Annotated in this window: 60 protein-coding genes (2 of these 60 only partly in view); 46 read left to right on the plus strand and 14 right to left on the minus strand. The window is 50.7% G+C overall.

Going from position 1 to position 57,671, the window contains the following annotated elements; all coding sequences use genetic code 11:
- From RKD52_RS21800 to RKD52_RS21935, 28 genes are all read left to right on the plus strand, one after another.
- Positions 1-251, plus strand: partial view of a hypothetical protein gene (locus RKD52_RS21800; protein WP_454101489.1) — the 3' portion only. Its footprint begins 28 nt before the window's first position; only the last 251 of its 279 coding nucleotides appear in the window; its start codon lies beyond the left edge, outside the window; its stop codon occupies positions 249-251.
- Between the two features lie 38 nt (positions 252-289).
- A complete protein-coding gene (locus tag RKD52_RS21805; protein ID WP_454101490.1) occupies positions 290-667 on the plus strand; it encodes a hypothetical protein in 378 nt (125 codons plus the stop codon).
- Between the two features lie 6 nt (positions 668-673).
- Positions 674-1,192 (plus strand): hypothetical protein, encoded by a 519-nt coding sequence (locus RKD52_RS21810; RefSeq protein ID WP_454101491.1) that lies wholly within the window; start codon positions 674-676, stop codon positions 1,190-1,192.
- The gene (locus RKD52_RS21815; protein ID WP_454101492.1) at positions 1,161-1,889 is read left to right on the plus strand and encodes an HD domain-containing protein; all 729 of its coding nucleotides are present in this window, start codon (positions 1,161-1,163) and stop codon (positions 1,887-1,889) included. The genes RKD52_RS21810 and RKD52_RS21815 overlap by 32 nt, the downstream gene beginning before the upstream one ends.
- Positions 1,890-2,006: 117 nt before the next feature.
- Entirely contained in the window at positions 2,007-2,471 is a 465-nt protein-coding gene (locus tag RKD52_RS21820; protein WP_454101493.1) for an NADAR family protein, read from the plus strand.
- Entirely contained in the window at positions 2,468-2,881 is a 414-nt protein-coding gene (locus RKD52_RS21825; protein ID WP_454101494.1) for a hypothetical protein, read from the plus strand. Before RKD52_RS21820 ends, RKD52_RS21825 begins: the two co-directional genes overlap by 4 nt.
- Before the next feature lie 61 nt (positions 2,882-2,942).
- Entirely contained in the window at positions 2,943-3,173 is a 231-nt protein-coding gene (locus tag RKD52_RS21830) for a hypothetical protein (RefSeq protein WP_454101495.1), read from the plus strand.
- Positions 3,174-3,204: 31 nt separating this feature from the next.
- Positions 3,205-3,567, plus strand: a complete 363-nt coding sequence (locus RKD52_RS21835) for a hypothetical protein (protein ID WP_454101496.1) — start codon at positions 3,205-3,207, stop codon at positions 3,565-3,567.
- 36 nt (positions 3,568-3,603) lie between these two features.
- Positions 3,604-3,789, plus strand: a complete 186-nt coding sequence (locus RKD52_RS21840; protein ID WP_454101497.1) for a hypothetical protein — start codon at positions 3,604-3,606, stop codon at positions 3,787-3,789.
- Positions 3,790-3,801: 12 nt separating this feature from the next.
- Positions 3,802-5,076 carry a replication-associated recombination protein A gene (locus RKD52_RS21845; protein WP_454101590.1) on the plus strand — a complete coding sequence of 425 codons (1,275 nt, stop codon included), beginning with the start codon at positions 3,802-3,804 and terminating at the stop codon, positions 5,074-5,076.
- 432 nt (positions 5,077-5,508) lie between these two features.
- A complete protein-coding gene (locus RKD52_RS21850) occupies positions 5,509-5,685 on the plus strand; it encodes a hypothetical protein (RefSeq protein WP_454101498.1) in 177 nt (58 codons plus the stop codon).
- Between the two features lie 29 nt (positions 5,686-5,714).
- Entirely contained in the window at positions 5,715-5,882 is a 168-nt protein-coding gene (locus tag RKD52_RS21855; RefSeq protein WP_454101499.1) for a hypothetical protein, read from the plus strand.
- Between the two features lie 21 nt (positions 5,883-5,903).
- Positions 5,904-6,341: a DUF5983 family protein gene (locus RKD52_RS21860; RefSeq protein ID WP_454101500.1), complete on the plus strand. Its 438-nt coding sequence runs from the start codon at positions 5,904-5,906 to the stop codon at positions 6,339-6,341.
- Positions 6,342-7,349: 1,008 nt separating this feature from the next.
- Positions 7,350-7,499 (plus strand): hypothetical protein, encoded by a 150-nt coding sequence (locus RKD52_RS21865; RefSeq protein WP_454101501.1) that lies wholly within the window; start codon positions 7,350-7,352, stop codon positions 7,497-7,499.
- A 28-nt stretch (positions 7,500-7,527) separates the two neighbouring features.
- Entirely contained in the window at positions 7,528-7,662 is a 135-nt protein-coding gene (locus RKD52_RS21870) for a hypothetical protein (RefSeq protein ID WP_454101502.1), read from the plus strand.
- Positions 7,663-7,844: 182 nt separating this feature from the next.
- Complete coding sequence (locus tag RKD52_RS21875; RefSeq protein ID WP_454101503.1) at positions 7,845-8,099, plus strand: hypothetical protein; 255 nt, start codon at positions 7,845-7,847, stop codon at positions 8,097-8,099.
- Positions 8,083-8,388 carry a hypothetical protein gene (locus tag RKD52_RS21880; protein ID WP_454101504.1) on the plus strand — a complete coding sequence of 102 codons (306 nt, stop codon included), beginning with the start codon at positions 8,083-8,085 and terminating at the stop codon, positions 8,386-8,388. The genes RKD52_RS21875 and RKD52_RS21880 overlap by 17 nt, the downstream gene beginning before the upstream one ends.
- 34 nt (positions 8,389-8,422) lie before the next feature.
- Positions 8,423-9,412, plus strand: a complete 990-nt coding sequence (locus RKD52_RS21885; protein WP_454101505.1) for a reverse transcriptase domain-containing protein — start codon at positions 8,423-8,425, stop codon at positions 9,410-9,412.
- A 165-nt stretch (positions 9,413-9,577) separates the two neighbouring features.
- The gene (locus RKD52_RS21890; RefSeq protein WP_454101506.1) at positions 9,578-9,904 is read left to right on the plus strand and encodes a hypothetical protein; all 327 of its coding nucleotides are present in this window, start codon (positions 9,578-9,580) and stop codon (positions 9,902-9,904) included.
- A gap of 17 nt (positions 9,905-9,921) precedes the next feature.
- Positions 9,922-10,149, plus strand: a complete 228-nt coding sequence (locus tag RKD52_RS21895; RefSeq protein ID WP_454101507.1) for a hypothetical protein — start codon at positions 9,922-9,924, stop codon at positions 10,147-10,149.
- Complete coding sequence (locus RKD52_RS21900; protein ID WP_454101508.1) at positions 10,146-10,520, plus strand: VRR-NUC domain-containing protein; 375 nt, start codon at positions 10,146-10,148, stop codon at positions 10,518-10,520. Before RKD52_RS21895 ends, RKD52_RS21900 begins: the two co-directional genes overlap by 4 nt.
- Positions 10,517-10,642 carry a hypothetical protein gene (locus tag RKD52_RS21905; RefSeq protein WP_454101509.1) on the plus strand — a complete coding sequence of 42 codons (126 nt, stop codon included), beginning with the start codon at positions 10,517-10,519 and terminating at the stop codon, positions 10,640-10,642. The genes RKD52_RS21900 and RKD52_RS21905 overlap by 4 nt, the downstream gene beginning before the upstream one ends.
- Positions 10,643-10,655: 13 nt before the next feature.
- Entirely contained in the window at positions 10,656-11,606 is a 951-nt protein-coding gene (locus tag RKD52_RS21910; protein WP_454101510.1) for an HD domain-containing protein, read from the plus strand.
- A 51-nt stretch (positions 11,607-11,657) separates the two neighbouring features.
- A complete protein-coding gene (locus RKD52_RS21915) occupies positions 11,658-12,311 on the plus strand; it encodes a DNA-directed RNA polymerase subunit alpha C-terminal domain-containing protein (RefSeq protein ID WP_454101511.1) in 654 nt (217 codons plus the stop codon).
- A complete protein-coding gene (locus RKD52_RS21920; protein ID WP_454101512.1) occupies positions 12,308-13,705 on the plus strand; it encodes an SNF2-related protein in 1,398 nt (465 codons plus the stop codon). Before RKD52_RS21915 ends, RKD52_RS21920 begins: the two co-directional genes overlap by 4 nt.
- 231 nt (positions 13,706-13,936) lie before the next feature.
- The gene (locus tag RKD52_RS21925) at positions 13,937-14,095 is read left to right on the plus strand and encodes a hypothetical protein (RefSeq protein ID WP_454101513.1); all 159 of its coding nucleotides are present in this window, start codon (positions 13,937-13,939) and stop codon (positions 14,093-14,095) included.
- 64 nt (positions 14,096-14,159) lie between these two features.
- Positions 14,160-14,834: a hypothetical protein gene (locus RKD52_RS21930; RefSeq protein WP_454101514.1), complete on the plus strand. Its 675-nt coding sequence runs from the start codon at positions 14,160-14,162 to the stop codon at positions 14,832-14,834.
- A 5-nt stretch (positions 14,835-14,839) separates the two neighbouring features.
- Entirely contained in the window at positions 14,840-15,850 is a 1,011-nt protein-coding gene (locus RKD52_RS21935) for a hypothetical protein (RefSeq protein ID WP_454101515.1), read from the plus strand.
- Between the two features lie 32 nt (positions 15,851-15,882).
- Here RKD52_RS21935 and RKD52_RS21940 read toward each other — a convergent pair whose 3' ends face one another.
- Positions 15,883-16,686, minus strand: a complete 804-nt coding sequence (locus RKD52_RS21940; RefSeq protein WP_454101516.1) for a LysM peptidoglycan-binding domain-containing protein — start codon at positions 16,684-16,686, stop codon at positions 15,883-15,885.
- A 110-nt stretch (positions 16,687-16,796) separates the two neighbouring features.
- On the opposite strand from RKD52_RS21940, the gene RKD52_RS21945 reads away from it, so the two are divergent.
- The 9 genes from RKD52_RS21945 to RKD52_RS21985 all read left to right on the plus strand — a co-directional run bounded on the left by RKD52_RS21945 (position 16,797) and on the right by RKD52_RS21985 (position 24,230).
- Positions 16,797-17,768 (plus strand): MBL fold metallo-hydrolase, encoded by a 972-nt coding sequence (locus RKD52_RS21945; RefSeq protein ID WP_454101517.1) that lies wholly within the window; start codon positions 16,797-16,799, stop codon positions 17,766-17,768.
- A gap of 307 nt (positions 17,769-18,075) precedes the next feature.
- A complete protein-coding gene (locus RKD52_RS21950) occupies positions 18,076-18,981 on the plus strand; it encodes a hypothetical protein (protein WP_454101518.1) in 906 nt (301 codons plus the stop codon).
- A 146-nt stretch (positions 18,982-19,127) separates the two neighbouring features.
- Positions 19,128-20,210: a hypothetical protein gene (locus tag RKD52_RS21955; RefSeq protein WP_454101519.1), complete on the plus strand. Its 1,083-nt coding sequence runs from the start codon at positions 19,128-19,130 to the stop codon at positions 20,208-20,210.
- A 6-nt stretch (positions 20,211-20,216) separates the two neighbouring features.
- Positions 20,217-20,489, plus strand: coding sequence for a hypothetical protein (locus RKD52_RS21960; RefSeq protein WP_454101520.1), 273 nt, complete (start codon positions 20,217-20,219; stop codon positions 20,487-20,489).
- A gap of 80 nt (positions 20,490-20,569) precedes the next feature.
- The gene (locus RKD52_RS21965; protein WP_454101521.1) at positions 20,570-21,163 is read left to right on the plus strand and encodes a hypothetical protein; all 594 of its coding nucleotides are present in this window, start codon (positions 20,570-20,572) and stop codon (positions 21,161-21,163) included.
- 471 nt (positions 21,164-21,634) lie between these two features.
- Entirely contained in the window at positions 21,635-22,024 is a 390-nt protein-coding gene (locus RKD52_RS21970) for a hypothetical protein (protein WP_454101522.1), read from the plus strand.
- A gap of 54 nt (positions 22,025-22,078) precedes the next feature.
- Entirely contained in the window at positions 22,079-22,621 is a 543-nt protein-coding gene (locus RKD52_RS21975; RefSeq protein WP_454101523.1) for a hypothetical protein, read from the plus strand.
- A gap of 120 nt (positions 22,622-22,741) precedes the next feature.
- Positions 22,742-23,509 (plus strand): CPBP family intramembrane glutamic endopeptidase, encoded by a 768-nt coding sequence (locus RKD52_RS21980; protein ID WP_454101524.1) that lies wholly within the window; start codon positions 22,742-22,744, stop codon positions 23,507-23,509.
- 43 nt (positions 23,510-23,552) lie between these two features.
- Positions 23,553-24,230, plus strand: a complete 678-nt coding sequence (locus RKD52_RS21985) for a hypothetical protein (protein WP_454101525.1) — start codon at positions 23,553-23,555, stop codon at positions 24,228-24,230.
- 66 nt (positions 24,231-24,296) lie between these two features.
- On the opposite strand, the gene RKD52_RS21990 is transcribed toward RKD52_RS21985, so the two are convergent.
- The 3 genes from RKD52_RS21990 to RKD52_RS22000 are packed head-to-tail and all read right to left on the minus strand — an operon-like array spanning position 24,297 to position 25,945.
- Positions 24,297-25,031 carry a metal-dependent hydrolase gene (locus tag RKD52_RS21990; protein ID WP_454101526.1) on the minus strand — a complete coding sequence of 245 codons (735 nt, stop codon included), beginning with the start codon at positions 25,029-25,031 and terminating at the stop codon, positions 24,297-24,299.
- A gap of 58 nt (positions 25,032-25,089) precedes the next feature.
- Positions 25,090-25,440 (minus strand): hypothetical protein, encoded by a 351-nt coding sequence (locus tag RKD52_RS21995; protein WP_454101527.1) that lies wholly within the window; start codon positions 25,438-25,440, stop codon positions 25,090-25,092.
- A 52-nt stretch (positions 25,441-25,492) separates the two neighbouring features.
- The gene (locus RKD52_RS22000; RefSeq protein WP_454101528.1) at positions 25,493-25,945 is read right to left on the minus strand and encodes a hypothetical protein; all 453 of its coding nucleotides are present in this window, start codon (positions 25,943-25,945) and stop codon (positions 25,493-25,495) included.
- 524 nt (positions 25,946-26,469) lie between these two features.
- Here RKD52_RS22000 and RKD52_RS22005 point away from each other — a divergent pair.
- The 9 genes from RKD52_RS22005 to RKD52_RS22045 all read left to right on the plus strand — a co-directional run bounded on the left by RKD52_RS22005 (position 26,470) and on the right by RKD52_RS22045 (position 38,412).
- On the plus strand, positions 26,470-26,733 hold the full coding sequence (locus tag RKD52_RS22005) for a hypothetical protein (RefSeq protein WP_454101529.1): 264 nt from the start codon (positions 26,470-26,472) through the stop codon (positions 26,731-26,733).
- 117 nt (positions 26,734-26,850) lie between these two features.
- Positions 26,851-27,450 (plus strand): AAA family ATPase, encoded by a 600-nt coding sequence (locus tag RKD52_RS22010; protein WP_454101530.1) that lies wholly within the window; start codon positions 26,851-26,853, stop codon positions 27,448-27,450.
- Between the two features lie 133 nt (positions 27,451-27,583).
- Positions 27,584-28,174, plus strand: coding sequence for a hypothetical protein (locus tag RKD52_RS22015; RefSeq protein WP_454101531.1), 591 nt, complete (start codon positions 27,584-27,586; stop codon positions 28,172-28,174).
- A gap of 164 nt (positions 28,175-28,338) precedes the next feature.
- Positions 28,339-30,132: a hypothetical protein gene (locus RKD52_RS22020; protein ID WP_454101532.1), complete on the plus strand. Its 1,794-nt coding sequence runs from the start codon at positions 28,339-28,341 to the stop codon at positions 30,130-30,132.
- A gap of 174 nt (positions 30,133-30,306) precedes the next feature.
- Complete coding sequence (locus RKD52_RS22025; protein ID WP_454101533.1) at positions 30,307-30,801, plus strand: hypothetical protein; 495 nt, start codon at positions 30,307-30,309, stop codon at positions 30,799-30,801.
- 98 nt (positions 30,802-30,899) lie between these two features.
- Positions 30,900-32,873 carry an AAA family ATPase gene (locus RKD52_RS22030; RefSeq protein WP_454101534.1) on the plus strand — a complete coding sequence of 658 codons (1,974 nt, stop codon included), beginning with the start codon at positions 30,900-30,902 and terminating at the stop codon, positions 32,871-32,873.
- Between the two features lie 134 nt (positions 32,874-33,007).
- A complete protein-coding gene (locus tag RKD52_RS22035; protein WP_454101535.1) occupies positions 33,008-36,148 on the plus strand; it encodes a UvrD-helicase domain-containing protein in 3,141 nt (1,046 codons plus the stop codon).
- Between the two features lie 683 nt (positions 36,149-36,831).
- Positions 36,832-37,029, plus strand: coding sequence for a hypothetical protein (locus tag RKD52_RS22040; protein ID WP_454101536.1), 198 nt, complete (start codon positions 36,832-36,834; stop codon positions 37,027-37,029).
- Between the two features lie 141 nt (positions 37,030-37,170).
- On the plus strand, positions 37,171-38,412 hold the full coding sequence (locus RKD52_RS22045; RefSeq protein ID WP_454101537.1) for a hypothetical protein: 1,242 nt from the start codon (positions 37,171-37,173) through the stop codon (positions 38,410-38,412).
- Positions 38,413-38,467: 55 nt separating this feature from the next.
- Here RKD52_RS22045 and RKD52_RS22050 read toward each other — a convergent pair whose 3' ends face one another.
- From RKD52_RS22050 to RKD52_RS22095, 10 genes are all read right to left on the minus strand, one after another.
- Positions 38,468-38,854 (minus strand): HU family DNA-binding protein, encoded by a 387-nt coding sequence (locus RKD52_RS22050; protein ID WP_454101538.1) that lies wholly within the window; start codon positions 38,852-38,854, stop codon positions 38,468-38,470.
- 65 nt (positions 38,855-38,919) lie between these two features.
- On the minus strand, positions 38,920-39,669 hold the full coding sequence (locus tag RKD52_RS22055; RefSeq protein ID WP_454101539.1) for a hypothetical protein: 750 nt from the start codon (positions 39,667-39,669) through the stop codon (positions 38,920-38,922).
- A 270-nt stretch (positions 39,670-39,939) separates the two neighbouring features.
- Positions 39,940-45,213, minus strand: coding sequence for a hypothetical protein (locus RKD52_RS22060; RefSeq protein ID WP_454101540.1), 5,274 nt, complete (start codon positions 45,211-45,213; stop codon positions 39,940-39,942).
- Positions 45,214-45,393: 180 nt separating this feature from the next.
- Entirely contained in the window at positions 45,394-49,089 is a 3,696-nt protein-coding gene (locus RKD52_RS22065) for a type IV secretory system conjugative DNA transfer family protein (RefSeq protein WP_454101541.1), read from the minus strand.
- A 205-nt stretch (positions 49,090-49,294) separates the two neighbouring features.
- Complete coding sequence (locus tag RKD52_RS22070) at positions 49,295-51,559, minus strand: hypothetical protein (protein ID WP_454101542.1); 2,265 nt, start codon at positions 51,557-51,559, stop codon at positions 49,295-49,297.
- Between the two features lie 253 nt (positions 51,560-51,812).
- Entirely contained in the window at positions 51,813-53,726 is a 1,914-nt protein-coding gene (locus RKD52_RS22075; protein ID WP_454101543.1) for an AAA family ATPase, read from the minus strand.
- A complete protein-coding gene (locus RKD52_RS22080; RefSeq protein WP_454101544.1) occupies positions 53,723-53,947 on the minus strand; it encodes a hypothetical protein in 225 nt (74 codons plus the stop codon). The genes RKD52_RS22075 and RKD52_RS22080 overlap by 4 nt, the downstream gene beginning before the upstream one ends.
- A 45-nt stretch (positions 53,948-53,992) precedes the next feature.
- Positions 53,993-54,832 carry a hypothetical protein gene (locus tag RKD52_RS22085; RefSeq protein ID WP_454101545.1) on the minus strand — a complete coding sequence of 280 codons (840 nt, stop codon included), beginning with the start codon at positions 54,830-54,832 and terminating at the stop codon, positions 53,993-53,995.
- Positions 54,833-54,996: 164 nt separating this feature from the next.
- Positions 54,997-57,192: a relaxase MobL gene (mobL, locus tag RKD52_RS22090; RefSeq protein WP_454101546.1), complete on the minus strand. Its 2,196-nt coding sequence runs from the start codon at positions 57,190-57,192 to the stop codon at positions 54,997-54,999.
- A 64-nt stretch (positions 57,193-57,256) separates the two neighbouring features.
- A protein-coding gene (locus RKD52_RS22095) for a hypothetical protein (RefSeq protein ID WP_454101547.1) crosses the window boundary here: on the minus strand, positions 57,257-57,671 show its end. The gene runs 611 nt beyond the window's last position; 415 of the gene's 1,026 nt are visible here — the last part of the coding sequence; its start codon lies beyond the right edge, outside the window; its stop codon occupies positions 57,257-57,259.

The raw sequence follows: 57,671 nt of genomic DNA on the forward strand, positions 1-57,671 counted from the left end.
CGCTCACCCCGTCTGGCTATTCGAATTTGTCATGGACGCTCTCACATGACGTACGCGTGGTGACGCACCAATATGACGACACACTGTACGCGTTTGAAGTCACACAGCATCTCACATGCCTTGGTACCGTAATTCCAAACAGCATCGGTGACATGGAGCGCATGAAATACGTACTCGATCACAATTTGCCGATCGACGGCTTTCAGTGCAACGACGAATTCGGCACGGTGATCCGTGTCCGGAAACGATAACCTTGCAGGAAAACCAACCAACCGAAAGGATGAAGCTCATGCCTTATGGCAAAACAGGCAAGACATGGACGACCGAACAGGATAAAGCCCTGATGACGTACTTTGATGGCTACACAGGAAACAGCTTTTACGATGACGCGGCAAGAACATTTGAAAGGACAACGGCCGCCGTCAAGCAGCGGTTCCGCAAACTCTCGAAAGAGCGGAACATGGGGAAAGACAACGGACGCCGCAGTGAACTAACGGATGCTGACCTTGAACACCTGGATCGCATCGAGAATGCGGTCGGAGACGCCATCCAGGCGATCACCGGAAAAGAGCCGGATTTTGAGCGCATCCATGACGTCATTGAAACGCTCAGTCAGCATTTACGAACGCTCGGCTATGACACAAACGTCCCCTACAGGGAGGAGTGATACACCATGAACAATAAAACGCGCCGTTTAGCTTTTGTAAAAGAAAAATACGGAATGTCTCCAACGGATGTGCTGAGGATCGCGTATTACAACTTGCATTTTTCTGTCGTTATGGTCGGAGAACTCACTGATGAACAATGGGAGGCCATTATACGTGAGGTTGAGGGTTTCAGCAAAGATGGACTTCTTGCCTCCTATTTGGGACACGACAAGACGGAAATTCGAAGTGGTGCGCTCAGCTTCCGCAAACTGACCAAAACGCAAGTGCGCTCCGTGATCCGCAACAGCGGCTGGTTCCACGGCTACCTCTGCGGCAACCGGGTCAATCCTTCCCATCTTGCAGATGGCTGGAATCTGGGAATGAAAATCGACACGAATGACCTCAAGCAATTCGAGACGATGGTGGATGACTTTCAGACGAACCTTTCGATTAACACACCCGATCTCGGGCAGTACCCGCACTTTTACGAAATTGTTAAAGGGGATGAGCGAAATGATGCAAAGCGTGAAACCGCGTCAGTATGAAAGCACAGAGCACTCTAAATCAAGCCGTGTGGTCCATCTGGAGCACCAGCTGGCTACTTTGGGGTTTGATGGCGCACTCAAGGCCTTTGACTTAATCCTGTCTGAAATGAACGCAGAGAATGGCTTTAAACGACATGACGGCTTTCACTATTATTATCATTTGGTTGACGTCGCCCAAATTCTCCTCAATTTCGGCATCAAAGACGAGGACATCATAACCGCCGCCCTTCTGCATGACTTCATCGAAGATGTTGAATGGGCAACGTATGAGTATGTCCATGACCAGTTCAACAACCGTGTGGCAGACATCGTCCTGCTCTTGACCAAGAAACCTGGGGTTGATTATAAAACCGATCTTGATGAAATGCATCGGTATCTTACAGGCATTGCGGGCCGGTATGAAAGTGCGCTAATTAAGACGGCGGACCGGATTCACAACTTCGGCTCCATGCGGAATTCATCCAGAAATCATCGGATAAAACAGGTCAAGGAAACCCGGGATTTCTATATGCCGTTTTTCAAGGATTGCCGAAACCGGTATGTGCGCTACAGCAGCTTTTTCTTCTTTGCCAAGACCACAATCGAACCGATCCTGTTTGAAATCCAACACGGAATTGAAACAACCGACCGGCTTGAAATTGAACTTGAAGAACGCGACCAGGAGATTGAACGGCTCAAGAAAGAGCTCGGAGTGTAATAAGATTCAAAGAACCGGCAGGCATCCCCTGCCGGTCTTTCTTATTTTCCGAAAACAGCCGACACACTCGGCGACAAAAGGCGTGCAAGCATACTTGAAAAAAAGGCGGGATCTTACATGCAAACTCAGGGAAAAATCACCGAATTCAGAGGTGAACACTACTTTTTGAGCAACTTCTTCTCCGCACCGGTCGTGTTCGAAGGCATCCGGTACGAAAACAACGAAGCTGCCTTCCAGGCACAGAAACAGCCTGAACGGGCAAGCGAGTTCTCTTCCCTTCCACCGAACGAAGCAAAGCGGCTCGGCCGCCGCGTGAAACTGCGCCCAGATTGGGAAGTCGTGAAACAGGACGTCATGCTGGGTGTTGTCCGCGCGAAGTTCACACAGAACGCGAAGCTGCGCGAGAAGCTGATTCAGACGGGCGATGCCGAATTGATCGAGGGTAACACCTGGGGTGACACCTACTGGGGCGTCTGCCGTGGAACGGGCAGAAATGAACTGGGCAAGATTCTGATGATGGTCAGAGATGACTTGAAGAAATGCAATGATGCTGAAACTAGAATTGGTGGGGTTAAGTTATGACTCTATTTGACCAACAATGGGTCTATTATCTACCAATCTCCATTTTGTTTTTAGTAGGTCTTCTCATGGTCGTGTTTGCACGCATCAAACACAAACGTGACGAATGGAGTCAAATTAATGGGCTCATCGTCATGTTTATGGCGTTAACACTAGCAATATCTGTTCATGGTGAATTTCAGAAAACCACAAAAGCCGTGACGGACCAAACGCAAAAAGAAAAAGTTGAAAAGACGGAATCGAACAGAAGATTGGGACTAATAGCTGACGAGCTAGGCGTAAGCGAATCAAATGTCATTGTGTATGAAGCAGAACAAGGACTACTCAAGGCAGTGACAAATCGCGGAAGCTACTTAGTTGAGTTTGACGATCCTTATGAAACCATCTTAAAGATTATTAAAATCCAAAATTAGAATCTAAGCCGATTTCCGAACCTAGATTCTCTGAGAAATTGCAAAGGGGGAGCGAGCCCGCATGCCAACACCTGTAAAAATCGGAGTCAAAACCGGCATCAATGGCGCCCTGTTTGATTTCAGCGGCATGAAAGACCCAGATACCTTTATCAAAGACGGCTATCAGCTGCAGGCGGCGTCCACAAACGGGCGAAATCATGTGACATCATACATCGCCAGACTTAAAAACAAACGCGTATATGGCTTTTATGACTACCAAAAAGGCCAATACGCCGAAGAAACCATCTGCTAAACAAACCCCCAAAAAAGGAGCCATGATAACCATGACTATGACAATGACCAAAAACCAACTGATCGATAAAGCCGAAAGACTGCGCCAGGAGCTCAATAAAACCAAAGAAGAAATCCGTCGCGTCGAGGATTTGGAAAGACCGTATGTCGCCGCGATCTCGTCCTACAGCGGAGGAGGAGAATCCAGATTTGAGACCGAGGAGCTGGCAAGGAAGAAATTCACGGACTATTGCATGAAGGACTATTACAAAAACGGACTCACGTATGGCGTTTTCCTTTACAAGCTAAACGAAGACGGCACGAAAACCCTGCTTGAGAATCATCCGATGGGTCGCAAAGACTTCTTCCCGTATCAATTCGACCAAGAGGACGAAGGCGGCCAGGAAGCAGGCTGATCCCGACTGTTCCAAACGAGAAAGGAGCGTGGCAGCATGCCGAACATCATTGTCACAAAAGGCAACGCGGACACGCCCCCGAGGTTTTGGGCGCGGGCAATCTGTGAAAAGCACGAACTGACAGAAGACCTGATAAAAGACGGTTGGATAGAGACATCCAGCCGTCTTTTTTTATCCGAAGCCCAGCTCGCCCGCCTGGGTGAACCAGAAGGAGGCGAATGACACATGACATCCATTAACCAGCCGCTCGCCACCCGCATGCGTCCGGCATCTCTCTTAGAAATCGCCGGACAGGAGCACCTGATCGGAGACGGGCAGATCCTGACCCGCATCGTGAAGACCGGACGGCTCAGCTCGATCATCCTGTATGGTCCGCCAGGGATCGGCAAGACGAGCATCGCGCATGCCCTGTCAAATGACCTCGGCATCCCGTTCGGGTATTTCAACGCAGGGGTTCACGCCAAGAAGGACTTGCAGGTAATCGCACAAGGCGGTACGGCAGAACGCCCCGTGATTGCCTTGATTGATGAAGTCCACAGACTCGATAAGACCAAACAGGACTATCTGCTGATGCAGCTGGAAGAGGGCTCTCTGATTATGGTCGGAGCAACGACCGAAAACCCGTACATGAGCATTAACCCGGCCCTGCGCTCGCGGAGCCACATCTTTGAACTGAAACCCGTCCCGCCGGAAAAAACCGCCAAGAGGCTCCGTGCGGCCCTTACAGACCGTGAACGGGGGCTTGGAGACATTCAATCAGACGTTCCGGACGACGTGCTGCTCTTTATCGCCCAGCAATCAAACGGCGACATACGCACCGCCCTGAACACATTGGAGCTCGCTGTGATGTCGACGGAGCCAGGTGACGACGAAACCCGCACCGTTTCACGGGAAACGGTCAGCAGCTGTCTGCAGCAACGTCAGATCGGCGGGGATAAGGACGGAGATTCGCATTATAATCTTTTGTCTGCTCTCCAAAAATCCATACGCGGTTCCGATGCCGATGCCGCCCTGCACTATCTCGCGCGGCTGATACAAGCCGGTGACTTGATAAGCATCAACCGCAGGCTGCTTGTGATTGCCTACGAGGACATCAGTCTCGCAAACCCAGAGCTCGGAGCGGAAGCCCTTGCCGCGATCACGGTCGCAGAACGCGTCGGATTCCCGGAAGCCCGTATCCCGCTCGCCCAGATCACGGTAAGGCTCGCACTCAGCCCGAAATCAAACGTCGCGTATAAGGCGCTGGATAGGGCCACTGAGGCGCTTGCAACAGGGCGAGACCTTTCGGTACCGGATCATCTGAAAGACGCGCATTACAAGGGTGCAGCCTCTCTCGGACGCGGTGTTGGATACAAGTATCCGCACGATTATCCTTACGGGATCACAGAACAGCAATACCTGCCCGATGAATACAGGAACGATCACTATCTTCTGTTCCGTGACGGGCTGGATACAGAGAACGTTCAGAATACCTATCAGTCCATTAACAATGCCGTAAAACCGAAGTGAAAAATCCTGTGTTGATGAGAGATTAGAACACAGAACACCTATAAAATTCGCGATTGAAAGAATGAAAGATTGGAAGATTCGCAGATTTTGATTTTGGAAGGGAGCTGCGGCGTGAGCCGTAAGCAACTGGGGCGAATCACGCCACGGATTGGTTATCCGTAGGCTTCCTCCTGCCTATCGCGTTACGGCATATGATTTCGCCACTCCGGCCGTCGGAGGGCGATAGGGGCGGACAGGAGCAAAACAAAAACGTCCGGGCTGCCTACCAGTCCGGACAGCATGCCAAACAAAGCGGTGGCGGAATAGGTAAACGCAGATAAGCCCATTACGCAGTCAAAGGGAGCAGGCCACAGCGCCAAACCACAAAGGCTGCATGCAGGGTGCAAATCCCTGCCCGCTTTGGTTTTTTTATTACGAAAACGAGGAGATCGCATGTTACCTAAAATCGGAGTGTCTATTGAGTTGAAAAATGGAACGCAGGTCACAGTTATCCAGCAAAATCCCAACGGATACGACCCGGAAAAACCGCAGGAATTTGTCGGCGAGGACGCCGACGGAGAGCGGCACATCCTTCAATCGAAGGATTTACACCCGAGATATTTCAAATAATCTGTGACGGAAAAAGGATGTGAAAGGCCATGACCTACGAAGAAAAAGCCACACAGTACGCCGAAACGTACGGCATCGTGGAATTTGAGGTTAAGGGAAATCGCATGACCTATACCGAGAGATTCCCGCTTGAGAATGCCGTCTATGCGGCAAGCGTGAACCTTGAAACCATGACAGAAACAAGAACGGCCCTTTAAGCCGGAAAAGGAGTGTTGAGATTGTCTGAGTTTCACCAGACGTACATGGGAAAAGCGTTTTATGAACACCACGTACCGAAAATCGCTCAAAGTCTTGAAATCATGGCCCGTGAGCAGCAAAAAGCAAACGAACTCAAAGAGCGTGAGCTCGGTATGGGAGCCGGTGCAGCTGCTCGGGAAATCCAGTCGATGATGACGCTGTCAACTGCTCACGTCAAAGCTGAAACCGCTGATCTACTGCAGGAAGCGAGCCATAACGGACTCTTTGTTGAAAACATCTCGGTCTATGAAAAAGGGGAATTCGGCTATTTTATCTATCTTGACCCTGAAACGATCGCCCACTCGCTCCCGGAGGACTTAAAGCAGGTGCTCGAACATGCGAGACGCCATCATTGCGAAGTCCTTGTGCTGGACCGCGACGGCCCGGTCGAAGAAGAACTGGAGCAATACAGCTGGTAGGCTTGCGGGTTCAGGCAAACTGCGCCTTGTAAGCCTGCCAGATTCATCGTTTTGATAATTTATATCAAACTCATATTCTCTTTCATGAATATAAACATTGAGTGACAGACGCTTAATGAAAAATCCAACCCACACACAGGTGTCTATATCGGACATAAGGTTTTTAATTTTGTGTGGGTTGGTGCAGGTGTACGACCCAGAGGCACTGCAGGTGCGGCTCCTCTTATGGCCGTCGGGAGAGATCGCCTCGGGCTAAAGGCCAATCGCCAAGCTCAGGAAGCATCCAGAGGATCATCCCAGCCATCGTGGATTTAGATCATGTCTCAGGACCAGCTCAAGCAATCACCAAGGTCCAGAGGCAACGCGGTGTTCAAGATTACAACTCCAGTTTCAGGATCCTGGTAACGACGGGGACATGAGTCCCTGGAGTCAGATCCAGAGGAGAGCCGCTCGCATCTCTCAAATCGAGCGCAGCTGGAGCTGATCTACATCACGATCTTCGAAGAACCAGCAGTGGCAGCAGGCAGGTTAACGCCAAATCATGAATGTCTTAGGGCCCTAACACGGGTTCCGAGGACACGGAAAACGATGAACGAACCGGTAAAAACAAATCCTTAACCCGAGAGGAGAATGGCAAATGATCGAAATCTGCAAAACATGCGGAAACGGCGTTGCTGATTATGAAGACGGATGCCAGGTATGAGGGGCAAAGAATGATAAACCGTCCGGCACCCCGCTCACCGACATCATCGCTATCGTTGGAAAGAAATTCTCGATGGATGTTTCTGAATCTGTGATTTTGCAGATTCAGATTTTGAGTGAAAAACGGGTGCGAGGCCAATTCATCAGCACGGATGATGGAACGAAAGACCCCGCGTTTGTGACAGATCTCTACATCAATCACGACGAGACCGAGGGTCACACTGATTACTGTTTTTCTGCGCCTTTCGGGATTTCGCACTTTTTCCTGTTCCAATTTGCTGAAACTAAAAAGAGGTGAACGATTAGATGGAACAAATCCCTGAAATCAACATCGGTGACTGGGTCGTCTTAACAGAGGACGGCCTGTGGGCGATGGACAGCTATACGTTTCAAAACCAAGAAGGATGCCATCGAAGAAGTATCCGCAGCGACGCTGGATACAAGAACAACGCCTAAAGTCAAACGTCTGTCTATGGGGTACTACTTGTATTTCCCAAAAGATGTGGACACGGGCACGTTCGGAGAATCATACGGCATCCGGAGAGTGACGGACGAAAACATCGAATACATCCGCACGATTCTGCAAGAACAATGGGAAAGTGATCCGTTAAACCGTTGACCTCCCCAATTCTATAGCCCTCTGAGGAGATATTTTCGCTGGTATCTCCAGCCTAATTATTTGTGCATTCCCCCAGAATGATAAAAGGTTGGCGAGCAGTACCCAATGGGTGATGGGAGTGACGACTCCCTGTCTGCTTAGAGGGCTATAGGTAAACAATTTGATGATAGGAGGAAACACAGATGAAAAACATCGTCATAATCATGGACGGCGGCATCATCCAAAACATATTGACAGAGGACGAAACCATTGAAATAACGGTCGTCGATTACGACACAGAAGGTGCTGACTCAGACGAGATCACCAGCATCAATGGGAATGATGCGTGCGTTTTAGGGCCGACCACAGAAGTCAATCCCGAGGAAATTAAAAGCATCCTCCAAACCATTAAGGGTGGCGCCGATGAGGGAGAGTATTTAGATGATAAAGACCTTTGATGGGATACCCGTTCTAATTCCTAACAAAATCACCAGCAGTAACGAAGAAGAACAGTATTATATCAGCTACAATCCCTCAATAAGAGATTACGGAGTGGACACAACGGCGTTAGTTATCACCATAGGCGATAATGAAAGACAGGTATTTTATATACTAAAGGGCAATCATTCAGCGCAATATGAAGACTGCAAAGACCTAAAAGAATGCATTCATTATTTTGTTAGCAATAAAGAGCTGATGCATAAATTCAGCGATGCGTTCGAGCATCAGTCCTTTATAAACGAATAAACCATTTATCGAAATCCCGAGACGAGGTGAACCCATGAATCCGACACACCCCTATTCCCTGCCGCTCGTTCAGGAAGGACAGAATCTTCTCCACATCGCGGATGACCGCCTGATCCGCAGGTTCAAAATCAAGAGCAAGGGCAAAATGAGGGACGTCAACGACCCCGTCCCTGAGCTAAAATCCGTGCTGAAAGAGTGGAACACGACCATCACTGATTATTATGTAGAACAGCTGCAGCTGAACGGAGTGAATCACATTGCCCATGCATACCTGCCGAACAAATCGATCCAAACGAACGCACAGGCGCACCTTCACTCCCCTGTGATCCAGTTCGATTTTAAAGGGTTTTATGACTCCTGCCGGTTCGAGTATTTCAAAGAGGCGCTGAAAGCCCTTGATCCATCGCTTTGCGATCAGAACGAGCATCTGGTACAAAGGCTCCTGATCGACCCGAATACGGGAGGGGTCACACAAGGGTTGCCTGTCTCAGGAGCCCTTGCCGGTCTTTCGCTCATCCCGTTCTGGGTGGAGCTTGCTGAAAACCTGCCTGCGAACATTCGGTTCACCCAGTATTCGGACGACCTCACGTTCAGCTACACGGGCCGGGAGCCCGGCGTGTTTAACGTCCCGGCGCTCACGCAGAAAATCTATGAAGCGCTGGCGAAAAAAGGGCTTGATTTCAAACTCAACACCGACAAAACGCGCACGCAGAAGGCTCAATACCGGAAAGTGACGGGAATCCGCATCAATCACCATAACCAGACGACCCCGTCCCGGGAAGACTACCGGTTTCTGCGACACGCTTTATACATCCTATCCAAATCAGATGACTTGGATAAAGAACTCAAAGCCTGGGGCTTCGCGTCAAAAGCGGCTTTCGTCGGCAAGGTGAGCTACATGCGCTCGATTGATTCCACCGGAAAGATTGACCGAATCATTATGAAATACCGCGCCGCCTGCCGGAAGCACAGCGTCTTTACCACCTGGATTGACCAAGCCTATAAGAAAAGCGCTTTTGCTTAAAAATCAGCCGCGACACCTGCCATGCAGGTGTCGCTCTCTTTTTTTGTTCCAAAAAGCGACGGACGGGGTAGCAGCGCGTGCTGAACCAGACGTCTGAGTGCACGCGATCCGTCGCCTATCAACTGCAAGAAATCTAAAACAGAAACCGAAAGAAGGAATGAACCAATGGGAAAACCAACGGTTGCCGTACAGGCTACTTCGAGCATGAACTATTTCTTTCTCAAGACCGTCACCGGCAAAATCAATCACGACATTATTAACGAAGAACTGGGGTCATACATCGAAACGATCGCTGACGGCTATCACATGATTGATGAAGCCATGCGCGCGAAAATCATGAAAGAAATCAAAGACGGGGAGTATTTTGCAGACCTTCCACTTGAAGAGGTCGAGCAGGAATTCATCCAAACAATTAAACGGCTGACCGGAGAGGCATATCCAGGCGTTGCCCACTTTTATACCAATCTGGTAGGGACGGCGCGAATCCAATAACAAGGAGAGTGACCAGCATGATGCAGCTTGAACACCCCGCTATTCAAAAAATGAACCGGGACGGCCATCTTGCCGCCCGTGAAGAAGAGATGATTGCCGGGACATGCCCGTGCGGCGAGGCTTTGAACTACGGGAGAACGGTCGTTGAGTTCCAGGATGAACTATTCTGTGACGATGACTGCCTCACCGAAGCCATTTGTGGCAATCCGACCCGGTACGGCGTGGAAAAACGGAGGTTATCGTGAGCAAAAACCCGATTGAATCAAAGATCGAAACCTACCTGAAAAACCAAATCAAAGCCGTTGGGGGACTCTGTTACAAATTTAAAAGCACCGTCAACGGTGTACCGGATCAACTGGTGATCTTTGACGGGCGCATGCACCTTGTCGAAGTGAAGCGTCCCGGTGAAAAACCGCGCGCCAACCAGGTTCATGTTCATAAACAGATTCAAAATCAGCGGGTACCGGTACACACCGTCGATACGGAAGAAGCCGTGGACCTCTTCGTGAAAGAGGTGCTGGACGCCAGGCCGCCAGAGTCCACCAAAAAAACGGCCGACCACTCCATCCGGCGCTTCGCGCTCACGGATGAGCCAGAAAGAAGGTGGCACACATGAATCAGGAGCATAATCCATCCCATGAAGAAAAACAGGACTTCTTCCGGGGAATGACGTGGGCGACAGCGCTCAGCATTCCACTTTGGATGTCCGTAATCGGAACCATCAAACTCATATTCTAAAGGAGCATGACACATGACAGCAAAAACCGGCATTGGCCATTACAAATCAGGGGAAGCCTTTGAAGGGTTCCTGCTTATCAAAAACGCCACAAAAGGCACGGCAAGCAACGGAGGATCATTCCTTACCCTCCAGCTCGGCGATCAGACCGGAAGCCTGGATGCGAAGTTCTGGAACGCCACGGATGAAGATGCGGCGCGCTACGCAAGCGGAACCGTAGTCGAAGTGACAGCAAACACAATTGAATACCGCGGCACCCTCCAATTGCAGCTACAACAGATCCAAATCACAGAGGCCGCCAGAGCATTCACCGCGCACGACTTTATGGAGAAGGCCCCCATCAGCAAAGAAGAACTGCGGGAAGAGATCGACCAGACCATTTTTGAAATGGAAAACCCGGCCATACGGGGCATCGTCCGCTCTTTTATCGAACGCTACAACGAGGAATTTTTCTTCTATCCGGCAGCGGCCACAATTCATCATGCGTTTATCTCAGGTCTCGCCTATCACACCGTGACGATGCTTCGCATCGCCAAATCCCTTTGTGCGATCTATCCGGACTTGAACCGGGACCTTCTGTATGCAGGGGTCATCCTTCACGACATCGGGAAGATCCATGAGTTTATAAGCGAATCGGATACCGCTCGCTCCAGAAACGGAAACCTGCTCGGACATATCCCGATTATGACCGCTGAAATCAGAGAAGTAGCAAACGACCTGGCGCTTGGAAAAGACAATGAAGAAGTCGCCCTCCTGCAACATATGGTTCTCTCCCATCATGGAAAACCGGAATGGGGGAGCGCCCGTACGCCGTTAATTCAAGAAGCAGAGCTTCTTCATATGATCGATAACATCGATGCCAAAATGAATACGATCTCAAGAGTGCTTGGCAAGACGGACGCCGGGAAATTCACCGAGAAGATGTTCTCTCTCGATAACCGCTCGTTCTACAAACCGCTGATATAATCAGCGGTTTTTCTTGTGCCCTTTTTTTCATCAGAAAGGAGGCTTCGGCCTATGATTGACAACCACTATCCGTTTAATCTCATCCGGGCAATCCACGGAGAGGACAAAGAAAACGACACGCCAATCGAGACCATCTATATCAAGGGGCTCTATGAGCAGCTCCTGACGCTAAGCGAGGAGGAACGAACGCTTTTAACCCTGCGCTTCAGAGACAACCTGACGCTCAAAGCGTGCGGCGAGCGATACGGAAAGACCTACTACTGGGCAGGCCCGATTATCAAACGAGCCCTTCGGAAGATGCGCCACCGTTCACGATCCCTCCACTATCAGGGCGTCTCGACATATGAGCTAAGACGGGCGCAAATCGAAAACGAGAAGCTCGCCCGGGAGAATCAGCAGCTGCGCGAAGCACTGCAAGCGGTTGACGATTCACACGTCGACCCTCACGCGGTGATTCTGCTTGCTCACTTTGTCACGCCCGAGCACGTGGCGGCCCCAATCGGTGAGCTGAACCTAAACGTTCGAGCGTACAACGCCCTTGCCCGCGCCGGAATTCTGACAGTGAAAGACCTTATCAGCGTCCCCGAAGAAACGCTGATTCATATGCGGAACATCGGGGAGAAAACGGTGCATGAAATCAAGGCGAAAATCAGGGCCTATATCCTGCTTCCAGACTCAGCGGATGAAAAGGAGGATGCATCATGAAGGCAACGCTCTATGATTACCAGCGATTCTGCGCGGAATTCATCAAACACGTGCCGAGATGCGGCCTGTTCCTGGATATGGGCCTCGGAAAGACGTTGATTACCCTGACCGCCTTCGTGGAGCTTGCCCAGGCCAACAAGCTGCACGGGCACATCTTAATCATCGCCCCGCTCAGGATTGCCGTGAACACATGGCCCGATGAAATCACCAAATGGGACCACACGAACCACGGAACGTTCACCGTGCTTGCTGGAATGACCAAAAAGAAACGGGATGCCGCGCTCGACCGGGTCGAGACCGATCCGCCAACGATCTACATCATCAACCGGGAGCTCGTTCCGAAACTCGTCGACCGCTTCCCCGATCAGAAATGGCCGTTTTTAAACGTCGTGATCGACGAAGCCCAGAGCTTCAAAGGATACGGTACGCAAGGATTCAAAGCCCTGAAATCGATCGCACCATACACGCACCGGTGGATCGAGCTGACCGGAACTCCATCCCCGAACGGGCTTATGGACATCTGGTCGCTCGTTTACCTGCTGGACGGAGGCCAAAGGCTCGGACACACCATCACCGAGTACCGCAACCGCCACTTTGTACCGGGAAGGCGGACACCAGAGGGTTATCCGTATGAGTGGCTATTAATCGACGGTCACGAACAGTTCATCCACCACGCCGTCAAGGACGTGGCCATCAGCATGATGAAAAAGGATTACCTGAACCTCCCCGCCGTCACACACAACCCGATCGAGCTTGAGATGACCAAGGGCGAGCGTGAGATTTACAACAGGCTTAAAAAAGACAAAGTCCTCCCGCTCACTGACGGCGACGCCATCGAAGCGGCAAACGCCGCGGTGCTCTCAGGTGCGCTCCTGCAGCTTTCAAACGGTGCGATTTACGCGGACGAAGAGAAAAAAGAGATCATCGAGCTGCATGACCACAAGCTCCGGGCACTCGAAGAGATTGTGGACGGCTCGAACGGTCAGCCGATCTTGTGCTTTTACTGGTACCGGCATGACCGAATCCGGCTCCAGAAGCATTTTCCTGACGCCGAAGTGTTCACCGGAAACCCCGAGCAGCTAAAACGCTGGAACAACAAGGAGATTCCGCTCCTCTTCGCACAACCGGCGAGCGCGGGACACGGCCTGAACTTTCAGTACGGTTGCCACATCATGGTGTTCTTTGTGGTGCCGACCTCGCTTGAATTGTACCAGCAGTCGATCGGACGGCTTGACCGGAACGGGCAAACCCAGCCGGTCATCGTTCACTATCTCAAAATGCGCGGAACGGTCGAAGACCGGATCATCGCATCACTCATGGACAAAAAAGACATTCAGCAAGCCCTGATTGACGCCGTAAAAGCCGAGGTCGGGAGCCTGCAGCCTGTGCCGTAAGAAAGGAGGCGCTTTCCCTGTCGACCTTTACTATTTTAGCGGCGATCTACATCGTAATTGGAATCGCTGTCTTCCTTCGAAGCATTAAAAACGATCACTCCGGGAGCTGGATGCTGTTCCTGCCCTGGATCGTCCCGATGATTGTGCTCGGATACCCGTATTTCTTGCTCGAAAAGCTGTTCGCGACAAAGACATAACATGCACACGACTATAAAAAGGGGGACTCTTTCCATGAAGAACGTAATCGAAGAATACCTGGACGCCTATATCACAGCCAACAATCTGAAATTAACGGACGAACAGTACCAGCGCGCCTACAACGGCGTGGAATTCTGGCTGACGACAAACCTGCCGGACGCCGCGAGCGACTCGGTCACAAACGTTATTTGATGTGAAACGCAGGAAGGGTGGCGAAAAGCCCCCTTCCTCATTCTTAAAAAAGGAGAATGAAACGATGGACGACGTATACAAAGAGGTTCATGAAAGCTATGGCATGCTTCGGATCAGCCGGTCATCCGGACACGACAAAATCCTGTTCGGCAGCAGCATCCCGCACCACAACACCATTCTGCTTTCGATTCATCCCGGTGTGATTGAGCGGGGCCTGAATCATGACCACTATTATTCCAGGCAGAAACCCTATATCGAAATCGAGATGTCACAATCCCAGTTTGCCGAAGCCATCACCAGCATGAACATGGGCTCGGGCGTCCCTGTCACGATTCGTGAAAAGGACGGGCAAATCATGGATAACCCGGATTATATCAACAAACGCATGCAGTTCGAACAGGAATTCAAGCAAAAAATGCAAACGATGGAAGCCCGCATCAGCCGGTTGACAGAGAGCACTGAAGAGATGCTCGCGAACAAAAAATCCCTGACCAAAAGCGACCGAAATGCCATCTTGAACGAACTGAACGCCCTGAAACGAGAGCTCGCTTCCAATATCCCATTCATCGCCACCTCATTTGGCGAACAAATGGATAAGACCGCACAAGAAGCAAAAGCCGAGGTTGAGGCGTTCACGATCAACAAACTGAATCAGCTGGGGATGGAGAAACTTGATGAATTACGCAACCGGGGCGAACTTCCCGGAACCTCACGCATCCATCAAATTGAACAGGAGTGAAACCCATGAATTCATCCAAAAGAACCTTTATTAACCTCACAAAACGCGACATCGGCCTTGTTCTAGGCATCGGTACCCTGGCCGCCATCTTAAACGTTTATCCGTATCCGCTTGTTGTAGCGGCAGCTGCCGCAATCGCCGTCCTGCTTCTGCGTTTCAGTGAAGCACCAGAGGTCGAACAGAATGAAAATCAGGCGCCGGACGACCGGACGATTGAAAAACGAAGCGCCGAGGAGATTATCACGGAAAAATTAAAGAGCGGCTCCATCGAGAAAGCAATTGACGAGCGCTTTGACAAGATGATTCACGGCATCGTCGATGACTTGTTTGGAGATTACGGGGATGTGTCACGCAGGATCAAGGACAAATTAAAAGAAACCATGAATCCGTATATCGAAAAGTATGATTTCAGCGAACACGCCGTGAAGCTCGAACACCTACTGAATGAAATCGCCGTAAATCTAACAAAAGAACAGAATGCGCTCATTCAAAACTTGCGAGGCATGATGGGAACGGAACCGCTCAAAGAAATCAAAACGAGCGAGCTGTTTGACGCCTATACGAAATACCTTGGCGAGAACATCGAGACGGACTCCCTTGAAATCGACTATGATGATGAGCCTACGTACCGGAACCTCACAGCTGAGATGCAATGCGAGGACAAAGAGACCTACAGCAAGGACAGTGAGAAAAAGATATTCACGCTCACCTGTGAAGAAGACAAGCGAATGGCGCTCCGAGTGGTCATCCGCCGCTGGACGGACATGACGGATAAGTCGTGGACAATCGAGAGCATCGAACGGATCAACGGCAAAAGCCTGCTCAGGAAACAATTAGACGATGCGAAAGACCTGACCACGCTTGAAACACCTGTCATGAACCTCCGTGAGCTGAACGGTTTTGAGGTGTACTTGCTCAAGCTGTATTACGACCGCGCTGCATTTGTGCTCGATGAAACCGACATCTTAGATGAGGACGTTGAGGTCGAGGCGAAACCGGAGTGTTATTTCGAATAAGAAAAAAACCATCTGAGTCACTCAGATGGTTTTTACGGCTGTTCCGTGTCAGACGGGAACAGGAGGATCATCCCGGCCGGGATCCGGTCGGCATCGTGAATGCCGTTCAGCTCAACAAGCTGTCCGAGAGGAACACCGAACGTGCGGCTCAACTGAATCAGGGTGTCCCCCTCTTCGGCCACATAATACATGAAATCCTTGCTGTTCAGGTCTTCGATGAGCTTCAAACGCTTCGAACCGTCAATCTGTCCCGGATACAGGCGTTCCGCTTCGGCATACGCCTCTTCAAGCGTCATCCGGAGGGATGTCTTTTTCTCTTTGGCTTGCTGCCCGGCCGCTTGACTCAATGCATCGATGAAGGCATCAAACTCGGCCTCGTCCATGCTCTTGATCTGGTCGACGACATCCACTTTTGCGGGAGCCTCCGGTGCGGACTCCAATGAGCTGTTTTTGCCTGTGATTTTTTCCACAAACAGCTTGAATTCCGCATCGCTCATCTGCTTGAGCGAGCGAAGCGCGTCCTCCCTGCTCATATTCGGGTCACGAAGTGCTGCAGCAAGATCCGGAACTTCCTGCTTCACGGAAACGTCAGCTGTGCGCTCAGCTCGAATCGAAGCGGCTTTCGCGGCGATGATGTTGCCGCGCATGTCGGATGAAAAAAAGAATGCAAGGAACAAAAGAGACCCGACGGCTGCCGCCATGCAACAAATAGCGAGCATCCGGTTGCTCAAAGACTCTACCTGTTCTTCGATTGAACCCGCTTCCTGCTTATGCTGGTTCGGTTTTGAGCCTTTTCGGCTTGCGGTATTGGTTTTTCCTGACCTTTTCAGATTCATCGTACCACCCCTCTCTCTATTTCCATTATAAGGGAATTCAGGTGAGTGAACAACATAAAAACAAAAGAAAATAATTAGCATATCGCTGAACAGAGAGGTGTTTTATATTCATGTCATTTGCATATGTGAACAATCCGGCCTTTCACACCGAGAACGAAGAATTGAAAAGCATCTACAACAAGTGGCGCCAGCGTCAATTTGGGAAACGCATCCCGGTGCACGTCTTTGGTTCGGGGTCCGAAGGGAACTCGGTCTATCTCAAACCGTACCGCACCCTGATTGATCTCGGACTCACATACAAAGCCTATCAGGAATACAGCTCGACGTTCTTTTTGGATGTGGACTACATCGTCCTCACACATCATCACGGCGATCACTTGAATCCATCGACGCTTGTGAGGGTGCTCAAGAATCATCCGCATATCCGCATTCTCCTTACGGACTTTATGTGGAACATGATTGTGTCAGATGCCTTTAAACCTGAATACGAAAAGCGAAAAAAAGGAGAACCTGTCCCGTTCGGTCATGATCCGGTGTTTAAAACCGATGCGAGCGGCCGACGCATCAAGAAACCGGCCAAGTGGGCACCGGAATTCGAGAAGCACCGCTCGAAATTCCGCACAGCAGAGCCCGAGACGCTGAGAACCCATGATGGGAAGTCGTTTCTGTTCGAGCCGCTCACCGTCAAACACGGGGACATCGTAAACATCGCCGTACAGATCAGCGATCCGACCCTTGAATTCGAATTCTTGTATGCCTCAGACCTCGACAATCTAGGCGGTGAGCGGGCCTTCACGGATTGCCACGGGAATATCCAACATGTGACGGGGCTCAGTCAGACCCGGCGCTACACCTGCATGTTCCTGGAAGCCAACTACGACGAGGCGATTCTGCAGAAATGGTACGGCGCCCTGAACGAAAACGACCCTGACTATCACGGAAAGAAGGCGCGGGCGGACGGGAATCTGAGGCATATTTCCGAGCAAGAAGCGAGCGCATATATCGAAAAACACTTAGACGAGAACGGACTGTTTGTGCCGCTCCACGCGTCCAAGACATTCGGGACACTCCATCAAAGCTAAAAGCATTCAAAAAAAGCAAGATTCGCTTCCGTACAAAATCCTGCAACGGTGAGAACACAACCCTGCCTTTCAAAAAGGCCGGGTTGTCTTCGGGGCGAAAAGTGTTCTTTTCGCCTACATAAAATTTGAGAAAGAGTGCACCCGCGATGATGTAAAAACCTGTAAAAAATTACTTTAAAACGTTGAGTGTAGAGCGTTTTTAACGTATAATTAAGGTTGTAAACATTTTCCATTATTAAGGGCTAAACGCACACCAAAATAAAAAATCAACCGCGCGGAAAACCCGTGCCAAAGGAGAAGATGTAACATGGCAGGAGCAAAACAAACACGTGAACAACTGGGTGTACAACCTGGGGACAAAATCATTCTGAGAGGACGAGTGGCATTCGCCCGTCTGGATAAAGCCGTAACGGGTGAAGCGCTGGCCCGTGAAAACGAACGTCGCGCGAAGCTCGGCATGATGAAAACAAAGGAATTCCGAAGCGTAACGATTGAGCAGCCGGAAATCGTACAGGGTGAAGGTACACCGCTTGCGAACTTCCATGCTCAAAGCGTGTATCAAAGCAAGACGACGGGTCTTCCGACGATGTCCTTTGAGAGCAAATCGCTGTTTGCGCCGGATTACGGACATATGCAGGAGGACGGCACCATTCTTGAAATGGCAGATCCGGGTAAGAACCCGGCACCAGGGCAGGTCATCTATTTGATGGTCAGCGCGTTTGCCCCGAAAGGATTCAATAATCTCGGCTCAACGTTCGATGCAATCGTATATGATAAAGGTGCCATCCAGTTCTACGAAGGCAAAAACAGCAGTCTTGCAGGATTCGGCCAGGCAATGAACATGCCGGTTGAACGCATGACTGACGGTGCGGGTACCGCTCAACCGCAACCACAGGAGCAAGTACAAGTGGCGCAAGAACAGCTCGTTGGAGCCGGAGTTGGCGGAGGTCAGAACCAAGGCGGTTTCGGCGGTTTCGGACAAGCCCCTGCGGGCGATCCGAACCAGCAACAAGCGAATCCAAACCAAAGCGGATTTGGAGGCTTCGGTCAAACTCAGACGCAAGGCCAGGGCGGATTCGGAGGATTCGGGCAGCAGAACCCGGGTCAAGGAGCAGGAACGTCAAACCCGTTCGGTGTTCAGGGTGAAGCGATCCCGAACCAAGGCTCCCCATTCGGTGGCAGCGGACAGGTTGGAAAAAGCCCATTCGCTTAATTTGTGATAAAAGAACTATAAATAGTTCAAAAGTTTTAGACGAGGGGCTTTCAGCTCCTCGTTTTTTTTATATAATGGTAATGGATGAAGTTGGATAGGTTGCCACATTGAGGAAAAAACCACACCCAGAAGAAAGGAGCACATGTATGCAATTCCAAATGGTACACCCTGCCATATTTTCACAGAACCCGCTTATTCAGCATTTGACTCAAGACCCGTACTGGACGGTGTCTGATGACCATAAACGACCGGTGAATGCAAGAATACTGCTCGATACCGGGTCCGTATATAACGTTAAATTCGACGGAGAGTGGCCCTTGGTCACACTGCAGGAGCTTGACGCAGACCTGAATCTGCAAGCCGTCAATAGGGCATACCGCCTGCGAGCGCGAGAAAACCGGGTCATTGCAATCGATGTCGAACCCGATGCGCCAGACGCCATGAAACAAGACGCGCTGGCTTTTCCGGCACACTACACCGAACTGTCCAAAAACGGAGGGGTACACCTTCTGATTCTTGTTCCGGAAGACTTAATTACGCAGGAAAACCGCTACATGTTTGAAGACCTCTCTGTCTTCAAAGAACCCGTCCCGAAACCGGACGACCCGTCAGTAAAGGCGCGCGGTGCTTACTTCGAGGTCCTGTTTAACGATCACTTTGTGACCTTTACAAAGCGAATGCTAACGAACAAACTCTGCATCGATTACAACCAGGATTCAGCCGCAAAAGAAAAACTCAGGGAATTCCTTGATGGCATCGTCAAAATGGATAAACAGCGCAAAAAAGAGCGAGAACTCGCGAAACAATATCGCATCGGAGTTATGAAAAGCCTGGTTGACGAGGAGAAAGAGAAAACGATTCAGTCTTTTCTTGCGATCAAGCCGTTCGAAAAGGCAAGAGAACAGGCCGCGAGCAAAAGCGCGAGTGATTTTGGCGAGGATTATTCCCGCTATGAAATGAGCGTGGCCAACGGGCTCGCATTCCACGTGATCCGCCTGCACGACCTTGCAAAAGACACGATTTCCTTGCGGAAAATGGCCGACTCCCTCATCGAGCAAGACCTTGCCTATGCCATTTACTTGTTGCTTAAAGAAGTCGCCCCTCATCGTGAAAAGCACGATGAGACCCGTGACGGGCTTCCGTGGCTCCTATTTACATCCAAAAGGGCTTATGAATACGTGAAAGCACAGAACGCGAAGCGGAAAAAGACGGGAAACACGAAAGGATGATGCCATATGGCAAGCTGCACGAATCAGGGCTCACTCCCTGCAGTCACGGTCAATACCATTCTCACGATGGTTCTCCGGATCGGCCAACCGGTGACGGTTAAAACACCAGACGGTGGGGAATACGACATCATATGGAACCACCAATACAGCGAACCCGAAGTTTTAGGGCTGCAACCGGGGACGGACGTCCGCGGCATCACCCAGACCGCGCAGTGGCTTGGATACCTTGACGCACAGGTGGATTGGTATGCACAAACAAAACGGCACAGACAGCCGTAACCCAAACAATCGATAACACATGACAAACCGGACGGCGCAGCAGGCTGTCCGGTCTTTTAGGCGAAAGGGATGAATTTCCATTGAAAAAAATGCTAAAAGATGTGAAAATTCTGATTCCAGACATCCCGGTCACATGGCTTAACCGAACGCGCTCCGGGCACACAAATACTTGGACGAACCCTGATACCAAGCATGAAAGATCACTTGAGCCTCCAGAACAGGGACTGTACGCTGTGCGGTTCGAAGACGGCTGGTACTGGGTGTGCGGGTGCGAGAAATGCCTCGGACGTCCGGACGTACATTCCTACATTGTCTGCCACAATCATGACCGCTGCCTAACGTGCCACACCCACCGGGAAGATTTGACCGACATTCCGTGGGGGATGGTGAGCGGCTTCCAGTGCAGAACCTGCCGGGAGACGGAACGGGCTAAAAAGAAAGAGGTCGCGCTCGCAAACGCAGCTGAGATGAACCACTCGGAGCTTGACTGCTCGGATGAAGATGCGATTATCTGCCCGACATGCGCCTCGGTAAACGAATCGGAAGACTTGAATGAACCGGGCGGTCACAACATGACCTGCGGGGTCTGTGACACACCATTTAAAGTCGAAATTGAATACGAAATCCGCTACACCGCAACCAAAATCAAAGACGAAAGAAGTGCTGTATCATGACGTACGTTGTCTGCCAAACCCCGAAATGCCAACATACCTATCCAATTCAGGATATTAAGCCAGAATCTGTAAACGTTTCCTGTTCGGAGTGTGGCGGTGTCCTAATCGATGAGAACGGTCGGGCGAACCTTTCTAGGAACCCTCACATATTACCTGTCATCTCACAGGAAGAGATCGAACGAAACCAAAAGGCGGAGCTTCTCAGTAAACGCGAGGACCTCGCCCGCCTGCAAAAAGACGTGGACGCGCTAGAACGACAGGTGCAATGATGCCCAAACGAAAATTATGCTCCTATCACATGTATTCATGCAACGGCTGCGGGCACGCCACCATCATCGATAAATATTACAAAACACGCCGCGTCCACTGCGGCATCTGCGGGGAAAAACTCCTGATGGACTACCGGGGCGAATGTCGAGTGGAACTGGAGCCGAAAATCGGTGCTTTTTCCTTGGCGAAGGTGACACAATCATGAAAAAGAAGACTTTTTCAAACGGGCTCGTCGTGAAACACAGACGGTCCGCTATATTCTTTGAAAACGAGGCGGGAAAGTCCGAACAAGAATCGGAATTTACTTACGCGTTTACACCCGAAGAACAAAGAGTGTTCGTCGAATACTTGCAACAAGCAGCAAACGAATCGTGGGAGAACGCCCAGCCGAAAGAAGCATACAGCATCGGGTCAGACTACTGGGATTATTATGACAGGCGATATGACAACAATGGCTACCTTTCAATCATTGATGCTGGCATCGCCATTTCAGCCCCACATTTGTCAAAGGATACGCTGTATCAATTCAATAAAGCGAAAATCCAATCGTTTTTGTATGATTTAGAAAGAAAATTCAATCTTATTACATGATTTATTACATCTTACGTAAGAATATTACACAAAAAGAAACAGGGGGTTCAGCCAATGCCTGAACATATCAAGGCGGAACATGTCAAGCGCATGTTCCCTTTTGAGTTTTATGAAGAATTGAGCGAGCAGCTGAACGACTACGCGCTGCTCAATCCCGCTTTTATCCTGCAGGGTGCAATTCAAACGACGACCAAACAGCGCAAGGACCTGTTCGAAGAGTCCCGAAAGAACGCCGCGGTATCCACCCTTCATCACAACAATCTCATACAAGTGGAACCGTTCGGCGAGCTCCTGACACTTGAGGTGTGCTGCCCGACCAAAGACCGGAAGATCGTTCTGCGTGAACCCGACAAGCGCATGCAAATGCCTATGTCGATCATCGTGACCCAACTTTATGATTCATCAGGCACCCCGGTGTTTGCGAGCGATGTCGATGAATCATCAATTGGACAGATTCCGGAAGTGCTATGGGATGACCCGAACTTGCTACTTGGGGTCGTCTCCTTCACAGAAGAGGAGCCGCGTGTCGCTGTGCTGAAAATTCCGGCGCGGATTGAGGAGCAACTGTTTGAATCGATCCAGGGCGATGAACAATAAAATGTGCGACAAAATGAATTGCAAATGACTCACAAACCACTCGGTGTATCTAGTTTTCTCTCGTTTTTCGTGGCATAATAGATAGATAGATTACCATAAAAAGGAAACGAGGTGTCGACCATGCCCACTACGGGAAAACCACTCAAAGTCCGCCAAATTGAACGAATGAAAGAAAAAGAGTATTCGAAATCCTACTTAAAGCGGAAACAAGAGCGTGCGGAAGAACCAAACAGCTATCCACTCACCCGAATGATTCTGATTAAAGACTTTTTCCGAACGCCGGATCTGTACAAAGCTATCGGGTTCTTTTTCAGTGTCCAGATCGTCATCGCCACCATCTCGGCAGGCATGCGCTTTCCGACTTACGCTGGCGCCATGAACCTGCTTGCGATCCTGATTGGGATTGTAACCGTCGTTTTGTCCGTCAAGACGATCAATCGCCGACAACGGCTTGATTCCACCAGGAGGCGGTTTAAGCTCTCCAGGGTCCTGTTCATCGTGACAGCCATGCTCATCGCCTTGTTTATGATGACCTATATCTTTAATCTGCTGGGCGTCACCATGCCGGCACAGCCGAACCAGACATCGCTTGACAGCCTGCTCACCCACTTTCCGCTGGCGATGGTTTTCACCATGATCGTTGTCTCTCCCATCACGGAAGAAATCGTGTTTCGCGAGCTGCTACCATTTGCAACGGGGCCGAGTTATCTGAGCTTTGTCATCGCGAGTCTAATTTTCATCGCCCTGCACGCCCCGTTCGGACTGATGGGCTGGACGAGCTATGGGATTCTCGCCGTAGGATTCTTATATGCCCGGCTGAAAGACAACAATGTATATACGGCCGTCGCCGTCCATATGATCTGGAACGCGGTCACGATTGTTATATGATAGAACTGACAAACACCCACTAACCAAAAAGGAGCCAATACCCATGAACACCAGAGACACATCCAAGAACAGAACCGAAAATCAAGAGATACAAACCATCGAGCATGAAACCGTACACGCTCCGGTGTTCGAAGGGGATTTGGATCCAATCACCCTGCTTGAGATGCTTGACCACCACATCGAGACCCTTAGTGACGACTCAGGTGTTGTAAACACCGAGCGGGTTCGCACCCATCTGCAATCCCTGGAGATCATCACGATGGAGAATGGGGACAAGACCTGCTGGATGAACGAACCGCCCGTTCTGCATCACTCTGTCATGAGACGGTCGATGACCGCCCGCATCAGCCACCTCTTTAAGACCCGAGGGGAATGGAAAAGCGAACACATCAAACAAGCCAGCCTTGAAGTCAACGCGAGCATCCTGCTGCCGATCGAACTGGCCATTCAGCCGGAAACGGAAAGACGGGTCAAAGACGGCGACGTCAGCACGCTGCTGCTTTCTGTGATTGGACTGCGCCATGTAGTGGAGAGCATGATTGTGGAAGGCGCGACCAGGACAGGTGTTTTCAAGAAGCCCGATGGCATCGTCCAAATGAACCGAACCAAATCATGGATCGAAGAGAACGAAAAGCACGGCGTATGGAGCATGAAAAACGATCTCGCCACAAAAAACCTGTATGAAATCGTTAGTGCTGCCACGTTTACCGTGAACACATAGCATGAAAAAAAAACCTTACTGGAGTTGAAACCCCGGTAAGGTTTTTTTTTGTGGGACGGCACATATTCACATGCTTCCGTTGGCTCCGAAATTCGACCAGACCATAAACCCAATGCAAGCCGTGTGTACACCAATCGCTGTGAAAAGCATAACCGTTTCGGCGAGACCGCCGGTTTCATAAACGAACGGGCGCCTCCGTTTGGACTTTCTAGCAGGTACCGGATAAAGCCAGCGGATCCCCTGCTCGCTAAACGAATCTTCGGCGATATGTACCGCATACCCAATCGCCAAGGCGGCAAGATGCACAGATTCAAGCACCCACGCAAGCCCTGCAACCAGGAGAATCGCCCAAACCGTGTGTGTAATGGTCCTGTGCGGGATCAGGCGACTGACCGGTTTGATGTACTTCCCGATCGTCGAATCCTCTGAATCAATGTCAGGCAGTACCGTTCCGAGCGCAAAGGAGAACAGGATGAGCGACAAATTGAATGCATAGTCCGAGCCGAGCCCGAACTTTAATGCTCCCATAGACAGTGAGGCAAGACCGAAATATCCGGCCAGCATGCGACCCCCACCGATCCGGAGCAGGAGCAGAATAAAAAACAAAATGGATGTTAAAATCAGGCTATATTCTGCAAACGTCAAAGGTTGGCCGAACTGGAAGCCGAATACCGTCAGCACTTCATCCGGCTGGTGAGGTGCGATATGGACATGACCATCCAGGTCTTTATGGGTCGTATAAACAAGCAATCCGGCATGCATCAGGGCAAGTGAGCCGATGACGTGGGTTCGTCCGAGCATGCAATCCCCCCCTTTATTATTAATGTTATGTATTACGTAAGATGTAATACTTTACAGATTACTCTGCATTTCTGATGCGGTGGTATGCCTCATGGCGCACCGCTTCCCTCGTTCCATCGGTATCGTCGGTGATGACGGTCTGATGGATTGCAACGAGTTCTGATAAAAGCATATTCGTGACACGGCTCTCCACGGCAACGGCATCGAGTCGGTCATGAATTCGCTCCATCCAGTGAATCTGGACATCGGACATTTTCTGATTCGCCTCGGCTTGTGCTTTCATCAGCTGATGCGTTTGGGCCATTTGCTTTTGAAGCCCCTTGAGCAGCACCGACAGGTCTGCGGCCTGCGGCTTTGCTTGGGGTTTCGCTGGAGCAATTCGCTTTTTCATTTCGGATACATTGTGCATGGCTTCTCTCCCCTTTTCATCGTGATCCTGCAAGAGCCGGTCGGTTCGCGGCTCAAAACAGATCAGTATTTTCCGCCCGTAGCATGGCGAGGTACTCATCCGGGTCTTCGTTGACCTCTAAGACGTTTTGCCCGTCAAAATACGGAAGGATCGGAATTCCGAGATACACCATCCCGCTTATAAGGCACACATTCTGATAACGAGGCGAACCGTCCACAAACAGCGGGTGGCGAGAACGGAAACGGAATGTTTTTTTCTTTGAATTGTCACTTTGGATGCGCTCTGCAATCTTGAACCCCGCAGGGATTCTGGCTCGGCCAAAAGATGTACTGATGAACTTGATTAAGTTAATCATAGAGCTGTCTATCATGTGAGACGTCGGATAGAATTCTTCTTCAAATACCGGAAGGGCGTTTACGCCGTCCCCTCCCATCAGAAAATCGTTTAATGGTTTCTCCAACACTTCATACATCGAAAAGGACCGTACTTTGTTATCATCACACATCTATTCCCCACACCTTTCATTTCTATTTTTCTATTTTTAAATCTGTGAATCTATCAATCTGTGCATGTTGTCATAGGGATAAGTAACTAGGTTGTTTTTGTCAGCATTTTTGTTTAACGGGTAAAACACTGAGCGTATAGACATTTGGTTATCTACATGCTAGTTTACACCTAAATTTGGAAAAAATCAAGACAAAACTAATGTCTCAAATTATAAGTAAAACGCTCACTGCACAGCGTATTTGAAAATGCTTCTTATAAAAACTCATTGTTAAGAATTTGCAAAGGAATTTTGAAGACCCTTTGAAAATTACTGAGCACACAGCGTTTTTGAGGTGAATTTTCATTTACAAAAAATCGACATTTTCACCAAATTGTCACAATTAGATGAGGAAATAGTAGCAGTAATAAACACCCATTGTCCCCCAAAAAGACCGTGGTGGGACAATCGATGAAATTCGTGAGTTCAAAGACCTAAAATACGAACTTGTGTTCTCATAATAAACCAAAAAAGGAGCGATGTCCATGACCAACCGAAAACAGGAAATCATACGGGAGCTTACCGACATGTTTCACGCTGTACAGCCGGATGAGGATTATTTGACGGAAGATGAAGATACGGCAGAAGAGGTCCGGGATACGCAGCGACTATTGGACGATGCGTCCGTGCCAATCGAGGTGAAAATTAAAGCACTCACCCGGTTCAACAGCGAATGGTTCCCTGACGGACTATCTATGACCGAACAGCAAACCTACCGACAGCTGCTGGACGAAGCGGAAAAGATCTGAGCAGAAACCTGAAAGAACGACAACACCCCTGTGATTCCGCTGAAATAGCGAGCGGAATCACCAATAAATCAAAAGAAGCAAGCCAAAAAAACTTGATCTGAAAGAGAGGAATCTATTATGAAATCAGCACTAACGTTCACACAAGTACAACCATTCGTCGAGGCAGACCTAAGACAGGGTCTGACACCCGCCCTGATGGGACCTGCAGGGATCGGAAAATCAAGCATCACGGAAGGATTAGCACGCACGTTCAAAACGATGGTCTTCACGCTTCCCGTGAACCAGCTGGCCGACCGAGCCGACCTGACCGGTGTTCGTATGACCCAATCGGAGAAAGGCACGTGGCGCCAGGAAGCCTTCCCACATTCAACCATCATGGAAGCGATTGAATACGCACAGGCGCACCCGGATGAAAATCCGATTTTGTTCTTGGATGAGTTCAACCGCGGCGCGGCTGACATCACGTCTTCCATTCTGTCATTTACGACATTGCGCCGTGTCGGGACAATTGACTTTCCTGAAAACCTGCGCTTCGTCGTTGCAGGAAATGATAAAGGGAATGTAACCAGTCTGGATGAGGCGAGCATCTCTCGTTTCGCCGTGTATTACGTGAAGCCTGACCTGGATACGTTCATGAGCATCCAGACACTCAACCCGTTTGTCATGGATGTTTTAACGAAACACCCGGAGGATCTAATGGCTGCGAGCGTTCATTGAGAACAGCACAAAAGAAGCGGACGGGGACGATGACGATGCGGACGGTGAAAGCGAAGAGTACGCCTTTTCCCAGTTCGAATTCATGGCAGAAGACACGTTCACGCAAGTCACGCGACCGAGAACCATCACATGTGTGAGCAAATGGCTAAACGCTCTGGGTCTGGACAAATCCGGCAGCGATAAAGAGCGCGAACTTCTTGGAAGCCTGTTCACCAACATGACAGAATCCGATGAATCAAACGTGCTGTTTGCCGGAATCGAAGCGCACGTCGGAAATACGACGTTTGCACACCACTTGTTTGACGAAATCAACAATCACTTTAATTCCCTGCTGAGCGCAACACATGTGTCGAACCAGCCGGTCTTAAACGAACTTCGTCCGAAACAGGATGTCATCAACGCGCTGAGCCGCGCGCAAAACGTGCCGGATGTCGAGCAGTTGATCGACACAATGAGTGAAAAGGATCGCCTGAACACTCTTGTGTGGCTGACGGAAGTGGCCAGCACAAAAGAAATCAACAACAATCAGGCTGTGACAGCGTTCATGGCGAACGCGCCGCATCACATCACACAGTTTGACAATAAAGCCATCCAGAATTTGATGAAAGTTCTTCCGGATTCAACGAAAGTGGCACAGACTGCCGTACAGGCGATGCTTTCAAGCACCGCGCCGGTCATGAACCAATGGAAAGGCATGATTCAATCCGTGATGGAGCAAGACTGATCGCACGCTGAATCAGAACCAAGAACCCTCTGAGGATAGCACTCAGAGGGTTTGTTTTTTACCTGACGAAAAAAAATTAATACCCATCAGAAGCGGGTGGAGACATCGGCCCGCTTCCGATTAACAGAGTGAAAATCATTCAAATTCCGAAAGGGGACTTCATTATGGCAATCAAGATCCGAAATCAAAAACCGGCGGTGCTCTATCACGACCCGTTTAACATCCTGCCGGACATCAACGCGAATAAAAGCTCGACTGAATACCAGGACAAAGTCACAGACCACATCAAAGATCGCTACATCAAGCCAATGTACGCCCCGATTAATGCCAATCATCCGGTCGTCATCGAAGACAATTCGGGCGGGAACGCGCAGCAAATCGACGAGGACACCCTGTTCAACGGCATCATGCATCTGTGGACGAGCCCGACTCTTGACGTTCAGCTACAAGACCAGCTCGGAGAAATCTACCGTCAGGGAATCCAGTATCACGCCCCGAATGACTGGTATTTCGAAGAACAGCTCGGCGTCGAAGCGCTCACTCGCATGAAGCTGCCGATTCCGTCCCAAAAGGCGGGAAAAATCGTGAGATACTCCGCCTCAGTCGATGTGATCCCTACGGCAAAAGCATTTCTCGCCCAGCCGGACGCTACCAATGCAATAAGTTGGTTCGCCAACATCACGGCGTATATCCACGACCGCCCGTTTAATAATTACCTGCTCATGACGGTCCAGACAGCGGATGTGTTCAAAGACATCAAACAGCAGGTGAAGAATTATGTGCAGGCTTGGCAGGCGCAGCAGCCGATTGACAAGAACGTAAATAAACTGCTCGCCGACTTCGATAAAGTCGACCTGACAAGCGATCTATCAGCTGGCCTTTTCCTGCCGAACGGAGGCGGAGCGTCTCAGGCTGAACAGGACGCACTGTCGTTCACCCGCATCATCCTGTACGTGATGAGCCAATACGAGAAAAACACGACAAATCCAGGGGCGCTTACCGTACAGCCGTCAAATCTGTACCAGGTTTATATGCCGGAGAACATCATCATCCTAAATCTTGAAAACTACGCACACGCAAAGCCTGCGGACATCAAGAACGACTGGGATGTTTTTGAGAAGGCCCTGAACGCCAAGAAAAGCATGCGTTTTGTCTCCAATAAAAAGCTCATGACAGCAAAAGCCATGAACCGGAGCATCGGCGGAGGAAACAAGTCAACAAGCGCCGCCGGAAAGGGTCAGGACATCGTTCGGGCAAAAGTACAGCCGTTCAGCGGAAAGCCGATCCCGGCACAGCAGATGCTCGGCATGATGGCACGCGTGATCGGGTCTCAGGTCACAAAGCAGGTCACACAAAACACCTACAAGAGCCATGCGACCTCGTACATGCGTCCGAATCGCCGGAAGCCCGATGACATCAATCTGCCGGGGAAACTGACCACGACACTGTATCGCCCCGACATTCATGTCTATCTCGACACGTCAGGATCAATTTCAGAATCCCAGTACCGGGATGCGGTCACGAATCTGATTATGCTGACTAAACGCATCAACTGCAATCTGTACATTACGAGTTTCAGCCACTATGTCAGCCAGACGACCCTGCTTAAAACGAAAGACCGGTCGACTTCTGACATCTACAAGCAATTCCTGGGCATCCCGAAAGTTACGGGCGGAACGGATTTTGAGCAGGTGTGGCGCAAGATCGACATGCTGGATGAATTCAACAAGAAAAACAACTATTCTCACCAGATCAATTTTATGATTACGGACTTCGGATACTCGCTGTCCCGAGGCCACCGCTGGGATCAGGCGCAGGCAAGCGTGAAGAACACGTATTACGTGCCGATGTCGATGGATCCGAGAGGATGGAAGCATCTTGAAAAGTGGGCGAAAGAGTTCCGTGAACAAATGATAAAAGCGGGCGATTACGGCATTCGTAAGCGCATGCTTCTGTAAATCTGTAAAACCAGGGAGCGGTCTATATACTGCTCCCTATTTGGCATGAGCACGATGAGGCTCTATATCTCAAACAAATACAAATACACAAAACAGGGGGTTGCTTATGAGATGGATACTAGAGAGGTGTTACGGCCGTACAAAAAACAACGGTTAGGGTTTGAAGGGGTCTTGGTGGACATCTTTGAGCCGAACAGACGAAATGGGTACACATACGGATTGGTATTTGCAAGCGTTTATGCACCCAACGAAAAAATCGAGCTCGACCACGCAGTCATCAAGATGGCCGTTGTGGATTTCAAGAAGGCCAGCGTGAATCTTTACACGCGCTACTATTTCACGGCAGAAATCGCGTCGTATTACAGACCGACCAAAATACTTGGAATCATGGCAGAGCAAGAAAAATTCATGCTCCAGGAAATCCGAGTACACAAATTAAGAGAAGCCGCTGAATCCAAAATGCTCCAACCCACGATGTATGTGATAAACCGCATCCAAAACATCCTGCTTTTCAAAGGGGAGCCTCGCCATACAGAAGACGAACTGATGGACATCGTGTATTCCACACCAAATGACGGCTCGGTAGAACGATTCATCAATGAATACACGTCGAGCTGCCAGCGCGTCAGCATCAACAAACTTGACTTGCTCGAAACGCTTTATGCATGAACAGCGGTGCGCTTGATGCGCACCGCAATCAAATCCATAGAACCGTTTGCTATTTCTGCGGAACATTTCAAATCAAAAAATAAGGGAGAGATTATTCAATGGAAAACACAATCAAAATGGGGAAACACGACACGCTGCGCATGGCTTCAATTCACGATTTTGGAAAGAAAGACCCGAACGGAAATGGAAACGGGAGCGGTACAGGTTCTACATCTAACGCAGGCGGTGCAGTCGTCTCGGTCAGCCAGGCCCCTTCCTCATCGAATAAAAACGGAAAAGACGGCGCAGAGATGGACTTGCTCGTCAATTACAACGAGCTTGCCAAAAAGGGCGAATTCTCAGAAGCCCTGTTCCGTGACGCACAGATCATGCAGGTCTTGAGCGTCCTTTCTTCCAAAAAGAAACCGAACGCGCTTCTTACAGGCCCTGCAGGTGTCGGTAAGACGCAAATCGTTGAAGAGATTGCCCGTCGGATTGTAAACGACGACCCGATCGTAAACGGCATCCTGAAAGACGTCACGCTTTATGAACTACCGCTTGGGAAGATTGTCAGCGGTGCGAGCTTTGTCGGCCAGCTGGAAGAGAAACTGTACCAGGTCATCGACTTCGCTCAGGATCCGAAAAATAAGGCCATTCTCTTTATCGATGAGATCCACCAAATCATGGGGTCATCCGAATCCAACCCGACATACAACAAGCTCGCGCAGATTTTAAAACCGGCCCTCGGCCGCGGACACCTGCGCGTTATCGGGGCGACCACCAACCAGGAAGCCGTCACATTCCTGTCAGACCCGGCCTTTTCGCGCCGCTGGTCAGACGTACAGGTTCCGGAACTGAGCCCGGAAGAGACAGTCGAGATCATCCTGAACATCCGGGACGCGTTTCAGAAACACCACAAAGTCATTCTTCCGGATGGTGTAATCGAGCACGCTGTCGCAATCGGGGATGAATACAAGCAGTACGGCTCCCACCGACCGGATTCAACAATCACGCTGATCGATAAAGCGATGGCGGATGCCCGCATCAAACGCATCAAACTGCAGGAGGAGGCGAAAACCAATCCGAGCCTCCAGCACATCATCACGGCTCAGCCGCGCCCTGTAGTCAACGTGAAGCAGCTGAAACAGTCCGCCCTCTCCCTCTTGACCGGAGATGAAAAAATGTTCGAGCAGAACGCGGATCTCCTGGAAGCGACGCTCAACACCCAAATTATCGGACAGGAAGCGGCAAAAACAGCTGTTGTCGACGCAGTAAAACGCCTCGGTCTGCGCCTGGCAAAGCGCAAGCGCCCGGTGAGCTTCTTATTCGCCGGACCATCCGGCACGGGAAAAACGGAAATCGCCAAGCAAGTAACCGAGGCGGTCTTCGGATCGAAAGAACGCATGGTGTATATCAACATGTCCGAATATTCCAACCCGGCTTCCATGACACGCATCATCGGTTCATCCGCTGGATACGTCGGGAGTGATTCCAAACAAGAGCTGCCGTTTGACACGCTTGAGAACAATCCGTACCAGGTGGTGCTTCTGGACGAATTCGAAAAGGCTCATCCTGAGATCCAGCGATTTTTCATGCAGGCGCTCGATGAAGGCGTCGTGAAAACGAACCGAAATAAAGAGATCGATTTTACCCGCACAATCATCATTGCGACGACCAACGCGGGAGTGATTGACATGAGCAAACGGTCGGTCGGATTCATGCAGGAAAAAGAGCCTGAGCGCACAAACGAGGACATCATCCGCATCCTGCAGTCTTCGTTTGACACAGAGCTTTTGAACCGTTTTGAAAAGCTCATCGCCTTCACGCCGATCCAGAAAGAAGATTATACGAAAATTCTCGCCGTGAAATACAACAAGTTGGTCGAGGAAGCGCAGGCGAACCGCAAAGACCTGCAGTTCTCCCCGAGCCATATCGACATCGATCAGGCAAACACCAACGATGTACTGTGTGAACTGGCTGACCAGTCCTTCACACCGGCATCCAACGGGCGCCCGGCAGAGCGGACAATTCGTGAACACATTGAAAACGCCATTCTCGACAATCCGAACGACACGCAGTTTGATTTGTTGTAAACCCATAAACCCGTTAGTGACGGCATCCTGCAGAGGGTGCCGTTTAAAAATACGGCCTCGTGTGCCCATTAGCCGCACACAAGGCCAATCAATCATGCAGACCTTAAAAATCCTATTTGAAAGAGGGTATAAACATGCCAATCGTAATTGATGCCACTTCTGATAATCTGAACGAACAAATTCAACAGGTGAACCACAGCATCGCCTTGAACAAACAAGTAGATGCCAAATATTTCTCGAAAAACATGACCGGAAACGGCAAGCGTAAAACCGGACTGTTTGGTGCAGCCGCCGATACAATCAACCTGTTTATCAAAGAGAGCCGCCGCCTTTTAGGGGACGTAGCGCTAAACGAAGGGGCCCTCAAAAGTATTGAGCGCCATAATAGCCAGACGTTCGGCAACTTCTTCCATCAGAGCACGAAAGACAAGGATTCTGTGTTCCGGAAGTTTGAAAACAATTTAACTTCCATGATTCCACCCGTTATCCTGCATCCGATTCTGTCTTCCGGAACACCAGCTGCACTTACCTTTCCGAAATCCATCGGGATGTACAATTTGAACGCACTGGAGACCATCTGGACGAAAATCACCAGCGGGACGATCGACGGAAAGAAAGCGACTGTATATGCGCGACCGGTCATCCAGTCCATTCGCCTGTATGCCCGTGAGAACAAGCGCCAGCTGAAATCGGGCCATGTTCAAACGGAATCTCAGGTGGCAGGCCAAGCGGACATTTATGTTCTGTTTGCAACGGTGCTTGACGGAATGGAAAAAGACGGCGATATGATTTTCGCCAATCACCGCATCCGCGGCGGCCGTAAAGTCACAAAGGATCAGGGTGTGGTGTCCATTGCCCGTCTTAAAGAAAAATCCACGGTCGAGTATGACTATTATGCATTGAACGAGGAACTGAACAAGCACCTGGACGAAGTAATCGGCAATGCACAGGTGAACCTTCCAGGTATCACGGATCACCAACTCTCCCTTGCAATCGGAGATTTGTCGATGAGTGACGTACTGACCAACCAGGCGATGACGATTACACACCAAGCGGAAGAGACCCTGCTCACGTTCGTAAAAGCGTTCAGCGCGCGCATGAACGAGCTGAAAGCGAAGAAAGCGAGTTACCCACACACGCAAAAACACCTGGATAACGCACTCATCACGTTCGTCCAGCACATTGATTTACTGAATGAAATCGAGGACGACTTGATTACAACAGACTTATTGGCTTCGATCTATCAAACGCTGAAAGAACATCTGGGCGATCAGCGCACGATCAATGACATCGCCCGCCACAGCCTTCGTCTGCTCTTGTCTCAGCGCCTGCACGAACTGGAGGAGATCCGCAACAGCGGAAGCCTGTACCAGTTTGAGCCGAAAAACCAGGTAGTTGACCTTGCGATGCAGCAAAACCCGAACTACTCGACGCAACAAAAGCGCATCGTCACGACGACTGACCCGCTTGTCATCGGTCAGGCCGGAGCAGGCTCCGGAAAATCCCATACGCTCATCGGCCGGATCAATTACCTGAAAGATCAGGGTGAAGACTTAAACAAAGTGCTCGTTCTGAGCTTTACGAACGTTGCGGCAATCAACATCAACAACCGGTTCCCGGGTGTCCGCTCCGAAACGCTTGCCAACATGTTTCATACGATCTATTCGGCAACGTTCCCGGCGCAATCCCTGTCCCAGCCTTCGACGGTAGCGAACTCGATTCGTCTCTTGAACCCGGCAAGTCAGTATTTTCAGGACTTGGGTCTTGATGCGGCGGAACTTAAAACATTTATCGATGACTTCGCCATGAGGCTTGAGCAATTCGACCAAACCGGATTCAAGCGTGTGAATCTCCAGCAGGAGCTAAAGCGCCTATCCAACCTTGTTGAAGGAAATCTGAAAATGTGCAGCCACGTCCTAGACGCGGTCGAGCAAACGACGCTTGAACTGGAGCCGATCATCATTCACCACATGCTCCTAAACGGCGGAGGGGAGCTGAACATTCCGGATGTGTACCAGAAACTGAACTACATCATCACGGATGAATCACAGGACATCTCAACGTTCGAGTACATCCTGCTCTTGGAGCTGACGCTTCACTATCGTTCCCAGCTTTTAATTATCGGGGACGGCTCCCAGACGCTGTATGAGTTCCGGAACTCCGACCCGCGCTACATGAACGCGCTTGAGGCGTCAAACGTATTTACGAGCCACAAACTGGAGACGAACTACCGCTCGAACGAAGAGATTCTGATGTACGCCAACCAGTTCCTGCAGGTAATCGATGCAAATAAGTACGCCAACATCCAGCTCAAATCGTCCAATTTCAGCTCTCCTGACGAAAAGTCCGTCCGGGATGCTATCACGATTGGCAACAATGAAATTTCCGGAGGTACGCTAAAAGACTACACGGAAGGCGTGAAGGACTTCCTTCATCATGACGCCGAGTTTAAGAAATGGTTTATCGACCGCGTCAAAAAGGGTGAACAGGTCGCCATCATGGGATGGACACGAAAAGAAGTGCTGGAAGCGGGCGAAGTGATTGAGGAGATCCTGAAAGATCACAACCTCGGGCACATCGAAATCACGAACATCATGTCCAATAACGAGCGGCCAATGACGCTTCTCTCCCGATTCGCACGGGCAAAAGCCGACGACCTGCGTTCGTTTGACCCGACACACCAGCATTACATGAAAGAAATCGAGCGTCACGCCGATGCGTTCGTAAACAAAGAATTCAAACGGGCATCCGGCAAGCAGAGCACGTTTTACTATGACTTCATCGTCCGAAACGTCAAAACGGTCGTGCAGGGCTTTGAATGGAACGCATGGCTGAGCGATTACCGCAAAGGAAACGTCAACAAGCACCAGATTGGCAGCTTCCTGATTCAGCAGCTTTTGCGCATGGAAACAAGAAAGAACGCGATGGATCAGTTCATCCGTAAACAAAAAGACGTACCGAATTATGACAAATGCCCGATCATACTGTCTACGATCCACGGCACGAAAGGGCTTGAATTCGACCACACGGTCGTTCTGTTCAACGAAACGAAACGCGGTGCCACCTCACAGGAATCCATGCGAATGATGTTTGTAGCGCTCTCCCGCGCGAAAAAGTCCGAATACATCATCAACTCGCACCGTGCAACGAAAATGCGCTCGGTGAGTGATTCGCACGCAGGTATGTTCCAGACACCGGTCAACACCGCCTTCATGCGCACGCTGAACGACGCAGCGAAGCTCAACCAGGCCCAGCCGGTCGCAGTCGCGCCATAAAGAACGGATGACCTCCGAACCCTAATCCGGTTCGGGGGTTCTTTTTTTAAAGACGGCAGTAAGTCACAGCAATAGGTTCTCTAGCATGCACACGAGGCCTAAGAGAGCATTTCAGTTGGATGTGAATAGAAAGAGAGCCGGGTGCTAAAACAAGCGCGCAAAAGGCCTCCAAGGAGCACGCTTTTGCCTTTGTGGGAGTTTTCAACACCTATGCGCCCCGGAATCTGCAGGATTTTCCAAATGTCCCTCCGTTCCTGGTTTTTTCGAGAAACCTTTATATGTGTAACACGCTTATATATATATTTTTTTTAATAGTCTTTGATTTAAAAAAGAAGGAACAAAGGAACACGTTTCTCTGAGCCCTTGATGCATAAGGATTCAGTCATTCCTTTTTGGCGTGAAAAACGAGGGACATCCGAGGGACATTTCGCGTGAAAAAGGAACAAAAGGGGAGAAATCACAAAAAACGAAGGTGTGTCCATCGAGAGCTGCACACTGGAAACATGAAATTTTAGGCGGAAAACCCAAGAAAAATGAGCGAAAAAGGAACAAATCTGGGGTAAAAAGGAACAATTTGAGCCCAAAAAGGAACAATGCAGGAACAACTTGAAAGCCTTTTCAAGGGGTGGTAGTCATTCTCCCCTTTTTTTTCTGTGACTGCAAGATGGAGAGGAGCCAAAATCATGCCCATGCGAGTCAAGTACGCATTATTTGCTGTTACGGCGTCAGGAGACCCAGGTGTAACCGAACGGGAGCTCATCGCAGATTTTGATGAAGAAGTACACGACCATGAGGTCGAAGAGATCGTCAAAGCATTGGCGCCGTCCGATCTTGAATACGATTATGTCATCGTGGAGAAGCAATTCCACCGCGAAGAGTGACGAAAAACGCTGAACATCCAGCGGAATGGTGCGATAATTCATTGTTAAACAAACGCTTGTATGGTATACTAAAAATAGACAAAAACGCTGTACGTCCAGAGGTTTCAATTAATTTCACGAAGAAAAACAGGAGGTTTTTACATGATACTCGACGCGAAACCAATAAACGGCCATGACCATTCAGGCGCCATCGAGCCGATTCAGACCGCCATCGCCCAGGTCAACCTCACCCCGGCCATCACGGAAACATCCAGCTTTCAGGCTGTGTTGAAGGAAATCCCGCTCCGGGTTCACGCGGCGAACACCCTACTCGAAGGCTACAGGGAAGACAAAGACGCGTTTCTGGAGGACATTGATGACGAAGTGCTGGACCAGCAGCTGAAAGAGATGGCTCAGGTGTCCGGGTTCGTGCGTGACATCGAAACGTCTCGCAAAGCGATCAAATCTTACATGAACAACGTGCGTGACCAGGTTCTTGAAACGCTCGACCAAAGGCTTGCAGGCGCATCCTTTAACGAACTGGAACGCGCACAAGGGGACATCAAACAATTAAAGAAAGACATCGACGCCGACCGCCGCGCAAAGCGCTGGGAGGAGATCAGAGCCACGTTTGAAGCGAACGTGAACCGCTATCCCCTGCTCGGGGAGTTCACCCCGGAGCTCGCGGACTTTAGCCGGTTTAAGCTCTTGTTCCCGAAACTGATTTCAGGGGCGAAGACCCGGAAGGTCAAAGAATCTGATCACACGATGGTCAACGAGACACTGCACGCGTGGAACACCGCTGTGGAGCTCATGAAGGAAAATCAATGGCGATTGTCCCCGCAGGACTTGAACCAGCTGCTCACGCTGTTCAAACAAAACCCGTCGGTCGAACTCGTCCAGCGGGAAGGTCGCCAAATCAAACTCAACGCCGATGCCCGGGAGAAGGCTCGCATGGAAGCCGAAGCCCGTCGTGCGGAACAGGAAAGACAGGCAAAGATCGCAGAACAGAAACGCCAGGAAGAAATGGCCCGCATTCAGGAGCAGGAGCGTCAGGCAAAGCTCGCCCGGGACGTGGAGGCCCAGAAACATGCGGAAAGGCAGCGCATCGAGCTCCAAGAGCGCTCACGGCTGATGGCCGAACAGGAACGCCAGCGCAAAGCAGAATACGCCTCATTCGGCGGGCAGTATAAAACGATTTTCAAAGAATCGTTCCCGCACTTTATCGAATACCTGTTCAGCAATCCGGCGTACCACAACGTCCATACGAGCACCCAGACGAAAGCGACCGTTATCTATGACATCATGCACCAGGTCGATCGTGAGGATTCTGTCGTGACACGGGAAACGGCAAGAGACCCACAGAAGGTGCTGGATCTCGTCCGGTATATCCTTGACGCATAAACGTGGCTGATGCCACACAAAACCCCCTCGCTCATCCAGCGAGGGGGTTTCTTTTTTATGATTCATCGTTCTTTGCATCTCTGCTCGCATTTTTGCGGCGCTCACGGAGACGCCTTGCATACGCTGGGCTTGTACGGAACGCCATCGCTTCACGCTCCGGAACATCATACTCTTCGCCTGTGAGCGGGTTTCGCCCCACGCGGGAAGACCGTTTCGATAGATAAAAGCTGCCTTTTCCGTGGAGCTTCACTTCATCCCCGTTTTCCAACACCTCGCATATCGCGTCCCACGCCGCATCAAACACGATTTTTACCGTATCCTTATGGACACCAGTCCGCTTTGAGGCGATCGCTTCGATATAATTTTGGTTGCGCACGTGCTCGCTCGTTTCCTCTGACGGATTTTCGCTTCTCTCTTTTTCCTCGTTTCTGTCTGCACTCATGTGCGTGACCCCCCTGTCAGGCGTCCAAACAGACACCCCATCCTTTTTCCACTGACTGCTGCATCTTACAATTCCGGACCGTCATCTTCAAGCTCATAGTCCCGCTCGTCAAAGCCGTAATCGTCCCCGGCCGTCGTTTTCTGGTATGTATGGCCGCGCTCACGGGCGTAACGGTCATACTGCTTGTCGTACTGCGTACCTTTTACGTCCCGAGCTGCGGCCTCTTCGAGCTTAACCTGCTGATAGGAGCGCTTTGCCTGCGTCCTTACGCCTGGTGCGTGACCGGCATAGGACAAACCAGCAGCTTTCATTTCACCGCTCCGAGTGAACTGCTGCAGTTTCTCACGGTGCATCGCCTCGATGTCCGCTTCTGATGGTTCATTGTGGAACGGATCCACACCATTGTTTTCCTGAATCATCCGGTCGACATCCGCTGCAAAATCGACCGGCTCCCCTTTGTACTTGCGCTCATACGCATCAAACGTCGTTGAGTAAAAAGTGGAATGATTCCGTGTGAACGTGTCGAACTCGCGCGTGAGGTTCGCCTCCCATTCTGGAGAAAGATTCTCGCCACCGAGTTCCTGGGTCGATTTTTTGTAGGCATCCAGCATGATGTCACGCAGCTCGCGTTCGCTCGGCTTATCATGCAGGATCACGCCATGTCGCCTGAACGACTGCTGAATCTCACCCTTCACGATTTCATCGGACTCAGGATCCCCGGAACCCGCCCGGTAATACAGGGATTCGTAACTGTTTTTTATACGACTTTCCGGAGATAATTTTGCCACCTGGTCTTTCCGCATCATTTTCACCATCAGATAAGCCACTCCTTTAGATTAAAATCTAAGAAAAGAAGTAAGACATTATCCGTGACTAGAATAAAGGGTGCGAAAAGCGCCTCCTATTCAGTATATCACGAATAAATGCTTACATACACAACATTTTGACGACTTTTTCATCAACTTTTGGCGATCATATGACCGCTAATAATAACCTTATATTTACTAATATGACATAATATGGAAATTAAAAAGTGTAAAAAAGGAGGCTGGTTTTACCCAGCCAACCTTCTTGCATTTCTGTGATTAAAGCGCGATGCCTGCATCCTCTTCGATCAGCGGGGCGGATTGCTCCAACCCTTCTGTTTTTTCGGGAGTTTTGACCATCGGCTTGACGACCCGCTGCGTGTCTTTCTTCGCGAGCTTGGTCTTCTCATCTGCATCCCGCATGGAGAACGGAGCAAAGCGTCGGTTCTGCTCTCCTGTGAGCAGGGATTCCTTGTTTTTTGCCAGATTCTTGAGTTCCTCATACCCGCCGCCATACGCCACGCGGTCCATCGGTGAACCTTTGATGGCCATCGTGTCCTTGAGCGACAAAATCTGACCGTTGTGCGTGAGCGTGTCTGTCACCGCCTGGATGTAAGTCTCATTGACCGAAACCTTCATTTTGTTTTCCATGATGTCGGTCAGCTGTGCCTTGAACGTATTCGGTGTGAGCTTGCGCTTCGGTTTCTTCGCATCTTTTCCACGGAACGTCTTGTTCATGTCATCGGTGAGTATCTCATTCACCGTTCGTGCGTGATCTGCGTCATGCTTGATCTGGAGCGTCCCTTGCGTGAGCGGATACATGGATTCAAGCGCCGCTGTGATGTCTTGGTTCCGCATGATCGAAACGAGTTTTTGGCTGAACGCACCGGCCAGACCTGTGTCATCGGACTTAACACCGGTTGCGTACTGAATCTCCCGGGCGTCATGCTGGGTCTTCTTGCCGGTGTGATAGTTCTTGTAGTCTTCGAGCTTTTTCGGACTTCCCTTCGCCCCGTTGTCGACCATCTGTTTGAAGGAAGCAAATACCGTCTCATCACTCTCAAACGATACATAATCCCCGCCGAAGCCGTGCTCACGGAACAGCTTGTGGCTGTAATCATTCAGATCACGCTGCGTCTGCTTCAAAAGCCTTGGGTTCGTACTTTTCGCATTCTTCTGGGCTTTTTCGTAGAGCTTCTTCGGCACATCATCCCCGAGCTTTTCGGCTCTCGCCTCTGCACTCGCAAGATCCATTCCGGTCTGGAAGTACAGCTCGTCTTTTCCTGACCCCTTATCGATCATATTCGCCCAGTGGGAGAATTTCTCGACCAGGTCTTTGTTTGCCGCATCGGAATCAAACTTCATGATTCCCATCGTATCGCCGTCAAAGTCCATGTCATGTGACTTATCGGCAATCGGATTGATCGCAATCCCGTGGACGGAATCGTCTCTGACGACCGTCATCGCGCGGATCGCGCCATCCCGCCAGACAGGGTCACGGAACGCCATCACGACGTCGCCTTCTTTTGCATCAAGCGCATCCATCATCGCCTGGTTCATTCCAGCCTGCCCGATGTCAAGCCTTGGATCAACAATCGCCACACCTGTTGCCGAGTGGTTCATGCGTTTACCCATGATCTTGTCCCGGATGAAACTGTGCTTGCCGTTGTGCCCGCCGTCAAACTGGCGGTCAATGATCGTCGCCTGGATCTTGTCAAAATGATCCTGCGCCTTCGCCTTGGCTTTTTCTCTGAACTCATCCGTATCAGCCGCTTTGTACTCGCCGATCGCGTCATAGATGTTCGCATAATGATTCGTGAAATCCGAGCGTCTCATCGAGCCGTCGACAAGCTCCACGTTCTGGCGGAGTGATGCCGACAACACCGGGATGCTCTCGGTTTTCTCACCTGTCTTAAATTCCATTTCAAACGGCACATCGAGGAATCCACCCTGGTTTTTGATCTGCTCAAGGAACTCACTTGACTCCACATTGGATTCATGGGAGAAATGGTTGCGCTCCTCGCCTGCGTGCGGGGTGTACCCGTTTAGGATCGTCCCGTCTGCTTTCATATCAAGACCTGTTGCGATCAGGTATTCACGGTATGTGCTCCAGGCAGCATCATTCCGGCCGTAAATTTCATCCAGGATGCCGTTCGCTCCTTTGGACTGGAGCGCCCATGCAAGCTGACCGCTCGCTTTTCTCCCTTTCCCTTCAAGAACGTCCTCGCGTGTGTACGCATGGGTTTTGTCATCGACTTTCATGTCGGTCACGATAATGTTCAGGCGACCCATCGCCCCTTTGAAGACCTCACCGGTATCCGGATCAACCAGATCCTGCACTTCGCCGTCCATCAGTTCTTTGACGACCCCTGCATTGTGGCGGGAGAGCATCGAGTACGGTGCACTCACAACATCCAGTTTCGGGTTGGCTCTCATGAAACGAACTTCCTTATCGAGACCTTGTTTTTCTGCCTCTTCCAGCTTCATGTGACGGTCGATGACGATGCCGATCGTCCCTTTGTTGCCGCCGAAGTCAGACAGCTTATCGCCGCGCTGCAACGGACGGAAACGGCCATGTTCTTCCAAAAACGCCTGATAGGCTTCTCTTGCGTTCGCCCGCTCTGTGCGGTCTTCTGCAAGACAGTTCTGGCGGAGGGTGCCGCCTTCTTTCAGCACGTCATCCGACCACATCATCCCCGTGCCGTAAAGCACTTCCTCTTTGGTGATGTTCTCGTACTCATCCAGGTAACGAAGAACTTCGTCAAGCTGGTGCATCGACCGGTCGTTTGGTTCAGAACCAAACACCCGGTTGCGCTCCGCAAACTCTTTGGAGACGGCATAGCTGTCATCAAAAGTCCAGCCGCCAAAGGACATCAGCGCCGTATGAACGTTTTCGTCGACCTTTAAGGCCGTCATCAGCTGATTGGACGACATCTGGTTCCGATCCCACGCATTGTAGGACTTTTTATCAAAGTACGGCAGCTTTTGAAGTGCCGTTTTATCCGGTGCATACGTGCCGTCTTCCTGCAGAATTCCTTTTGACGGGGTCACACTTCCGTCTTTATTGACCTCAGCTCCATCTGTCAGGTACCAGATCAATCCTTGCGTCTTGCCGGTTCCAGTCATCGTCGTATCGGCATAGTTTTCGATGTCTTTATCGAGCACCCGCATGTTCGTCTCGCCTGCTACTTTCCAGTAGCTGAACGCGGACACGTCATCCTCGTTTCCGTATTCGCGGTTCGCCGCGGTCTCAGCGCTTGTAGTGGCGTAATCGGAGAACTGATTATCAAAACGCACACGATTCGACAAAGTTTGCAAAATCGCTGTTTTCGTATTATGATTCAACTGATTTGTTTCCATAAAGTCCAGTTCGATGCGCTTGCCGTACACATCGCCGTGATACAGACCGTTGATTCCGCTCGCATCAAGCACCGTTGGAATGGTATTGATTGACGGGTCCAGTGGACGGGTCATCTGGTGTGTCACTTTCGCACGCAGCTGCTCGTTTAAGTGCTGTTCGAACCCCTTTACCCGGAAACGCTTCATGCGGTCATCGTAGTCCCCGTCAAAGGAGAAATACCCCGTATATCCCGGAACGATCCCATAATCGTTCCCACCCTGGAATTTCGTAGCGATCACGCCAAACTCATCCGGGACCATGACCTGGCCGATTTCGCCATTGATTTTCTGCCACATCTGGTCTTCCTTTTTAGAGCCGGTGCGTCGGTTCGCTTCCCAGCGGATGACGCCGTTTTGGTCGATTTTCACATCAGGGTCGGAGCCGAATCCGTTTTCGCCGACGAATCCTCCGGATTTCAGGGTCTCCTGTACGGTTGTGAGTGCCTGTTTCAGCATCGGGTGGTCGATTTCGCCGATCGACTTCGCCGTTTCTGGATCAAACGCAATTAACCGTTCTTTCATGGCGTTGACCGCAAAATCATTACCCCGGATCTTCTCCAGATCGTACTTCACGGTTTTTAGAGCCGCCATCATTGCATCCCGTTCGTTCCCGCGCACGGTCTGCTGCATATGGTCGATAACGAAAGCCGGATTAAACCCACCCTCATAATCCCCAACGATTGAATCTCTCACCGATTTCAGGTAGTCAAGCCCGCCGTCTTCACTGTGCAAGGCCATTCTCGTCGCGCGTTCCTGCGCTTCACGGATGACATCATCATTTGAGTACAGCTGTTCAAGCTCGGCTTGAAATTCAGGACCGGTAATCAGCACATCCTCATTGTCCAATCCAGTATCGATTAAGGCTTGCAGTTCTTCGGTCCTGAATTCGCCGTTCACGACCGCCGTTGCATCTTCAATCGCCGTCTGGATGTACTCTCTCGCTTCTGTTTCCCCGCTGAATACGAGTGAACGATAGCGACCTTTGATCGGCTGTACCTGCAGGGACTTCCTGCGGTCAACACCGTTCAGCTGGACAATACTCGACTCACGGCTGACGGACTTAGATACTTTTCCTGTACGGTTCCCTGTCACGTAATCAAGTAGGGCGATCGAGTCGCTCGCTTCAAACTTGGTAGAGTCCTTCACAGCCTTTGAGCCTTTTACGTTAAAGTAATAGGCGTTGTACGCATCGTACACGCGTCCGATGTAGCTTCCGTTCGCCTCCGGATCGAAAACACGGACGTTGATGTTCTCGCCTGCATTCATGCGGACTTCGATCTGATTTGGGTTCCCGTTTTCACGGACGTTGAAATCATAGCCGTTCGAGCGCATGTGCTTGAGCAATTCCACGCTGTTCCAGGCAAGCTCAGAGTCAAAACGTTGATTCGAATCAATGTTTTTCGCCACAAGCTCTGCATCCGCTTTGGTTAAATACGCCCCCATGATATGCGAGAGCCCTCTGTATTCCCGACCGTCAACCGTTCCGCCGTGCCAGCCGAGCAGCACTTCGTCAGACACGTCGACCTGCTGCGTTTCCTGTTCTGCAGGAGCGCCCGGGTTCTCTTTTTGGTTCGGATTGGATACCGGCGCTCCGCCAAAGCCCGTCTGTTTGGATTCCGCTTTCGCTTCTGCCACCGTCGCCTCATAAGAGAACGACTCGTCCGTCCGGTCATAGAACGTAACCGCTTCGCCAGGGTTCAAGGCCCGCGCCGATCTTCCTTTGTGAACGAAGAATGCTTTTCGCATCGGCTCTTTTGTTTGGTTTAAAATGTTCGCCCGGATGTCCGGATCGGTGATAACGTGCAGGTAATTTCCGTCCTGAACGAATTTGTCGTATTCTTCACGGCTTTTCACCCAGGTGTCCGCGACCGCTTTTTCCAAAGTCGGGTACGCATCGAGCTTCCCGAACGAAGTCGCGCCGGTCGAGCGCAGCAGTCGGACAAAGTCACTCGGTTTCGCTTTCATGTGGGTAAAGTCCATCGGAGCGCCATCGCGCTGCCATTTATCACGGAATTCCTGCATGAGAGACGGGGTAACGGTGATGCCCTGCTTCTTTAAATCCGGCATAACGTGCGTGAGCATGACCATCGTTGCATACTCGGCGATGTCCCGGTATCGCGTGTCGGTCGTCGTCTCGTTAAATGTTCCTATCATATTCGTCAAAACCCCTCTCATTATGCTCTGTACACAGCGTTTTAAAAACAAATTACATAGCCTAATTATAGCATAAAAAATAGAGGCCGAAGCCTCTTGCATGTCAGGATTTGTTAAACAAACCAGCATGTGGATGGAACAATTCAACAAAATAGCATCTTGTTTATGGGATTTTTTGTGTTAGCTCTGCATCTTTAACTGGTACGCCCGCTTCGCCCCCTGCTCGAAGCGACCTCCGGCGAGATCACGCCACGATTCAAGCTCTGAAAGATACTTGATGAATTCATCCGTGACTTCATAGAAGACCTCATCCGAATCGCCCTCGCCGTATACACGGGAGCCTTCATCCCTCTCGGCGCTCTCCAGTGACTCGACATCATCCCGGTCCGCTCCGCTGCTTGACCGCACGTACATCACGCCGGTATCACTCATGAGTTCCCCGTTCTCGTTAACACGGAATCCCGGGGCGTCCTCGAAATAATTCTGTGACTCGGCATACGCAACAGCTAAGACTTTATCCAGCTGACGGTTCACCTGGCCGCCGATAGATACGAGATCCTCCCGGCTGATCTGACCTCCCGCATAGCGCTTGGTCTGATGCGTATCCTGCTGGCTCTGCGCTTTCGCTGCTTCCTGTGCGACTTCCGTGTTTTCAATGGCTGAATCCAGGATGTTGCCGAATTCATCCATGTCCGGCATGTCATCCATTTCTTCTCCGTGACTCTCTCCAGCCGGGCGGTGTTTGATGTTGTACATCTGGGCGTTTATGGCATGCATGATGTCATCGGCCACGACGTTTTGGTCAAGCCGGATCAGATCCGTCTCTGTGAGTTCATACGCATCGAGATACGCCCGTTTCATGATGTCCGCCATCTTTGCCTGCTCCAGACGCTGCTCCAGCATGTTGAAAAAGTCCGGCTGATTCTTTCTCACGTCAAAGTCTTTCGCGCTTGAGTTCGTTGGAATCGTCTGCAGGGAGAACTTTTTCCCTGGCAAGTTGATCTGGTTCTGGAATAATCTCCAACTCATCGGATATGCTGTTTCGTTCCGATTCCAGATCGGGCTCACACCGGCCTTAATCACGATGGAGTTCCGCTGTTCGATGAACATGAAGTCATTGAACTGGATCACAGGGCGCTCTTTCGTCGCCATCGTGTAGCTGATTTTCCCTTCGTTCTTGGCAAGCAGTCGTTCATTGTCACGGGTGACGGTCTTTTGGTCGACACGGGATTCATGCGTCGTTCCGCTCATCTTCACAAGGGTGTCGATCATGGAATCGTCCGTGGATTTCAGGAACACGATGTTCTCGGTGTTACCCTGGATAATCTTATCTACTGAGTCCCCATAAACATCGCGCAGCTGCTGCAGCGTCTGGAGAATGAGGGTAAATTGCTGATCCTGACCAAGCCCGATCGAGAGCATCGTCTGCAGGGCCGGGATCCCGTTTCCTTCTGACTGCAGGTTTCCGACTTCATCGAGCATGTAGCGCGTCTTGTAAAGCGGCTTCTGGTTCTCTTTTGTGAGATATGAGCTCTCGAAGTTCACATCCACCATCTGTTTAATCAAAATCAGAATCAGTTTTGCATAACTCATCAAGTGGGGTGGCGTGATGAAAAAGATCGCTTTCGGCCGCTCGGTGTACTTCACGGTCTTCTGGCTGAACGCCGGAATCTCAACAATCTCCTGCTTACGGTCTCCGTCAAGAAGATCAAAGTATCGGCGCTTTACGACCGTATCCCTGTATTCGAACTTGTTCTTTTGCTTGTTAAACTTCAGCTCCCGGAGCGCCCCGTCTTTGATAATCTTTTTGTTCAGCACCGGGTCTTTCACGTAACGGCGGCCTGACAGGTCGGTTTTGTACGTCAGTTCCAGTTCGAAATAAAACGTCCGGACGAGCAGCCCGGTCTTCGGGTTCTTGACCTGCAGCTTGATGTAGCTTTTGCGCTTCTTGAACTTTCCGTCAAAGAAATACCGGGCCCACCCCTCACGGTCAATGATCTGGGTGTGGCTGAACATCTTTTTATCAAGCGGTTTCTCAAATGCCGGATCTTCATACGCACTCCAGACGGACTGGAGACCAACCAGCTTGTATTTCTCCAGATACTCGGACGCGAACCGCACACCAACGCGCCTCGGGAAGCTGAGCCCTTTCGCATCGAAGTTCTGGGACGGTTTTCCGGAGGTCAGGGTTGAAATCGTCGGATCCGTGAAGAAGCTCATCGCGGTAAGCGCAATCCCATAAACGGACGCGATCGTCTTATCCGACCCCGCCATCGCACGGAGGGCGTTATCGGTATTCTGAACGAGCTTTCTCATCTCGTTTTGTGGCAGCTTGGCCGTCGCATCGAAGAAGAGGGTCAGGAAGTCTTTCTCTTTCACGTTTTCGTCCTCGTCGATTTTGATGACCGATGGGTCTGTCGACTTTTTGGCTGATAGCACAACGAACAGCTGGTAGGCATTATAGAGTGTGACCTTGCCCCACATGTCATCAAGTTCCTGCATCAAGACCTTCTCGGGCTTCCCTTCAATCTCCGCACGCTTACGCGCCCGTTTTTCTTCTTCCAGGTAGAAATCGATCAGACCGAACGCAGACCGCTTAAAAGCGTTGTTCGCGGCGTTTGGCCACATGGGATCATCGGCACCCTCTTTCGGGAAGAAGATGTCCCCGATATTCTCAATGTAAGATGCCGCTTTTGTGAAATCCCCTTCTCGCGCCGATTCCGCCGCGAAACCGAGCGGGTTATATATGTCGGTGTTAAGCGGGTTAATCAGGTTGAACTGTACGATTTCGTACCCACGGATCGTCGCGGGAACAAAAAATTTAACGAGGAGTTCCCCCTTCGGATCGTTCACCACCATGTTGTTCTTGCGCTTTTCGCGCGTCCACATATCGAGCGTTGGTTCGATGACCGTCTGCCCTTTACCAGCACGCGTGATGGCGAGGACCATTGTGTTCACGGGAGCCGTGTCGACGAGATACGCTCCTGCCGGTCGCTGCACTTCGTATTCAGGGAATTCCCAGTCCTTATTGATTAGTTCGGCAACGGTGTCATACGGGAGTTTGTCACGGTCTTTGCGGTTGCCTGTTTCATCGACTGGGTTGTATTCGATTTTTCGTACGTCGATCGGCTTGCGGATGTCTTTTTCACTCACAGGGATTCCGCTCGCTGTGAAGAGATCCTGGCCGAATTTTTCATCGATTAAAGGCATCTTGGCCGTGACGGGCTTCCCGTTCTCGTCATGAATGACTTCCCCTTTATAAAGGACCGCATCGCCTTCTTCTTTTACATCTTTTTTGTGGCGCTGGGTCACATCCACTTGCTTCAAACCCTTTCGGTCGAGCATCATGTGAGAGAGCATGCTTGAGACCTGGACGCTTGAGTGGGCACCGGTGTCCGGGAACCAGTCGTACATGCGCTGCATCTCCTCCGGAAGCATGATATGCTGGTCGTTTTCGTACGTATTGATGTCTGTGGAATCAATCATGCTGTTTTTTGAACGCCAGCCCGCCATCAATTTTTCGTTGGCGATCAGCCATGCCATCAGGAACACGAATCCTGTCCAGGTATAAACCTGCCAGCTGGACGTGATCTGAATCTTGCTCATGTCGAAGTCCAAAAAGGATGACCCTTTGCTCGTTGCCACGAACTGATAGAATCCCCACAGGACCATGCCGATGCATCCAGTCAGGAATCCTAGTCCGCCAAACACCCCGGCGATTACCAGAGCGAAGATTCGCTCTTTGACCGGTTTGTCCACGACCCCGCGCTCTCCGCGCTCCATCGCCTGTGTTGTATGGACTTCCCGGTTCTTCACCCGGTCTTTATAATCTTGGTTTTTTAAAATCTCCCAGTTTTTCGATTCCTTCTTTCGCAAACCCACCGAACCACCCTTTCCATTCTCGTATTCTTGTACGGAATATTCACATCAAATAATGATTAAAACGCTGTACAATCAGTGATTTGAAGATAATATGATTATATCACATTTCGGTGTTAAAGGAATATATTTCCATATAAAACAACCCGCAAAAAAACGGAACCCCTGAGTCGGGATCCCGCTTTTGTTGTTCTCCTCCTGGTTAGGAGGCTTCCTCGTACTCTGTGTCCGTTTCATCCGCAGATGGTGCTTCATTCTGGTAGGACACTGACTGGTTTTCCTGGCCTTGCGGCTCTGTGGCTGCCGGTGCAATCTGTATGGAGTTCGCTCCGAACATGAATCCGAAGATGACACCCATCGCAAGCATGACCGCTGCAACAGATCCGATGATGAACTTCATCGGCTTTTGGGCCGTATTCGCTCGTTCGTTCGCATATTTCAGCTGAACTTTCAGCGCTTCTGACTCGTTTTTGTATACGTTCATCAGGTGCTCAACCTCCTTATCCTTCTGCTCGCCGATCTTGCTGTTGCTCGCATTGGCATCCTGGAGCATCTCGCGCAGGTTTTGGTTCTCGCGCTGCTCACGCTCGATCCGGCGCTCGTAATCCGCTTTGACATGATCGATCTGTTCCTTGTGAGTACCTTCGAGCTGACGAAGGTTCTCCCTTGCCTGACGATCCGCTTCATCCAACTGGCGTGTTTTCGTGATAAGCATTTGCTCATACTCGGTACGCACACGTTCTGCTTCATGAGACTGCTTGAGTTTTTCTGCTTCCGCTTTCGCTCTCAGCACTTCATCGGCAAAATGCTTACGAAGGTAAACGTCCATGCTCTTACGGAACGCATCGTACATCTGCAGCTCTTTTTGAGAGATATGCTGATATTCTTCCTGCAGCTTCTGTAAAAGGGCAGTCATTGCTTTGTCAAACAGGCGCTGTGCCACGGTTCTGCGGTCGCTGTACAGTTCGCCGAGCTTGTTGTCACGGTCTGTCTTCGCATCCGACTGAATGTGATCTTTCGCACTGTCAATCTTACGGTTCCGCTCATCACGGTAACGGCTGTCATAGACGGCGAGGGCTTCCCGTTTCGCGTTCTCCGCATATTCTTCACGGGATTCATTGTATGATTTATTGATCTCGGCAACTTCCCCGGCGACCCGTCGATCCAGATCTGCCATCACGTCATCGTAGTCTGCCTCGATTTCATAATGCCTGCGGCCATAAGTCGTTTTTTCGTCTTTGTGATCCAGTGACTCGACCAGTTTGTTATGAATGTCCCGCATGCTCGTCGTGAATTTGTTGCGGAGCGACTGGACGTTATCCTGATGGAAACGGCTCAGTTCCACATTCGCATCCTGACGGAGCTTGGAGAGCACGTTTTGCAATTCGCTGTCATCGGTGCGGGCTGCATCGAACTGAGCGATTGAAACGGAATCGAAGTAATCATCGAACTTCGTCATGTCGATGTTCAGGTTCAGCTCCGTGTTGTTAAACCCGTGAGCCGCCAAGCGGTTGATCGCTTCTTTGGTCTCTTCGGCAGACAGGAGTTCTTCTTCTTCTTCGGCATAGCTTCCAGAATCCTGTATATCATCCAGCTCATCCATATCAGAATCATCTTCTAACTCAAAATCATCCTCATATCCGCTGTCGGTCGCGTCATCAAATGAATCATCGTCAGAAAACGAGGCGTCATCGTCAAACCCTTCATCTTCAAACGGATCGTCCTCCACGCCGTCCTGTGGGTCATAGCCGTCGTCCAGCAGCTCGTCATCCTCTTCCTCTTCCTCTTCTTCAAATCCCGGGTCGTCCAGCTCATCGTCCTCTTCGTCCGAATCCTGCACGTACGATATGGCGGCCGGACCACCATCCTTTTCCACAACTTCCCCGTTTTTGATTGCAAGCTGAATACCAGAATCGTTTGACATCTCCATGAGCCGGTCAATGTGAACGGTGGAATCAAGCACCGTCAGACGGTCATCGTCACTCAAATCAAACGGAACGAGGGCCCACCTGAACGCCATATCATGAACAAAATCGAATTCATCCAGTGAAATCAGGGTTTCCTGTGACGGGATAATCCCGATCACACCCACAGCCAGATCATCACTAAGGGCAATCGACTCAATCGTCTCTGAGCGCAGTGCCTGGGCGAACGATCCGAACTCTTCTCCCGCTGGATCAAGCCCTGCTTCCTGGAGCATGTCGTTTGTGATGGCAACAATCAAAAGCCCTTCATCAAGCTCTCTGACGGCGGAGCCGCCGATCTCCGCAAGCTCCTGTACAACCTCAAGGGATGCCGCTGCAACCGATTCTTCAAGCTGCATGCGCTCAAGCAGTGTGGCTTCTTTCTTCTTACCGCCGAATAAGGACTTTTTTTCCTTTGACCGTTTTTCTTTTTTTACGGGTGCCGCATCGACCGGCGCTTCCTTCGCCGACTTGCCGCCACTAAATTTCGTAAACAATCCCATTAATGGAAACCTCCTTCTTTATCCTGCACCTGAATTGAATCGGCCACCATAATTGGCAACTTCTTCCAATCAATCTATCATCATTCTACCACAAAGATTTTGTTGATACAACCACTAATTCGCTGTATGGACAGCATTTTCAAAATCATTTCAAGTTCGTTTTAGTAGAAAAAAAGAGGCGACGACATACGCGCCGACCTCTTTTTATTCATATCTACTGAAATGGTAACGTATTACATATTACGTAATAGGTTTACGAACGACGGGCCCGTTTCGCATCTACAGTTCCCACTTCAATATGGGCATCGGATTTCCGGATGTTTTTGTTCCGGTACGCCATCTCACCCACCACGTGAATGCCAACGTGTTTTGCGTCGGGGTATTTATTGATATACCGGGAAAGCGGAGCGATAACCTCTGAGTCCATCCGTGCGACCAATCCCCTCGCACCCCCGGTGTTCGTGTCAATGTCATTGTCTTCATAAACGAGATAGACGACGACATCCGGCTGGATCAAGACCTGCACGCCGTGAATCCGGTACACATCCTCCTGCAGGCGACGCAGCTTGTTTAGGATGATGCGCTCATACGTTTTATGTCCAAGCGGCTGAAACGGGATGATCGCGTTCATCCGGTTGATGATCTCCGGGGCAAACGCTTCATTGCTAATCAGTGACTGCCTAATGACTTTCTGGTACTTCGCCAGACCATCCGCCCCGTCTTCATCTTGTGCATAGTGGGCGATGTTCTGGTACACTTCGGAACCGGCATTGGTCGTGAGAACGATGTAGGTATTCAAAAAGCTAACCTCGCGCCCCTGTGCGTTTGAAAGTCGACCATCATCGAGCATTTGGAGCATCAAACGTGTGACGACTCGGTTTGCCTTCTCGACTTCATCGAATAGGAGGACACAGTGGGATTTGTTCCACACTTTCATCGTCAGTTCTTCACGGAAGCGGTCAAGCGAGCTCTCAAGCGCAAACTCGGACATATCGAACCGGACCATCGCCCGCTCATCCCCGAACAAAAGATGCGCAAGTCCTTTCACGGTCTCGGTTTTACCTGTACCAGTCGGCCCTGTGAACAGGAAACTCGAAATCGGGCGCGTCTTATCATGAAGATCCGCCACGGCAATCTGCAGACGTTCCTCCAGTGTCTTCATGGCGAACGTCTGTGAGTACACCCGTTCATTCAGCATACGTTCAATGTGGCGACCGTCGATGTCAAATGTCACCTGCACACCGGTGCTGTCATGAATGACTTCGGCGAGCAGATGGCGGTCCATCTTGTACTCAGACGGATACGTGCGGTACCACCCGATCATCGAATCAAGCATCAGGATACTCTTACGCGGCTGGGAATCAGCGGGCACATAGCGGTTGCTGTGCTCATAGATCAATTCGAACAGCTGCGGATCATAAATTTCATCGAATACCCCGTGGGATTTTGCGATGGACTGGAGAATCGAGATCACCGTCGCTTTTTCCGGCTCCCGGATATTGATTCGCTGGAGACGCTGCATAAGTGCCTGGTCGTGCTCCACATATTCATGGAACTCAGCAAAAGTGGTCGCAGCAATGATTTTAATCCCGCGGCGCCCGCTCTCCGCTAATATCGGTTTGATTGCTTGCGCTGCCGCCTGTGAGAGCTGGACGAGAAGATGAAACTCATCGATGAACAAGACAAGCTCCGGCGCTTTCGCCTCTTTCTTTTGACGGCGATTGTTCGGCCCGTCTTCCGATGATGTTTCATTGTGGAGACGGAGCTCCTGCGCGTCCTGCATGTCCTGCTTAAACTGTAGGGCATCGTCGAACAGCGCTTTGATGCGGGATGCCATCTGGACGGAACCATCCTCCCCGTTTTCACTCGCCGCCATTTTGGCAAGATCCACTTCGACATACATCCGGCCACGATCCCGTTCACTCGTACCCTGGACGAGGGCGGTTTTCCCCGCACCGGCGTCCCCAAGCAGGAACGCGTTTGACAATTCTGCTCGGTTGAGTGAAGCGAGCAATCGGCGCATTTCCCGTTCCCTGCCGATAATCGGTCGGCTCGGGGGCGGCATGAGCACCGCATACTCAGCCAAAGCTGGATAGTTTTTTGAATCGAACTTCCACGTTTCAATCTCCATCATGAATTTCGGTCGTGCAATCGTCGAAATCGTCATTCACTCGTACTCCTTCTTTTCGTAGTCTCTCCCTTTTCTGTGACTCCAAGATGCCCGACCCGCTCAATCTCCTGGTCGATCAGGTCGGCAATGTCCGACATGTCTCCGAGGTCACTCACTGCTATCGATGTGCTTGACTGGTATACGAAGTCCGCCATGTCAATATCCGCGGACTTTTCCTCGATATATAATGGATGATCTTTGCAACTTGGCACACTCATGGCAATCAGAACCCCTTTTCTCTTTTTTTGGCCATGAACGGCCGTCTACACGCCACTTTCAGCTGTCACAGGATCCGATGCATGGAGTCGCTCGATGTCATCATCGATCAGGTCATCGATAACAAACCCTCCCGGCTGATAAAGATAGCTCGAAACGTCAATATCCGTTCCTTTTCTGGCATTCTCGCCATAACGCTCCACCGCGGTCTCCACACCGGCGATCTGAGTGGGGTCACTGTCTACACGGACATTGTCAACCGTGTGATCCAGGTAATTATAATCAGCAGCTGTGACCTCATTGCTGTCTGAACCAAATTCTTCGTCTTCCTCATCTAATGGGAGCACACTCACTGGGGTGTCTTCCTCCGGCAAATACGTCGCTATGTCACGCTCGGACGTCTCGCTGTATTCTGTGAGCGCCTGCTCGGCGCGGTACCTCGACATCGCATCATTCACCCCGAGGGTAAGGTCATCAGGAGACTGGACGAATTCCGCCTCTTTGTCCGCCAGCCAGCTTTCACGAGATTCGTAACCCTCCGTTTTCCATAGCGGAACCTCGGGTTCGGCAGCCGGTTGCGGGATAAATTCAAACACTTCCTGAACGACCAAAGACGGGGGTGCGTCCTCAGATTCGATGTCTGGCACCAATCCTTCATCTGATGTATGGAAATACGAAGAAAACAGCTTCGATGTCGGACTGTCGGTCAGGCTTGCGAACAGGTCATTCAATGCGTCCACCAGCTCATTGTGATGCGCCACTTTCTTTGTGAAAAGGGAATGCGGAATGCGGTCGTTATCCGCCATCCTGGTCAGATTGTAGCTTTCCCGTGACAAATGATTCTCAAGGCGTCGAGTCGCGGTCAACATGGCAAATTGTTTGGACATGTGATAGAGTCATCCTTTCTTTCCTTTGATAAGTGGGCGATGAGGTTTTTGTTCAAAACGCTCACCGCTCAGTGCTATTCCGATTTAATTATACCATATATTTCCATTTTGTGCTTGATTCTTTCCAGAATATTTTCACCGGTTTTCTTTCTCGATCATCCAGCTCACTCCAGTTCTTCCTCTTCCTGCTCAATCGATTCAACATGTTCGAGAGTCGTCCGTACCTGCCTCGCCATATCGACCGACCGGTCGAGCGGAATCGTGTAAAGCTGACGCCCCCCGCTGTCATGAGCAGATGCCAGATCCTCGATTGTCACCGTATGGATGAGACCCTCTTGCACAGCCTTGTCGACCACTTCTTCCATAGAGGCAATGTCTGACTCCGATCGATCCAGGGCAGGGAGCACCTGGCCGGTCGCCTCTACATACATCCGGGCCGCATCGGCCCGCTGTTTTCTACCTTGCCAGACATCCGCGAACCGCATAGCGTTCACCGCATCGATCCGTGCATCAGGTCGGTTATAATAATCAAGACCCAAATGATGGACGTCCCATGCTTTGACCTGACGGAAATGGACATCTGTCAGGTTTTCCTCACGGGTTTTCGGGCGAACGGGAAGGACAAAACGTGTATTGATGGTTCCTGATTCCGAATCGTATTCCGTAATGGCGTCCCATTCTTTCAGGGACGCCACCCCTTGCTCAAAGCAATGAAACGTGTAATCCCGCAAATCCCGCTTGTATGCCTCCCGATCCGAATGGAGCAGCAAACCGGTCTCTTCTTCATCGCTTCGAATCGCTTGGAAGCGTGCAGAGAGATCGTCATAAAGGGGGCGCAGCGCGTCCCGGCTCTCCCGGTCCTTCGGATGGTGGAATGACATAAAGCGGCGGTATTTATCCGCAAGTCCCATATGGTAGCGCTGCTCCTCCTCATAATAAAGCCGCATCACATGCGCCGTATCATCAACGAGACCCTGTTCCTTCGCCACATCGTACTCAGAAGCCATCTCGTAATGCGTCTTGGCACTTTCGGTGTGAACGTCCTGTCGCTTGTTGTACCCGCGAACCCGCAGCGTGAAGGCCGCCGCATCAAACTCTCCCTGTGCCTTTGCATTCAGGGCGTTCGCGAGCTCCTCATCCGAGCTTGACTGGATGTCGGTCATTGGGGTGCGCACGGTGAGCAGAGACGGATCGATTACTTTCAGAGATTTATAGAGTCCGTTCACGCTGCGTTCCACGATGCGTGAACGCCCTTCGTCCACCAGAATCTTTCGCTCATCGGCTGTGAGCTTGTTCTTTAAAGCCGACTCATCGGCGTACGCATGGACGGCCCGCATGGCGTCCAGGTAGCCGCTCTCTTCCGGTTCCTTCTCAAACACACGCTCGACGATGGATGTCGCCAGTTCATTTGGATGCTTCATGGACGTACGGTTCGTTCCAAACCGCCACTGGCGGCGGTCTTTTGGAAGCGCGGCGATGAGCAGCTGCAACTGGGTGTTCTGATTGAGGGTGCTGTAAGCATAATCCTTCACAAATGCCACTACGCTCTGCCGTTCAAGAGACGCCTGCTTATGAAATGACTTCAACTCCTTCATATCCTCCAGACTGAAATGAACTCCTTTACGGAACATCTTCTTTTCACGCTCATTAATCTTCCCCCGGTCGGCGCCGTCCTCCCGCATGCGGGAATCCGAAAACACCTTGTCGACGAGGGCGATATGGGCGTGGACATGGCTTGTATCAAGCTGGATCGTCCCCACCCACTCAGGATCCGAGAACCGACCCGCCTTTGTCATGCGGTTCACGCCGTCTGTAATCGCCTGGCGCAGTTTGAGCTGATCGATATGCCCTTTGTAGGAACCTCTGCCTTTATGCTTGAACCGGCCATCCAGCACTCCGGTTTCCCGCAAGTAATCCTCTGTGAAACTCACGACGATCTTCTGCACCGAATGTCCGGCATCAAACGCCGTCTGAATTGCCTCAGACGCTTCGATCAGTTTTTCATGGGAAAGACTGATCCCATGCGTCCCGAATGCCCGCCCCGACTGTTTATCCATCCTTTTGAACTTGTGTTTTAAAACGAGCGGAGAACCGAACGCATCTGCATCCTGCAGGTCGGCATCCCGCCTTGTTTTCAGTTGCTCCGTCGCATCACTCCGCGCCATGTAGCGCATGAATTCCGCGCCGTCATAAGAACCCGCCGCCTGTTTCACGGGGGCGAGCACCTCTGTCGCATCCTCCCTTGCCATATAGCGCATCACATACTGTCCCGGGCTCGATCCCCGTGAACCTTTGCCAGGGGCGCTCCGGGCGTTGTTCGTGTATTCGCTTCTCACCACGATGTCCTGCTTCAATCCCATACATTCTCACCCCTTTCGTAAAAAACGCGACAAGGGTAAGACCCCTCATCGCGTTTTCAAAGCCTTACAGCTCTGGCCCATCGTCCTCATCTTCAATGTGATAGTGATCGAGCCCTTTATCAAAGAGGTTCGAATCAAGCGTATTCGCCGCTTCTTTGGTCTTCCCAGGCTTCGGTTTGGACGGGAATACCGGTTCGGAGTCCAGTTCCAGCTCCGGTGACGGGTCGTGGCGCTCCCGGTCCTTCAAATCACGGATCCGGTCGTCCTCGTTCGTATAATCAAAGGACAGGCTGCCCTTTAATTTATCTGTGACGTCAATTTCCTGATCCAAAAGTTCACTTGACGCGGTGAATGTGACCGCTGCTTTTGCTGTCTCTTCCTCTTTTTCAGCCACCACATCGCGGAATTGCTCCACCAGGAAGATTTCCCGATCCTGCTCAGGCTCTGCCTTGTGCACCAGCTGGTCCGTTTTCAGCCCT

It is taken from the genome of Metabacillus sp. SLBN-84, assembly GCF_053629595.1.

What these genes read in the sequence shown, in the direction of transcription:
- RKD52_RS21805 (WP_454101490.1), top strand. Translation starts at nt 290, where the DNA reads ATGCCTTATGGCAAAACAGGCAAGACATGGACGACCGAACAGGATAAA.
- RKD52_RS21810 (WP_454101491.1), top strand. Translation starts at nt 674, where the DNA reads ATGAACAATAAAACGCGCCGTTTAGCTTTTGTAAAAGAAAAATACGGA.
- RKD52_RS21815 (WP_454101492.1), top strand. Translation starts at nt 1,161, where the DNA reads ATGATGCAAAGCGTGAAACCGCGTCAGTATGAAAGCACAGAGCACTCT.
- RKD52_RS21820 (WP_454101493.1), top strand. Translation starts at nt 2,007, where the DNA reads ATGCAAACTCAGGGAAAAATCACCGAATTCAGAGGTGAACACTACTTT.
- RKD52_RS21825 (WP_454101494.1), top strand. Translation starts at nt 2,468, where the DNA reads ATGACTCTATTTGACCAACAATGGGTCTATTATCTACCAATCTCCATT.
- RKD52_RS21830 (WP_454101495.1), top strand. Translation starts at nt 2,943, where the DNA reads ATGCCAACACCTGTAAAAATCGGAGTCAAAACCGGCATCAATGGCGCC.
- RKD52_RS21835 (WP_454101496.1), top strand. Translation starts at nt 3,205, where the DNA reads ATGACTATGACAATGACCAAAAACCAACTGATCGATAAAGCCGAAAGA.
- RKD52_RS21840 (WP_454101497.1), top strand. Translation starts at nt 3,604, where the DNA reads ATGCCGAACATCATTGTCACAAAAGGCAACGCGGACACGCCCCCGAGG.
- RKD52_RS21850 (WP_454101498.1), top strand. Translation starts at nt 5,509, where the DNA reads ATGTTACCTAAAATCGGAGTGTCTATTGAGTTGAAAAATGGAACGCAG.
- RKD52_RS21855 (WP_454101499.1), top strand. Translation starts at nt 5,715, where the DNA reads ATGACCTACGAAGAAAAAGCCACACAGTACGCCGAAACGTACGGCATC.
- RKD52_RS21865 (WP_454101501.1), top strand. Translation starts at nt 7,350, where the DNA reads ATGGAACAAATCCCTGAAATCAACATCGGTGACTGGGTCGTCTTAACA.
- RKD52_RS21875 (WP_454101503.1), top strand. Translation starts at nt 7,845, where the DNA reads ATGAAAAACATCGTCATAATCATGGACGGCGGCATCATCCAAAACATA.
- RKD52_RS21880 (WP_454101504.1), top strand. Translation starts at nt 8,083, where the DNA reads ATGATAAAGACCTTTGATGGGATACCCGTTCTAATTCCTAACAAAATC.
- RKD52_RS21885 (WP_454101505.1), top strand. Translation starts at nt 8,423, where the DNA reads ATGAATCCGACACACCCCTATTCCCTGCCGCTCGTTCAGGAAGGACAG.
- RKD52_RS21890 (WP_454101506.1), top strand. Translation starts at nt 9,578, where the DNA reads ATGGGAAAACCAACGGTTGCCGTACAGGCTACTTCGAGCATGAACTAT.
- RKD52_RS21895 (WP_454101507.1), top strand. Translation starts at nt 9,922, where the DNA reads ATGATGCAGCTTGAACACCCCGCTATTCAAAAAATGAACCGGGACGGC.
- RKD52_RS21905 (WP_454101509.1), top strand. Translation starts at nt 10,517, where the DNA reads ATGAATCAGGAGCATAATCCATCCCATGAAGAAAAACAGGACTTCTTC.
- RKD52_RS21910 (WP_454101510.1), top strand. Translation starts at nt 10,656, where the DNA reads ATGACAGCAAAAACCGGCATTGGCCATTACAAATCAGGGGAAGCCTTT.
- RKD52_RS21915 (WP_454101511.1), top strand. Translation starts at nt 11,658, where the DNA reads ATGATTGACAACCACTATCCGTTTAATCTCATCCGGGCAATCCACGGA.
- RKD52_RS21920 (WP_454101512.1), top strand. Translation starts at nt 12,308, where the DNA reads ATGAAGGCAACGCTCTATGATTACCAGCGATTCTGCGCGGAATTCATC.
- RKD52_RS21925 (WP_454101513.1), top strand. Translation starts at nt 13,937, where the DNA reads ATGAAGAACGTAATCGAAGAATACCTGGACGCCTATATCACAGCCAAC.
- RKD52_RS21930 (WP_454101514.1), top strand. Translation starts at nt 14,160, where the DNA reads ATGGACGACGTATACAAAGAGGTTCATGAAAGCTATGGCATGCTTCGG.
- RKD52_RS21935 (WP_454101515.1), top strand. Translation starts at nt 14,840, where the DNA reads ATGAATTCATCCAAAAGAACCTTTATTAACCTCACAAAACGCGACATC.
- RKD52_RS21940 (WP_454101516.1), bottom strand. Translation starts at nt 16,686, where the DNA reads ATGAATCTGAAAAGGTCAGGAAAAACCAATACCGCAAGCCGAAAAGGC.
- RKD52_RS21945 (WP_454101517.1), top strand. Translation starts at nt 16,797, where the DNA reads ATGTCATTTGCATATGTGAACAATCCGGCCTTTCACACCGAGAACGAA.
- RKD52_RS21950 (WP_454101518.1), top strand. Translation starts at nt 18,076, where the DNA reads ATGGCAGGAGCAAAACAAACACGTGAACAACTGGGTGTACAACCTGGG.
- RKD52_RS21955 (WP_454101519.1), top strand. Translation starts at nt 19,128, where the DNA reads ATGCAATTCCAAATGGTACACCCTGCCATATTTTCACAGAACCCGCTT.
- RKD52_RS21960 (WP_454101520.1), top strand. Translation starts at nt 20,217, where the DNA reads ATGGCAAGCTGCACGAATCAGGGCTCACTCCCTGCAGTCACGGTCAAT.
- RKD52_RS21970 (WP_454101522.1), top strand. Translation starts at nt 21,635, where the DNA reads ATGAAAAAGAAGACTTTTTCAAACGGGCTCGTCGTGAAACACAGACGG.
- RKD52_RS21975 (WP_454101523.1), top strand. Translation starts at nt 22,079, where the DNA reads ATGCCTGAACATATCAAGGCGGAACATGTCAAGCGCATGTTCCCTTTT.
- RKD52_RS21980 (WP_454101524.1), top strand. Translation starts at nt 22,742, where the DNA reads ATGCCCACTACGGGAAAACCACTCAAAGTCCGCCAAATTGAACGAATG.
- RKD52_RS21985 (WP_454101525.1), top strand. Translation starts at nt 23,553, where the DNA reads ATGAACACCAGAGACACATCCAAGAACAGAACCGAAAATCAAGAGATA.
- RKD52_RS21990 (WP_454101526.1), bottom strand. Translation starts at nt 25,031, where the DNA reads ATGCTCGGACGAACCCACGTCATCGGCTCACTTGCCCTGATGCATGCC.
- RKD52_RS21995 (WP_454101527.1), bottom strand. Translation starts at nt 25,440, where the DNA reads ATGCACAATGTATCCGAAATGAAAAAGCGAATTGCTCCAGCGAAACCC.
- RKD52_RS22000 (WP_454101528.1), bottom strand. Translation starts at nt 25,945, where the DNA reads ATGTGTGATGATAACAAAGTACGGTCCTTTTCGATGTATGAAGTGTTG.
- RKD52_RS22005 (WP_454101529.1), top strand. Translation starts at nt 26,470, where the DNA reads ATGACCAACCGAAAACAGGAAATCATACGGGAGCTTACCGACATGTTT.
- RKD52_RS22010 (WP_454101530.1), top strand. Translation starts at nt 26,851, where the DNA reads ATGAAATCAGCACTAACGTTCACACAAGTACAACCATTCGTCGAGGCA.
- RKD52_RS22020 (WP_454101532.1), top strand. Translation starts at nt 28,339, where the DNA reads ATGGCAATCAAGATCCGAAATCAAAAACCGGCGGTGCTCTATCACGAC.
- RKD52_RS22030 (WP_454101534.1), top strand. Translation starts at nt 30,900, where the DNA reads ATGGAAAACACAATCAAAATGGGGAAACACGACACGCTGCGCATGGCT.
- RKD52_RS22035 (WP_454101535.1), top strand. Translation starts at nt 33,008, where the DNA reads ATGCCAATCGTAATTGATGCCACTTCTGATAATCTGAACGAACAAATT.
- RKD52_RS22040 (WP_454101536.1), top strand. Translation starts at nt 36,832, where the DNA reads ATGCCCATGCGAGTCAAGTACGCATTATTTGCTGTTACGGCGTCAGGA.
- RKD52_RS22045 (WP_454101537.1), top strand. Translation starts at nt 37,171, where the DNA reads ATGATACTCGACGCGAAACCAATAAACGGCCATGACCATTCAGGCGCC.
- RKD52_RS22050 (WP_454101538.1), bottom strand. Translation starts at nt 38,854, where the DNA reads ATGAGTGCAGACAGAAACGAGGAAAAAGAGAGAAGCGAAAATCCGTCA.
- RKD52_RS22055 (WP_454101539.1), bottom strand. Translation starts at nt 39,669, where the DNA reads ATGGTGAAAATGATGCGGAAAGACCAGGTGGCAAAATTATCTCCGGAA.
- RKD52_RS22060 (WP_454101540.1), bottom strand. Translation starts at nt 45,213, where the DNA reads ATGATAGGAACATTTAACGAGACGACGACCGACACGCGATACCGGGAC.
- RKD52_RS22070 (WP_454101542.1), bottom strand. Translation starts at nt 51,559, where the DNA reads ATGGGATTGTTTACGAAATTTAGTGGCGGCAAGTCGGCGAAGGAAGCG.
- RKD52_RS22075 (WP_454101543.1), bottom strand. Translation starts at nt 53,726, where the DNA reads ATGACGATTTCGACGATTGCACGACCGAAATTCATGATGGAGATTGAA.
- RKD52_RS22080 (WP_454101544.1), bottom strand. Translation starts at nt 53,947, where the DNA reads ATGAGTGTGCCAAGTTGCAAAGATCATCCATTATATATCGAGGAAAAG.
- RKD52_RS22085 (WP_454101545.1), bottom strand. Translation starts at nt 54,832, where the DNA reads ATGTCCAAACAATTTGCCATGTTGACCGCGACTCGACGCCTTGAGAAT.
- mobL (WP_454101546.1), bottom strand. Translation starts at nt 57,192, where the DNA reads ATGGGATTGAAGCAGGACATCGTGGTGAGAAGCGAATACACGAACAAC.